Annotated in this window: 61 protein-coding genes and 1 pseudogene (2 of these 62 cut by a window edge); 24 read left to right on the forward strand and 38 right to left on the reverse strand. The window is 68.0% G+C overall.

Annotated features, from left to right (window positions below; translation table 11 throughout):
- On the forward strand, positions 1-712 hold the 3' portion of the coding sequence (locus CRM90_RS14435; protein ID WP_102807635.1) for a hypothetical protein. Its footprint begins 137 nt before the window's first position; 712 of the gene's 849 nt are visible here — the last part of the coding sequence; its start codon lies beyond the left edge, outside the window; its stop codon occupies positions 710-712.
- 22 nt (positions 713-734) lie between these two features.
- Positions 735-1688 (forward strand): 5'-3' exonuclease, encoded by a 954-nt coding sequence (locus CRM90_RS14440; protein WP_102807636.1) that lies wholly within the window; start codon positions 735-737, stop codon positions 1686-1688.
- A gap of 58 nt (positions 1689-1746) precedes the next feature.
- On the opposite strand, the gene CRM90_RS14445 is transcribed toward CRM90_RS14440, so the two are convergent.
- The 7 genes from CRM90_RS14445 to pafA are packed head-to-tail and all read right to left on the reverse strand — an operon-like array spanning position 1747 to position 9974.
- On the reverse strand, positions 1747-2484 hold the full coding sequence (locus CRM90_RS14445; RefSeq protein ID WP_102807637.1) for a DUF4333 domain-containing protein: 738 nt from the start codon (positions 2482-2484) through the stop codon (positions 1747-1749).
- A 57-nt stretch (positions 2485-2541) separates the two neighbouring features.
- A complete protein-coding gene (locus CRM90_RS14450) occupies positions 2542-5349 on the reverse strand; it encodes a DEAD/DEAH box helicase (protein ID WP_102807756.1) in 2808 nt (935 codons plus the stop codon).
- Positions 5333-6268, reverse strand: a complete 936-nt coding sequence (gene tatC / locus CRM90_RS14455) for a twin-arginine translocase subunit TatC (protein WP_102807638.1) — start codon at positions 6266-6268, stop codon at positions 5333-5335. The genes CRM90_RS14450 and tatC overlap by 17 nt, the downstream gene beginning before the upstream one ends.
- A gap of 45 nt (positions 6269-6313) precedes the next feature.
- Entirely contained in the window at positions 6314-6577 is a 264-nt protein-coding gene (tatA, locus tag CRM90_RS14460; protein WP_102807757.1) for a Sec-independent protein translocase subunit TatA, read from the reverse strand.
- Between the two features lie 29 nt (positions 6578-6606).
- A complete protein-coding gene (locus CRM90_RS14465) occupies positions 6607-7581 on the reverse strand; it encodes a helix-turn-helix transcriptional regulator (RefSeq protein WP_102807639.1) in 975 nt (324 codons plus the stop codon).
- Positions 7578-8567, reverse strand: coding sequence for a helix-turn-helix transcriptional regulator (locus CRM90_RS14470; protein WP_102807640.1), 990 nt, complete (start codon positions 8565-8567; stop codon positions 7578-7580). Before CRM90_RS14470 ends, CRM90_RS14465 begins: the two co-directional genes overlap by 4 nt.
- 48 nt (positions 8568-8615) lie before the next feature.
- Positions 8616-9974: a Pup--protein ligase gene (gene pafA, locus CRM90_RS14475; protein ID WP_102807641.1), complete on the reverse strand. Its 1359-nt coding sequence runs from the start codon at positions 9972-9974 to the stop codon at positions 8616-8618.
- Positions 9975-10090: 116 nt separating this feature from the next.
- Here pafA and CRM90_RS30245 point away from each other — a divergent pair, with 116 nt between their 5' ends.
- Entirely contained in the window at positions 10091-10363 is a 273-nt protein-coding gene (locus CRM90_RS30245; RefSeq protein ID WP_142391374.1) for a DUF7162 family protein, read from the forward strand.
- The gene (locus tag CRM90_RS14480; protein ID WP_102807642.1) at positions 10360-12069 is read left to right on the forward strand and encodes an alpha/beta hydrolase; all 1710 of its coding nucleotides are present in this window, start codon (positions 10360-10362) and stop codon (positions 12067-12069) included. The genes CRM90_RS30245 and CRM90_RS14480 overlap by 4 nt, the downstream gene beginning before the upstream one ends.
- A gap of 5 nt (positions 12070-12074) precedes the next feature.
- Here the strand turns inward: CRM90_RS14480 and CRM90_RS14485 are convergent, their stop codons facing one another.
- The 5 genes from CRM90_RS14485 to dop form a co-directional block, all read right to left on the reverse strand.
- The gene (locus tag CRM90_RS14485; protein WP_502693275.1) at positions 12075-13328 is read right to left on the reverse strand and encodes an FAD-dependent monooxygenase; all 1254 of its coding nucleotides are present in this window, start codon (positions 13326-13328) and stop codon (positions 12075-12077) included.
- Positions 13268-14011, reverse strand: a complete 744-nt coding sequence (prcA, locus tag CRM90_RS14490) for a proteasome subunit alpha (protein ID WP_102807644.1) — start codon at positions 14009-14011, stop codon at positions 13268-13270. Before prcA ends, CRM90_RS14485 begins: the two co-directional genes overlap by 61 nt.
- A complete protein-coding gene (prcB, locus tag CRM90_RS14495) occupies positions 14012-14890 on the reverse strand; it encodes a proteasome subunit beta (RefSeq protein ID WP_102807645.1) in 879 nt (292 codons plus the stop codon). It abuts the gene before it with no gap.
- A complete protein-coding gene (locus tag CRM90_RS14500) occupies positions 14887-15081 on the reverse strand; it encodes a ubiquitin-like protein Pup (RefSeq protein ID WP_036337615.1) in 195 nt (64 codons plus the stop codon). The genes prcB and CRM90_RS14500 overlap by 4 nt, the downstream gene beginning before the upstream one ends.
- Before the next feature lie 71 nt (positions 15082-15152).
- Complete coding sequence (gene dop, locus CRM90_RS14505) at positions 15153-16661, reverse strand: depupylase/deamidase Dop (protein ID WP_102807646.1); 1509 nt, start codon at positions 16659-16661, stop codon at positions 15153-15155.
- Positions 16662-16763: 102 nt separating this feature from the next.
- On the opposite strand from dop, the gene CRM90_RS14510 reads away from it, so the two are divergent.
- The 4 genes from CRM90_RS14510 (at position 16764) to CRM90_RS14525 (ending at position 20084) form a co-directional block, all read left to right on the forward strand.
- Positions 16764-17906 (forward strand): hypothetical protein, encoded by a 1143-nt coding sequence (locus CRM90_RS14510; RefSeq protein WP_102807647.1) that lies wholly within the window; start codon positions 16764-16766, stop codon positions 17904-17906.
- 1 nt (position 17907) lies between these two features.
- Positions 17908-19071 carry a hypothetical protein gene (locus CRM90_RS14515; RefSeq protein ID WP_102807648.1) on the forward strand — a complete coding sequence of 388 codons (1164 nt, stop codon included), beginning with the start codon at positions 17908-17910 and terminating at the stop codon, positions 19069-19071.
- Positions 19055-19666 carry a hypothetical protein gene (locus CRM90_RS14520; protein ID WP_102807649.1) on the forward strand — a complete coding sequence of 204 codons (612 nt, stop codon included), beginning with the start codon at positions 19055-19057 and terminating at the stop codon, positions 19664-19666. The genes CRM90_RS14515 and CRM90_RS14520 overlap by 17 nt, the downstream gene beginning before the upstream one ends.
- A 127-nt stretch (positions 19667-19793) precedes the next feature.
- A complete protein-coding gene (locus tag CRM90_RS14525) occupies positions 19794-20084 on the forward strand; it encodes a DUF732 domain-containing protein (RefSeq protein WP_158249019.1) in 291 nt (96 codons plus the stop codon).
- Positions 20085-20108: 24 nt separating this feature from the next.
- Here the strand turns inward: CRM90_RS14525 and arc are convergent, their stop codons facing one another.
- Positions 20109-21917, reverse strand: coding sequence for a proteasome ATPase (arc, locus tag CRM90_RS14530; RefSeq protein ID WP_199189901.1), 1809 nt, complete (start codon positions 21915-21917; stop codon positions 20109-20111).
- 147 nt (positions 21918-22064) lie between these two features.
- On the opposite strand from arc, the gene CRM90_RS14535 reads away from it, so the two are divergent.
- From CRM90_RS14535 to CRM90_RS14545, 3 genes are read left to right on the forward strand one after another with little or no spacing between them, the layout of a single operon-like run.
- Positions 22065-22559: an MTB12 family secreted protein gene (locus CRM90_RS14535; protein ID WP_102807651.1), complete on the forward strand. Its 495-nt coding sequence runs from the start codon at positions 22065-22067 to the stop codon at positions 22557-22559.
- 11 nt (positions 22560-22570) lie between these two features.
- Positions 22571-23119, forward strand: coding sequence for a lipoprotein LppK (gene lppK, locus CRM90_RS14540; RefSeq protein WP_102807652.1), 549 nt, complete (start codon positions 22571-22573; stop codon positions 23117-23119).
- Positions 23120-23416 carry a DUF503 domain-containing protein gene (locus CRM90_RS14545; protein ID WP_102807653.1) on the forward strand — a complete coding sequence of 99 codons (297 nt, stop codon included), beginning with the start codon at positions 23120-23122 and terminating at the stop codon, positions 23414-23416.
- Here CRM90_RS14545 and CRM90_RS14550 read toward each other — a convergent pair.
- Positions 23413-24267: a tRNA (adenine-N1)-methyltransferase gene (locus CRM90_RS14550; RefSeq protein WP_102807654.1), complete on the reverse strand. Its 855-nt coding sequence runs from the start codon at positions 24265-24267 to the stop codon at positions 23413-23415. The two genes, CRM90_RS14545 and CRM90_RS14550, sit on opposite strands and share 4 nt — an antisense overlap.
- 77 nt (positions 24268-24344) lie before the next feature.
- Between CRM90_RS14550 and CRM90_RS14555 the strand changes: the two genes are divergently transcribed.
- Genes CRM90_RS14555 through CRM90_RS14575 form a run of 5 tightly spaced genes read left to right on the forward strand, consistent with a single transcriptional unit; the run spans position 24345 to position 27443 of the window.
- Positions 24345-25190: a RecB family exonuclease gene (locus CRM90_RS14555; RefSeq protein ID WP_102807655.1), complete on the forward strand. Its 846-nt coding sequence runs from the start codon at positions 24345-24347 to the stop codon at positions 25188-25190.
- A complete protein-coding gene (locus CRM90_RS14560; protein ID WP_102807656.1) occupies positions 25187-25978 on the forward strand; it encodes a thioesterase family protein in 792 nt (263 codons plus the stop codon). Before CRM90_RS14555 ends, CRM90_RS14560 begins: the two co-directional genes overlap by 4 nt.
- A 51-nt stretch (positions 25979-26029) precedes the next feature.
- Positions 26030-26344: an ArsR/SmtB family transcription factor gene (locus CRM90_RS14565; RefSeq protein WP_102807657.1), complete on the forward strand. Its 315-nt coding sequence runs from the start codon at positions 26030-26032 to the stop codon at positions 26342-26344.
- Complete coding sequence (locus tag CRM90_RS14570) at positions 26341-26847, forward strand: SRPBCC family protein (RefSeq protein WP_102807658.1); 507 nt, start codon at positions 26341-26343, stop codon at positions 26845-26847. The genes CRM90_RS14565 and CRM90_RS14570 overlap by 4 nt, the downstream gene beginning before the upstream one ends.
- Entirely contained in the window at positions 26841-27443 is a 603-nt protein-coding gene (locus CRM90_RS14575) for a flavodoxin family protein (protein ID WP_102807659.1), read from the forward strand. Before CRM90_RS14570 ends, CRM90_RS14575 begins: the two co-directional genes overlap by 7 nt.
- Here CRM90_RS14575 and CRM90_RS14580 read toward each other — a convergent pair.
- The 7 genes from CRM90_RS14580 to CRM90_RS14610 all read right to left on the reverse strand — a co-directional run bounded on the left by CRM90_RS14580 (position 27440) and on the right by CRM90_RS14610 (position 35383).
- Positions 27440-28885 carry an HNH endonuclease signature motif containing protein gene (locus CRM90_RS14580; RefSeq protein ID WP_102807660.1) on the reverse strand — a complete coding sequence of 482 codons (1446 nt, stop codon included), beginning with the start codon at positions 28883-28885 and terminating at the stop codon, positions 27440-27442. The genes CRM90_RS14575 and CRM90_RS14580 overlap by 4 nt on opposite strands.
- A 72-nt stretch (positions 28886-28957) precedes the next feature.
- Positions 28958-30286 carry a prolipoprotein diacylglyceryl transferase gene (gene lgt / locus CRM90_RS14585; RefSeq protein WP_102807661.1) on the reverse strand — a complete coding sequence of 443 codons (1329 nt, stop codon included), beginning with the start codon at positions 30284-30286 and terminating at the stop codon, positions 28958-28960.
- Positions 30283-31095: a tryptophan synthase subunit alpha gene (gene trpA, locus CRM90_RS14590; protein WP_102807662.1), complete on the reverse strand. Its 813-nt coding sequence runs from the start codon at positions 31093-31095 to the stop codon at positions 30283-30285. Before trpA ends, lgt begins: the two co-directional genes overlap by 4 nt.
- A complete protein-coding gene (trpB, locus tag CRM90_RS14595) occupies positions 31092-32330 on the reverse strand; it encodes a tryptophan synthase subunit beta (RefSeq protein WP_370506707.1) in 1239 nt (412 codons plus the stop codon). Before trpB ends, trpA begins: the two co-directional genes overlap by 4 nt.
- 36 nt (positions 32331-32366) lie before the next feature.
- Positions 32367-33185: an indole-3-glycerol phosphate synthase TrpC gene (gene trpC / locus CRM90_RS14600; protein WP_102807664.1), complete on the reverse strand. Its 819-nt coding sequence runs from the start codon at positions 33183-33185 to the stop codon at positions 32367-32369.
- Between the two features lie 81 nt (positions 33186-33266).
- Complete coding sequence (locus CRM90_RS14605; protein WP_102807665.1) at positions 33267-33866, reverse strand: TIGR02234 family membrane protein; 600 nt, start codon at positions 33864-33866, stop codon at positions 33267-33269.
- Positions 33863-35383: an anthranilate synthase component I gene (locus CRM90_RS14610; RefSeq protein WP_102807759.1), complete on the reverse strand. Its 1521-nt coding sequence runs from the start codon at positions 35381-35383 to the stop codon at positions 33863-33865. Before CRM90_RS14610 ends, CRM90_RS14605 begins: the two co-directional genes overlap by 4 nt.
- 53 nt (positions 35384-35436) lie before the next feature.
- Here CRM90_RS14610 and CRM90_RS14615 point away from each other — a divergent pair, with 53 nt between their 5' ends.
- Entirely contained in the window at positions 35437-35892 is a 456-nt protein-coding gene (locus tag CRM90_RS14615) for a peroxiredoxin (protein ID WP_102807666.1), read from the forward strand.
- Positions 35893-35905: 13 nt separating this feature from the next.
- Here CRM90_RS14615 and CRM90_RS14620 read toward each other — a convergent pair.
- Positions 35906-37234, reverse strand: a pseudogene (locus CRM90_RS14620) (2-isopropylmalate synthase); the annotation flags it as partial.
- Positions 37235-37435: 201 nt separating this feature from the next.
- Between CRM90_RS14620 and CRM90_RS14625 the strand changes: the two are divergent.
- Positions 37436-38113: a FadR/GntR family transcriptional regulator gene (locus CRM90_RS14625; RefSeq protein ID WP_199189902.1), complete on the forward strand. Its 678-nt coding sequence runs from the start codon at positions 37436-37438 to the stop codon at positions 38111-38113.
- Entirely contained in the window at positions 38110-38907 is a 798-nt protein-coding gene (locus CRM90_RS14630) for an ABC transporter ATP-binding protein (RefSeq protein ID WP_102807669.1), read from the forward strand. Before CRM90_RS14625 ends, CRM90_RS14630 begins: the two co-directional genes overlap by 4 nt.
- On the opposite strand, the gene hisI is transcribed toward CRM90_RS14630, so the two are convergent.
- The 8 genes from hisI to hisD are packed head-to-tail and all read right to left on the reverse strand — an operon-like array spanning position 38904 to position 45220.
- Positions 38904-39251, reverse strand: coding sequence for a phosphoribosyl-AMP cyclohydrolase (hisI, locus tag CRM90_RS14635; protein WP_102807670.1), 348 nt, complete (start codon positions 39249-39251; stop codon positions 38904-38906). The genes CRM90_RS14630 and hisI overlap by 4 nt on opposite strands.
- Positions 39248-40021 (reverse strand): imidazole glycerol phosphate synthase subunit HisF, encoded by a 774-nt coding sequence (gene hisF / locus CRM90_RS14640; RefSeq protein WP_102807671.1) that lies wholly within the window; start codon positions 40019-40021, stop codon positions 39248-39250. The genes hisI and hisF overlap by 4 nt, the downstream gene beginning before the upstream one ends.
- Complete coding sequence (locus tag CRM90_RS14645) at positions 40021-40824, reverse strand: inositol monophosphatase family protein (protein WP_102807672.1); 804 nt, start codon at positions 40822-40824, stop codon at positions 40021-40023. The genes hisF and CRM90_RS14645 overlap by 1 nt, the downstream gene beginning before the upstream one ends.
- Positions 40824-41558, reverse strand: coding sequence for a bifunctional 1-(5-phosphoribosyl)-5-((5-phosphoribosylamino)methylideneamino)imidazole-4-carboxamide isomerase/phosphoribosylanthranilate isomerase PriA (gene priA, locus CRM90_RS14650; RefSeq protein WP_102807673.1), 735 nt, complete (start codon positions 41556-41558; stop codon positions 40824-40826). Before priA ends, CRM90_RS14645 begins: the two co-directional genes overlap by 1 nt.
- Positions 41559-41560: 2 nt before the next feature.
- Positions 41561-42181, reverse strand: a complete 621-nt coding sequence (gene hisH, locus CRM90_RS14655; RefSeq protein ID WP_102807674.1) for an imidazole glycerol phosphate synthase subunit HisH — start codon at positions 42179-42181, stop codon at positions 41561-41563.
- A complete protein-coding gene (hisB, locus tag CRM90_RS14660; RefSeq protein ID WP_102807675.1) occupies positions 42178-42786 on the reverse strand; it encodes an imidazoleglycerol-phosphate dehydratase HisB in 609 nt (202 codons plus the stop codon). The genes hisH and hisB overlap by 4 nt, the downstream gene beginning before the upstream one ends.
- Entirely contained in the window at positions 42783-43886 is a 1104-nt protein-coding gene (locus tag CRM90_RS14665) for a histidinol-phosphate transaminase (protein ID WP_102807760.1), read from the reverse strand. The genes hisB and CRM90_RS14665 overlap by 4 nt, the downstream gene beginning before the upstream one ends.
- 5 nt (positions 43887-43891) lie before the next feature.
- The gene (gene hisD / locus CRM90_RS14670) at positions 43892-45220 is read right to left on the reverse strand and encodes a histidinol dehydrogenase (RefSeq protein ID WP_233209326.1); all 1329 of its coding nucleotides are present in this window, start codon (positions 45218-45220) and stop codon (positions 43892-43894) included.
- Between the two features lie 78 nt (positions 45221-45298).
- Between hisD and rhtB the strand changes: the two genes are divergently transcribed.
- Both rhtB and CRM90_RS14680 read left to right on the forward strand, forming a co-directional pair.
- On the forward strand, positions 45299-45934 hold the full coding sequence (rhtB, locus tag CRM90_RS14675; RefSeq protein WP_102807676.1) for a homoserine/homoserine lactone efflux protein: 636 nt from the start codon (positions 45299-45301) through the stop codon (positions 45932-45934).
- A gap of 10 nt (positions 45935-45944) precedes the next feature.
- A complete protein-coding gene (locus tag CRM90_RS14680) occupies positions 45945-46358 on the forward strand; it encodes a nitroreductase family deazaflavin-dependent oxidoreductase (RefSeq protein ID WP_083120525.1) in 414 nt (137 codons plus the stop codon).
- Here CRM90_RS14680 and nadC read toward each other — a convergent pair.
- Genes nadC through nadA form a run of 3 tightly spaced genes read right to left on the reverse strand, consistent with a single transcriptional unit; the run spans position 46355 to position 49817 of the window.
- Complete coding sequence (nadC, locus tag CRM90_RS14685; RefSeq protein WP_102807677.1) at positions 46355-47212, reverse strand: carboxylating nicotinate-nucleotide diphosphorylase; 858 nt, start codon at positions 47210-47212, stop codon at positions 46355-46357. The two genes, CRM90_RS14680 and nadC, sit on opposite strands and share 4 nt — an antisense overlap.
- Complete coding sequence (locus CRM90_RS14690) at positions 47209-48771, reverse strand: L-aspartate oxidase (protein ID WP_102807678.1); 1563 nt, start codon at positions 48769-48771, stop codon at positions 47209-47211. The genes nadC and CRM90_RS14690 overlap by 4 nt, the downstream gene beginning before the upstream one ends.
- Positions 48768-49817: a quinolinate synthase NadA gene (gene nadA / locus CRM90_RS14695; RefSeq protein WP_102807679.1), complete on the reverse strand. Its 1050-nt coding sequence runs from the start codon at positions 49815-49817 to the stop codon at positions 48768-48770. Before nadA ends, CRM90_RS14690 begins: the two co-directional genes overlap by 4 nt.
- A gap of 48 nt (positions 49818-49865) precedes the next feature.
- On the opposite strand from nadA, the gene CRM90_RS14700 reads away from it, so the two are divergent.
- Positions 49866-50558 (forward strand): NUDIX hydrolase, encoded by a 693-nt coding sequence (locus CRM90_RS14700; RefSeq protein WP_102807680.1) that lies wholly within the window; start codon positions 49866-49868, stop codon positions 50556-50558.
- A 43-nt stretch (positions 50559-50601) separates the two neighbouring features.
- Complete coding sequence (locus CRM90_RS14705; protein ID WP_102807681.1) at positions 50602-51936, forward strand: lipase family protein; 1335 nt, start codon at positions 50602-50604, stop codon at positions 51934-51936.
- Between the two features lie 12 nt (positions 51937-51948).
- Here CRM90_RS14705 and CRM90_RS14710 read toward each other — a convergent pair whose 3' ends face one another.
- The 3 genes from CRM90_RS14710 to bioB are packed head-to-tail and all read right to left on the reverse strand — an operon-like array spanning position 51949 to position 53776.
- Complete coding sequence (locus CRM90_RS14710) at positions 51949-52539, reverse strand: DUF2567 domain-containing protein (RefSeq protein WP_102807682.1); 591 nt, start codon at positions 52537-52539, stop codon at positions 51949-51951.
- Positions 52536-52763: a biotin synthase auxiliary protein BsaP gene (bsaP, locus tag CRM90_RS14715; protein WP_102807762.1), complete on the reverse strand. Its 228-nt coding sequence runs from the start codon at positions 52761-52763 to the stop codon at positions 52536-52538. The genes CRM90_RS14710 and bsaP overlap by 4 nt, the downstream gene beginning before the upstream one ends.
- 5 nt (positions 52764-52768) lie before the next feature.
- The gene (gene bioB / locus CRM90_RS14720) at positions 52769-53776 is read right to left on the reverse strand and encodes a biotin synthase BioB (RefSeq protein WP_102807683.1); all 1008 of its coding nucleotides are present in this window, start codon (positions 53774-53776) and stop codon (positions 52769-52771) included.
- Between the two features lie 55 nt (positions 53777-53831).
- Between bioB and CRM90_RS14725 the strand changes: the two genes are divergently transcribed.
- The gene (locus tag CRM90_RS14725) at positions 53832-54410 is read left to right on the forward strand and encodes a TetR family transcriptional regulator (RefSeq protein ID WP_102807684.1); all 579 of its coding nucleotides are present in this window, start codon (positions 53832-53834) and stop codon (positions 54408-54410) included.
- Between the two features lie 39 nt (positions 54411-54449).
- Here the strand turns inward: CRM90_RS14725 and CRM90_RS14730 are convergent, their stop codons facing one another.
- Both CRM90_RS14730 and bioD read right to left on the reverse strand, forming a co-directional pair.
- Positions 54450-54974, reverse strand: coding sequence for a 2'-5' RNA ligase family protein (locus CRM90_RS14730; RefSeq protein ID WP_102807685.1), 525 nt, complete (start codon positions 54972-54974; stop codon positions 54450-54452).
- Position 54975: 1 nt separating this feature from the next.
- Positions 54976-55554, reverse strand: the 3' portion of a protein-coding gene (bioD, locus tag CRM90_RS14735; protein ID WP_102807686.1) for a dethiobiotin synthase. Its footprint extends 99 nt past the window's final position; only the last 579 of its 678 coding nucleotides appear in the window; its start codon lies off the right edge, out of view; the stop codon is at positions 54976-54978.

Genomic DNA, 55554 nt, shown 5'->3' on the forward strand with positions numbered 1-55554 from the left:
CGTCGCGATCCGTCACGACATGCGCAACCCGGCAGGCGGCCTCTACCTGGCGGTGCTGGGCATCGTGTCCCCGGACAGCGGACTGGTCTCCGACCTCGAGGCGGTGCCCAACCCGGTGATCCACTCCATCCAGGTGGTCGATCCCGGCCACGGCGTACGCCGCATCGAGATCCGGTCCGAGAACCTCAAGCGCGGCAGGCAGATGGCGTACAGCCGATCGCGGATCATCGACGCGGACAACCCTTCTCGGGTGCTGGCGCTCAACGAGGGCCAGGGCGTGAGCATCGGTGTCCCACCGGACGGACTGGGCAAGATGGAGCTCAACCCGATCGAGGTCGTCGACTCCCCCGACCTGCCGCCACTGTGGCAGGTCTTCGGCGCGGTCCGGCGCGCGGGCGGGGCGTGGGCGATGCCGGAGCTCTCGGTGGAGGTGGCGTCGCCGGACGCCGCGATGCACGTCGGCCCCCAGTTCGTGATCCTGGAGACGGCCGCGCTCGACGCCGCGGCCGCTGTGGTGGGCACCGACCGCCTGCAGGGAGTCAGCTCGCATGTGATGTTCCTGGCGCGCGGCAAGATCGGGCCGTTCCGGGCCGACGCCGAGCCGATTCGCGGGCCCGGCGGCACCGTCGCGGTGCACGTCACGTTGCATGACGAAGGCGCCGGCGACAAGGCGATCACCACCGGTTCGTATCTGTTCCGCTACGGCGGGTAGCCAGACTGGCAGGATGGCTCGCATGTCTGCACCGGTGTTGCTGCTCGACGGCGCGAGCATGTGGTTTCGTTCGTTCTTCGGGGTGCCCTCGTCGATCACCGCACCCGACGGCCGACAGGTCAACGCCGTGCGCGGCTTCCTGGACAGTGTGGCGACGCTGATCACCCGCGAACGCCCGGGCCGCCTGGTGGTGTGCCTCGATCTGGACTGGCGCCCACAATTCCGGGTCGATGCGATCCCGTCGTACAAGTCGCACCGCGTTGCGGAAGAAAAGCCAAGCGGGGAAACGGATTTGGAAGAGGTCCCCGACGAGCTCAGTCATCAGGTCGAGATGATCATGGAGCTGCTCGACGCGTTCGGGATCGCCACCGCGGGAGCGGAAGGCTACGAAGCCGACGACGTGCTGGGCACGCTGGCCACCGCCGAGACGCGCGATCCTGTGGTGGTCGTCAGCGGCGACCGCGACCTGTTGCAGTTGGTGGGTGACGATCCCGTCGCGGTGCGGGTCCTCTATCTGGGCCGCGGGTTGTCGAACGCCACGATGTTCGGACCTGCCGAGGTTGCCGAAAAGTACGGGGTGCCCGCGCATCGGGCCGGTGCCGCCTATGCCGAACTGGCGCTGCTGCGCGGCGATCCGTCCGACGGCCTGCCCGGGGTGCCGGGCGTCGGGGAGAAGACGGCGGCCACGCTGCTGTCCCAGTACGGATCGCTGGAGGACATCCTGGCCGCCGCGCACGACCCGAAATCGAGACTGTCCAAGGCTTTTCGCAGCAAGATTCTGGCGGCGACCGACTACATCGAGGCGGCCGGACCGGTGGTGCAGGTGGCCCGCGACGCACCGGTGGAATTCAGCACCGATCACGACCGGCTACCGCTGGCGGCCGCCGACCCATCACGCGTCGCGGAACTGGCCAACGCCTACGGCGTCGGATCGTCGATCGGCCGCCTGCAGAAAGCGCTGGATGCCCTCGACTAGCTACGTCGGCATATGACGCCGCCGAGCGGCTACTTCGGCACATGACGCCGCCGAGCGGCTACTTCGGCCGGCCGACCTCGTAGGTGCCCTTGTCGTCCTGGAAGGTGACCGTCACCTGACGCTTCGTGCCGTCGATGCTCACCTCGCAGGTGAAGGTGTCACCCTTCTTGACCGTCGGGTTCTGGCCGTTGTTGCACTTGACGTCTTTGACGTTCTTGGCGCCGTAGCCGTTGGTCTCGTCGGTGAGGATGTTCTGCACGCCCTGCTGGGCCTTGCCGATATCGAGCTTGGTGGTCACGAAGAAGCCGGGCTTCCAGAAGCCCAGAACCAGCACGACGGCGACGACGATCGCGGCCAGCACTCCGATGACCGCGAACAGCACTGTCGAGGACTTCTTGGCGCCCTCGTCGCCGGGCTGCGGGTACTGGCCCGGCTGCTGCGGGTATTGACCCGGCTGCTGCGGGTACTGACCCGGCTGCTGCGGGTACTGACCGTACGGCGGCTGCCCGTACTGCGGATACTGCTGACCCGGCTGCGCGTAGGTGCCCGGGTTGTACTCGGTCGGCTGCTGGTACGGCTGCTGCGGGTACTGCTGACCGGGCTGTTGGCCGTACTGCGGATATTGCTGCGGGGTGTAGGCGGGCGGCTGCCAGGCCGGCGGCTCACCGGACGGCTGCTGCCAGGCCGGGGCTTCGCTGCCGCTGGGCTGCTGCTCGGAGCCGGAGGCAGGCTGATCCTGACCTTGCCCGGGTTGAGCCTGCCAGGGATTAGGTTCTGATCCCTGCGGTCCGCTCATCGTCTCTCCTTGATCTGGTAGCGATTCGCCGCTCCCACCGTAGCGGCTTGCATGAGCCTACCCGCCATCAACAGCGACGACGCCGCGCCGGATGTCGTCGATGGCACGGTTTGCCGTCTTACGCAGCCCGGCTTCCGGCCCGGCGTTGCGGACCTGGTCGAGCAGATCGAGCACTTGTCGGCACCACCGCACGAAATCGCCAGCCGGCAACGGGGTCCCGGCACCGGCGACATCGGAGGCCGCCAGCGCGGCCGCCAAATCGCCGATCGTCGCCCACCGATAGATGGCGGCGACGAATCCTTCGTCGGGCTCGCGTGTCGGGCTGATTCGGTGCCGGTTCTCGTCGGCCCGCAGTTGCCCGGACATCCGCCGCATCTCGACCAGCGCGCGCCGCACGTTGGCTGTCGGCATCTCGACGGCATGCGACGGGGTGGGGCCGTCGCTGCCGCGGGTCTCGAACACCACCGCGGACAGTGCGGCGGCCAGCTCGGCGGGCGCGAGCCCCTTCCAGACACCCTTGCGCAGGCATTCGGCGACCAGCAGATCGCTTTCGTTGTAGATCCGCGTCAGCAGCTTGCCGTCGGCGGTGACGGCGTACTCGTCGTCGCGCTGTTCGATGAAGCCGCGCTCGGTCAGCAACCCCACGATCCGGTCGAACGTGCGGGCCAGCGAGTTCGTCGCCGCGCTGACCTTTTTGCGGATCTGCTCGTTGTCGCGTTCGACCCGCAGATAACGCTCGCCGATCCGAACCTGGGCCTCCCGGCCGGCCATGTCGTGCACCGAGTGCTTGCGCATCGACTCCCGCAACGCGAGCAGTTCGGGATCGATGTCGGGTGCGTCCTCGGCGTCGCCGCGGCGTTTCCTGGTCGACGGCACCCGCAGACCGGACGCCGCCGACAGCAGCGCTGAGGCCAGGTCGCGGCGTACCCGTGGCTGCCGGTGCTCCACCCGCTTGGGTAGCGTCATCGATCCGATCGCCGTCGCGACACCGGCGAAGTCGGCCGAGGAAACCCTTCCCGCCCAACGGTTTTCGGTCAACACCAGCGGCCGGGGATCGGTCGATTCGTTGGCCGCCTCCAGCACCACGGCCAAGCCGCCGCGCCGGCCCTGCGTGATGTTGATGATGTCGCCGCGGCGCAGCGCCGCCAGCGTGTCGGTGGTCGCCTGCCTGCGTTGCAGCCGCGAGGCCCGCGACTGCGCCCGCTCCCGCTCGCTGATCTTCGCGCGCAGCCGCACGTAGTCGAGGATCGCCGGCTCGGAGTCCGGCTGCGTGCGACGGTCCCAGCCCAGTTCGGTGGCGATATCGTCGAGCATCTTCTCGCCGCGTTCGACACCTCGGACCAGCCCCACCACCGACCGGTCGGCCTGGAACTGCGCGAACGACCGCTCCAGCAGCTGGTGGGCCTGCTCGGGTCCCATCTGGTTCACCAGATTGATCGTCATGTTGTACGACGGCGCGAACGAGCTTCGCAGCGGGAAGGTCCGGGTGGACGCCAGCCCGGCCACCTCGGCCGGTTCCACATCGGGAGTCCACAGCACGACGGCGTGGCCCTCGACGTCGATCCCGCGCCGTCCGGCACGCCCGGTCAGCTGGGTGTACTCCCCCGGCGTCAGCGGCAGATGCTGCTCGCCGTTGAATTTGACCAGCTTCTCCAGCACGACGGTGCGGGCCGGCATATTGATGCCCAGCGCCAGTGTCTCGGTGGCGAACACGGCCCTGACCAGTCCGGCGGTGAACAGCTCCTCGACGGTGTGCCGGAAGACCGGAAGCATGCCGGCGTGGTGAGCGGCCAGCCCGCGCAGCAGCCCCTCGCGCCACTCGTAGTAGTCCAGCACCGCCAGGTCGGTGTCGGCGAGATCGCCGCAGCGGCGGTCGATCACCTGCGCGATCCGCTTGCGGTCCTCGTCGTCGGTCAGCCGCAGCGGGCTGCGCAGGCATTGTTTGACGGCGGCGTCGCAGCCGGCGCGGGAGAAGATGAAGGTGATCGCGGGCAGCAGACCTTCGCGGTCCAGCGAGGCGATCACATCGGGCCGCGACGGCGGGCGGTGCAGGCCCGACCTGCCACCAGGACGGCCCGGCCCGCGGCGGCGCGGCTCCCAGTCCGTCAACCGTTCGGCCTCGCGGCGGTGCGCGATGTGGCGGATGAGGTCCGGATCGACGAGGTGCTGCTTGCCCTCGCGGTCGTAGTCGAACAGGTCGAACAGCCGCTTGCCCACCAATACGTGCTGCCACAACGGAACCGGCCGGTGCTCGTCGACCACGACGGTGGTGTCGCCGCGCACGGTCTGGATCCACCCGCCGAACTCCTCGGCGTTGCTGACCGTCGCCGACAGACTGACCAGCCGCACGTCGTCGGGCAGATGCAAAATCACTTCCTCCCACACCGCACCGCGCATCCGGTCGGCGAGGAAATGGACCTCGTCCATCACCACAAAGGACAACGCACGCAACGTTTCGCTACCGGCGTACAACATGTTGCGCAGCACCTCGGTGGTCATCACCACCACCGGCGCGTCGCCGTTGACCGACTGATCACCGGTCAGCAGGCCGATGTTCTCCGCGCCGTACCGGCGCACCAGGTCGTTGTGCTTCTGATTGCTCAGCGCCTTGATCGGCGTGGTGTAGAAGCACTTTCGGCCTGCGGTGAGCGCCAGGTGTACCGCGAACTCGCCGACCACCGTCTTGCCCGCGCCGGTCGGTGCGCACACCAGCACACCGTGGCCGCGTTCGAGCGCCTCACACGCCTTGCGCTGGAACGGATCGAGGGTGAACGTCAGCAGTTCGGTGAACTGCTCAAGCTGCTTCCCCGGGTCGCTACGCTCCTGCCCGCCGGAAAGCTGGGACGGCTCAGGTGATGTCGTCATGCTGTGCCGCATACGTCGCCGGTGTGGCCACCGGTTCCGGCGCCTCGATGGGTGCGGCCTGCTCGTCGGGAATCTCGGCCTGCGCCTCGCGCTTGGCCTTGCGCCGATCATTGATCCGGGCGATCTGGATGGCGAATTCCAGGAGCAGCGTGAGCGCGAGCCCCAGCGCCAACATCGAGAACGGGTCCGAGCCGGGCGTCGCGAACGCGGCGAAGACGAACACCCCGAAGATCAGGCCGCGGCGCCACGATTTGAGCCGCGCGTAGGTCAGCACGCCGATCAGGTTCAGCATGATGATCAGCAGCGGGAATTCGAAACTCACGCCGAAGATCAGCAGCAGGTTGATCAGGAATCCGAAGTACTGGTCGCCGGACAGTGCGGTCACCTGGACATCGCTGCCGACCGTCAAGAGGAAGTGCAGGGCCTTCGACAGGACGAAGTAGGCCAGCACGGTGCCCGACACGAACAGCAGCGCGGCGAAGAAGACGAACACCGACGCGAAGCGGCGCTCATTGCGGTACAGCCCGGGGGTGATGAAGGCCCACAACTGGTAGAGCCACACCGGGCAGGCCATCACGATGCCCGCCGTCAGACCGACCTTGAGCCGCAGCATGAACTGGTCGAACGGCGCCGTCGCCAGCAGGCGGCAGCCTCCGTCGGCACTGATGTCGGCGCGGGCCGACTGCGGCAGCGAGCAGTACGGCTCGCGTAGCCATTCACCCAGGCTCTCCACCCGCATGAACCCGTGGCTGTACCAGAGGAAACCGATGATCGTGGTCAGCGCGACGGCGCCCATCGCGATCAGCAGGCGGTACCGCAGCTCCCGGATGTGGTCGACGAGGGACATGGTCCCGTCCGGATTGACGCGGCTGCGGCGTTGACGGGGGTCCAGCCGCGACAGGAGTTTAGGTGTGCGCACGGCAGCGGCAGACTACGGGCGTCGGAGCGCCCGGTTGTCGTCGGTTCAGGCCGGTTTGGCGTCGGTGGGGCTCTGGGCCGGCGGGGTCACCGGGGCCTCGACGCGCTCGGACTGCACCTGGGTGGGAGGCTGCGCGGGCGTGACAGGAGTGTCCGCCTTGTGCTCGTTCTGCAGCTCCTTGACCTCTGACTTGAAGATGCGCATCGACTTGCCCAGTGAGCGGGCGGCATCAGGCAACCTCTTCGACCCGAAGAGCAGCACGACCACCGCGATGAGAATCAGCCAGTGCCACGGTTGTAGAGCACCCAATTTGGTCACCTCCAGAAGTTGCCTCGATGCTACCCCAGGTCCAGGTCGGCGTACGCGGCCAAGGCCGCGGTCGCGCTCTGACGAACACGGGCCACCAGCGACTCCGGTTCGAGAACTCGGACATCGGCGCCGAATCCCAGCAGCGCCCGGCACATCCATTCCTCGGAGGCGTAGGTCATCGACGCCTTGTGGTAGCCGTCGGGCAGTTCCTCGAGGATCCGCATCGGGTAGTACTCGAGCATCCAGGTCGCGGTCGGTGCCAGCAGCAGGGTCGCGGCGGGCAGCGCCGGATCGGCGTCGAACAGCGAGGTGTCCGGCGGTGCCTGCTTGGCCGGCTCGGGCGGGACGGCTGCCTGGTCGAGCACGGTCGCGGAGACGATGCGGTCGAATCGGAACAGCCGCACTCCCTCGGCGTCGCGCGCCCAGGCCTGCAGATAACTGTGGTCGCCGACCAGCACCACCCGGATCGGGTCGACGACCCGGCTGGTCAAGGTGTCCCGGGACGCCGAGTAGTACTCGATGTTCAGCGCGCGACCATCACGAACGGCGGCGCGCACCGCGGCGGCGGTGTCGCTTTCGATCGGCGCTCGCTCATCCACGGCGGCGACGGCATGGGTGTGGTCGTGGCCGACGGTGCCGGCCGCCGATTCGATCTTGGCGATGGCGCTCAGCGCGGCCTGCGGGTCGACGACACCGGGGATGTCGACCAGCGCCCGCAACGCCACCAGCAGGCCGGTGGCCTCCGGCGACGTCAGCCGCAGCGGTTCGTCCATGCCCGCCGAGAACGTCACCTTGATCGAATCGCCGGAGAACTCGAAGTCGATCAGGTCGCCGGGCCCATACCCGGGCAGGCCGCACATCCAGAGCTGGTCGAGGTCCTGCTCGAGTTGCTTGCGGGTCACGCCGAGATCGGCGGCGGCCTCGTCGTAGGTGATGCTGGGGTTGGCCTTGAGGTACGGCACCATGTTGAGCAGCCGCACCAGTCGCGTCGAGACAGGGGTCATGCGCGATCCCCCGCCTGCGCGCGCAACCGGGCGACCACGTCGTCGCGCAACGCGGCCGGTTCCAGAACCAGCGCGTCGGCCCCGTAGCCCGCGACTTCGCGGGCGAGCCGGTCGCGGGTGCCGATGTCGAGTTCGATCACCTCGCCCGAGCGCCCGCCGATACTGCGCGCTCCGGCGGATTTCCCGTTGCGGCGCAACGACATCGCCTTACCGTCGGCAACCCACACCGATGCCTGCACGCCGCTGGGGGCTTCGCCGATCGCCCGGTCGACGATGGCCCGCAGGTCGACACCGGCGGGTCTGACGACAGATCCGGGTGGGCCGACGCATGTGATGTCGGCACCGATGCGGGAGAGCCGAAATGTTCTGGTGGCGTTGCGGTCCCGGTCATGCCCGACGAGATACCAGCGGCCCCGGTCGGTGATCACTCCCCACGGTTCCACGGTGCGCACGGTGTAGGGGTCGGTCGGCAACGACCGGTGGCGGAACTGCACCGGTCGACCGGAGTCGATGGCCGACAACAGGTTTCCCAGCACGTCTTCGGATCCGCGCAACCCGGGCTGCCCCGACGCGGTGGTGATCGCGACGGCCGCGTCGGGATCGACGTCGACGCCGGCCGCCCGCAGTTTCAGCAGCGCACCCTGGGTCGCGGTGATCAGTTCCGGCGATTCCCAGAGCTTGGTGGCGATCGCGACGGCGCCCGCCTCCTCGTCGGTGAGTTCGATGTCGGGCAGCGCGTAGGCATCGCGGTTGATCCGGTAGCCCTCGGTGGGGTCGAACGACGACACCCGGCCGGTCTCCAAGGGGATGCCCAGATCGCGCAGCTCGTTCTTGTCGCGCTCGAACATCCGGGAGAACGCCTCATCGCTGGGGCTCTCGGCGTAGCCGGCCACGCTGGCGCGGATGCGATCGGCGGTGATGTAGCCGTGCGTGGACAGCAGCGCGATGACGAGGTTCATCAACCGCTCTACTTTGGATGTCGCCACTCGGAAAACCTTAGCGGGAAACGGTGCGCCGCCCCTGCGGCGCGCTCGTCACATGCTGGCGATGAGTCGCTTCACCCGCTCGTCGACCGAGCGGAACGGGTCCTTGCACAGCACCGTGCGCTGCGCCTGGTCGTTGAGCTTGAGATGCACCCAGTCGACGGTGAAATCGCGGCCCGCCTCCTGGGCGGCGCTGATGAACTCGCCGCGCAACTTGGCCCGGGTGGTCTGCGGCGGGGTGTCGACGGCGGCGTCGATCTCCTCGTCCGTGGTGATTCGGGTCGCCAGGCCTTTGCGCTGCAACAGGTCGAACACGCCGCGGCCACGTTTGATGTCGTGGTAGGCCAGGTCCAGCTGGCTGATCTTCGGATCGGACAGCTCCATGCTGTAGCGGTCCTGATAGCGCTGGAACAGCTTGCGCTTGATCACCCAGTCGATCTCGGTGTCGACCTTGGCGAAGTCCTGGCTCTCGACGGCGTCGAGCTGGCGGCCCCACAGGTCGACCACCTGGTCGATCTGGGTGTTGGGCTCGCGGGTCTGCAGGTATTCGACCGCGCGGGCGTAGTACTCGCGCTGGATGTCCAGTGCGCTGGCCTGCCGTCCACCGGCCAGGCGCACCGGCCGGCGTCCGGTGAGGTCGTGGCTGACCTCGCGGATCGCCCGGATCGGGTTGTCCAGTGAGAAGTCGCGGAACGCAACTCCGGCCTCGATCATCTCCAGCACCAGCGAGGCGGTGCCGACCTTGAGCATCGTGGTGGACTCGCACATGTTGGAGTCCCCGACGATCACGTGCAACCGGCGGTATTTCTCGGCGTCGGCGTGCGGTTCGTCGCGCGTGTTGATGATCGGGCGCGACCGGGTGGTGGCGCTCGAGACGCCTTCCCAGATGTGTTCGGCGCGCTGGCTCAGGCAGAACGTGGCCGCCTTCGGGGTCTGCAACACCTTGCCTGCGCCGCAGATCAACTGGCGGGTGACCAGGAACGGCAGCAGCACATCGGAGATCCGGGAGAACTCGCCGGCCCGCACGATCAGGTAGTTCTCGTGGCAGCCGTAGGAGTTTCCGGCCGAATCGGTGTTGTTCTTGAACAGGTAGATGTCCCCGCCGATGCCTTCGTCGGCAAGGCGCTGCTCGGCGTCGATGAGGAGGTCTTCCAGCACCCGCTCACCGGCGCGGTCATGAGTGACCAGCTGCGTCAGGTTGTCGCACTCGGCGGTGGCGTACTCGGGGTGGCTGCCCACGTCGAGGTACAGGCGCGCGCCGTTGCGCAGGAACACGTTCGAGCTGCGGCCCCACGACACCACCCGGCGGAACAGGTACCGGGCGACCTCGTCCGGACTGAGCCGACGATGGCCGTGGAACGTGCAGGTGACACCGAATTCGGTTTCGATGCCCATGATTCTCCGCTGCACGACACCGAGCCTACTGGTTGCTGTGCACTAGCGGTGGGCAAGCGGGGCGCGAAACGCGTTCAGAGTCCCTGTGGATTACGGAAAAGCCGCGGCCGCGGGACATGCCAGCATGAGCCGTGCCCGAGCGCGTCGTCGTCGATACCGCCACGTTAGGGGCCCTGACGGACACCCTGACCCGCAGCGCAGGTCACCTCGCGGGTGTTGCGATCCCCGGTGTCGCGGAGCTACCCGGTTCTGCGCTGGACGGTTTGGTTGCACCGGAACGCGTCGCGGCTGAGGTGCACCGACTCGGCGCGGCTCTGCAGGATTGGGTTTGCTCGGTGCGCCGATCGGTAGACCAACTCGGCGCCGCCGACGACGCGACGGCACGGCGTCTCCCGCCCCGGTGAGCCCGCCGACCGTGTCGCAGGTGCTCGCCTGGCGACCGCAGGCGCTCATCGAACTGGCCGGCGCATGGGACGACGCCGCGGGCCGGCTTCAGGCCCAGGCGGACGCCGTCGACGACCAGGTGGCCGGCAGCGCCGGCGTGTTCACCGGTTCGGCCGCGGGCGCGGCCCGCGAGGCGATCGGCCCGACCACCGCGGGTCTGCGCGGGGTGTGCCGGGCGCTGATCCTGGCCGCCGCGCAGGCTCGGGACGCCGCCGAGGTCATCACCCGCTGTCGCGACCGGGTGCTCGAGGTGGTGGCGGATGCCCGGGACGGCGGACACGAGGTGCGCGACGACGGAACGGTGGCTCCCCCGACGGCACCGTCAAAGCTTCTGGTGGCGTGCAGCGGTGGTTCCGATGCGGTGGCGCGCACGATGCTGGACGTCCGGGCGGACGAGCTGACTCGCGTTCTTCAGGGGGCATTGTCGGCGCTCGGCGCCGCCGATGCCGCGGCGGCCACCGCGATCGACGCGGCGTTCGATGCCACTCCGGCCGAGCCGGCACCGGTTCGGCCGGCAGCGGCCACAGGCAATCCGGTGGCCGACTGGCCGCACCTGAGCCAGGACGCGATCTCCGCGGCGGTCGCGGGGATGTCCGACACCGACCGGCAGCGGCTGATCGAGTCCAGGCCTCACGAAGTGGGCAACACCGATGGTGTTCCGTGGGAGACCAGGATCGCCGCCAACCGGATCAACATCGCCGATGCGATCCTCGACCAACGCCGTCGCATCGAGGTGCCCGACGAGGTGAAGCTGCGCGCCGCCGTCGCACCGACGCTGGAAGCGGCTGACGCCGAACGACTTTGGGCTGCGTTGCACGCAGACCCGAGAATGCGCGCCGCGGCGATCGACGCCTACGACCACGACGCGCGCAGCCGCATCTCGTACTACGAGAGCCTGCTCGCCGACGTTCCCGACCCGGTGGACCGTAACCGGCGGGTGCCCCGCCAGATCCTGGCCTTCGACCCCCGGCGCGAGAGCTTCATCGAGTTGTCCGGCGATCTGACCCGCGCGCACGCACTCGCGGTGCTGGTGCCCGGGCTCAACACCACCTTCGACGGCGCAGCCGACGACGTCGCGACGGCGCGGCGCTTCGTTGCCGGATCCGCGGGTGACGTCGCGATGATCACCTATCTGGGTGGGCCGTTCCCGACCGGTCAGTTGCTCGCCGGGGTGGCCGATGCCGTCGATCCGCGTTATGCGCTGAAGATGGCGCCACGACTGGTGGCGTTCAGCGAAGACGTCGAACGGCGCGCCGGGTCGATGCCGGTGACCTACCTGGGCCATTCGTACGGCGGGTCGATCCTGGGCACGGCCGAACATTTCGGACTGACCGCCGACCGGGTGATCTATGTGGAGGCCGCGGGCGCCGGTGTGGGCGTTCACGATCCGTCGGACTGGCATAACCGCAACCCCGACGTGCTGCGGTTCTCCCTGACCGCGCCCGGCGATCCGATCGGCTTGGTGCAGGGCATCCCGCTCGGGCCGCACGGGGCCGACCCCGACCGGTTGCCGGGTGTGATCCCGCTGGCCGCCGGCCGCAACCTGACCGGCGGACCGATGGGCGGACTGTCGTCGCACAGCGATGTTCTCAACGAACCCTCCGACGCGTGGCACAACATCCTGGCGGTCATCACCGGCGACCGGGAACATATTCGGGTCGGCTGAGCCGGCTACGCCACCGGGTAGTCCGGCAGTACCGGTTTGCGTGGGCCGGCGCCGGCGGACCGTGACGCAACCGATGCCAGGGCCGTGGCCGGCGGACTCGCCGCGGCACGCGCGACGCCATGCACCGCCGCGATACCGATCCGGCTGCGCGGGTTGGCAATTCGTAGCACTCCGGGACGGACGACAGGCGCCGAGGCCGCGAACGGCTTCATACGGTGTTGGTATCGGTCCAGGGCCGCCGCATGGTCGGCGGTGGCGGCCAGTTCGCCGGCAAGGATATAGGCACCGATCAGCGCCAGGCTGGTGCCCGCACCGCCGAACGTGGCGTTGCAGAACGCGCAGTCGCCGAGCAGGCCGATGCGGCCCTTGCTCCATGAGGGCACATGAACCTGGCCGGCGACCGAGAAGTACATCGGTGCACCGGCTTCGAGCTCGCGCAGAATCCGCGGAGCGGCACCGCCGACGTCGGCGAAAGTCTTGCGCAGGATCGTGATCTGGTCACCCGGATCGAGATCCTCGATACCGCGGACATCGGAGATGAACGTCAGGATGGCTCTGGTGGTGCCCAGGTTGTCCGGGCGCAGGTGCACACCACGGGATCGAGTTGCGTGCTGCCAGTTCCACCACTGGTCGTCGCTGTCGGACCGAGGGATGGTGGCGTACGCGAAATACATTCCCAGATCGGTGACCTCGATGGAGCTGACGAACCGGCGGGAGCGGGAGCGCAGGCCTTCGGCGACGATCAGGACGTCGGAGTCGAGCACACTGCCGTCGTCGAGCACGGTGGTGACGTGGTCGCCGTGGTCGGTGACGTCGGTGATCTGGGTGCCGAAGCGGTAGTCGGTCTGACCGTGCGTGCGTTCGATGAGAATCCGCGACAGTTCACCGCGCAGGATCTCCAGTTCCGCGGTCGGGCCGTCGGGGCTGCCGGGGGCGCCGACCGGAAAGGAGGCCGCCGCCGTGCCGGCAGCGGTGACGAACCGGGTTCCGACCTCACCGGTGTTGGCCCGGCGCACCTCGTCTTCGATGCCCATCCTGCGCACGACTTCCCGTGCGGCGCCGCGGATATCGACGTTCTGGCCCTCGTCCCGGCGCTGGGGGTAGCGTTCGATCACCGTGGTCCGCCAGCCGCGCGCGGTCAGTTGGTCGGCCAGTGCAGGTCCGGCGATTCCCGCGCCGGAGATGACGGCGCGTGGGCTCAGGAGGTGGCCTCTGCGGGCAACAACGCCTCCAACGCCGAACCGGTGATCCGCCGGAATGCCCGTCGCGGCCGGTTGGCGTCCAGGATGGCCACCTCCAGGGTGGCCGGGCCCAGCACCCGCGGCTCGGCCGGCGGCGTGCTGCTCCCGCTTGCGCCGGTGCCGTTGATACCGGCCCGCAACGCTTCGACGGCGATACCGACCGCATCCTTCAGCGGCGCGTTCTCGGAGTAGGACTCCTTGAGCGCGGTGATGATCGGCTCCGTGGTGCCACCCATGACGACGAAGTGTGGTTCATCGGCGATCGAGCCATCGTAGGTGATCCGGTACAGCTCAGGGGGTTTCGTTTCGCCGTAGTGGGCCACCTCGGCCACACACAGCTCCACCTCGTAGGGTTTGGCCTGCTCGGTGAAGATCGTTCCGAGGGTCTGCGCGTAGACGTTGGCGAGCTGGCGGCCCGTCACGTCGCGACGGTCGTAGGCGTACCCGCGGGTGTCGGCGAATTGGATGCCGCCGCGGCGCAGGTTGTCGAACTCGTTGAACCGGCCCACGGCGGCGAAGCCGACGCGGTCGTAGAGCTCACTGATCTTCTGCAGCGACCGCGACGGGTTCTCCGCAACGAAAAGCACCCCGGAGTCGTAGGCCAGCACAACCACGCTGCGGCCCCGGGAAATGCCTTTGCGCGCAAGCTCGGAACGCTCGCGCATCGCCTGCTCGGGCGAGATGAAGTATGGGAAGCTCACTTAGTCCACCCGCGGTGCTTCGTTGCTGGGTCCCGTGCCGGGCCCGAATGTGTTTGTCGTGGAACGTTTTTCGATCACCTCGCGCGCAAGCGCGGAGATCCGCTCCTCGGAGACATCGACGGCACCCTCGGCCTCGATCGTGACGGCCGTCGGGTAGATACCGCGCACCAGGTCCGGACCGCCGGTTGCCGAGTCGTCGTCGGCGGCGTCGTAGAGCGCCTCCACAGCGGCCCGCAGCGCCGAATCCGCGTCGGTGACACCGGAATAGAGCTTCTTGATCGACGACTTGGCGAACAGCGAACCGGACCCCACCGACTGGTAGCCCTCTTGCTCGATGTTCCAGCCACCGGCCGCGTCGAACGACACGATCCGTCCTGCCGCTTCCGGATTCGGGTCATCGAGGTCGTAGCCCACCAGCAGCGGCAGCGCGACGAAGCCCTGCAGTGCCGCACCGAGATTGCCGCGCACCATCGTCGAGAGACGATTCACCTTGCCGGGGAACGTCAGCGGGACGCCCTCGACCTTCTCGTAGTGCTCCAGCTCCACGGCATACAGCCGGGCGAACTCGACGGCGATCGCGGCGGTGCCGGCGATACCGGTGGCCGTGTAGTCGTCGGTGATGTACACCTTCTGCACATCCCGGCTGGCAATCATGTTGCCCTGGGTGGCGCGGCGATCGCCGGCGATCAGCACACCGCCCGGATACCTCAGCGCGACGATCGTAGTGCCGTGCGGCAGCGCGTCACCGGGCAGCGCACCGCTCGCGCCGGTGCTGGTCGGCAACAGCTGAGGTGCTTCCCGCCGGAGATAGTCGGAAAACGAGGAGAGATCGGTCAGAGGTGAACTGGTGGCAAGGCGATCAGAGAACGGCCAGGTCACTGTCCGCCCTTTTGCACGTATGCACGCACGAAGTCCTCAGCGTTCTCTTCCAGGACGTCATCGATCTCGTCCAGCAGATCATCGGTCTCCTCAGCGAGCTTGTCGCGACGCTCTTGCCCGCCGGCACCGGTGCTGCCGAGGTCGTCATCCTCGCCGCCACCGCCGCCACGCTTGGTCTGCTCCTGAGCCATCGCTGCCTCCTGCTCGTGATGCGTTCTTCCACCCTACCGGTCGAGACCGATATTGCTCCGTCTAACGAACGTCAGGTCGTCAGTTGTTCCACGAGTTGCACTGCGCTGTCGACCGAATCGAGAAGCGCGCCCACATGGGCTTTGCTCCCGCGCAGCGGCTCCAGGGTCGGAATCCGCACCAGCGAATCACCGCCCAGGTCGAAGATCACCGAGTCCCAGCTCGCCGCCGCGATGTCGGCACCGAAGCGGCGCAGGCATTCACCCCGGAAGTACGCCCGAGTGTCGGTCGGCGGGTTGTCGACGGCGTCGATCACTTCCTGCTCGGTGACCAGACGCTTCATCGAGCCGCGCGCCACCAACCGGTTGTACAAACCCTTGTCCAGCCGGACATCGGAGTACTGCAGGTCCACCAGATGCAGTCGCGGGGCCGACCAGCCGAGGTTCTCGCGCTGCCGGAAGCCCTCCAGCAGCCGCAGCTTCGCCGGCCAGTCCAGCAGCTCGGCGCACTCCATGGGATCCCGTTCCAGCAGGTCAAGGATGTGCGCCCAGGTTTCGACGACCTGCGTGGCCTGCGGATCGGGGTCGCGCGCGTCGACCAGCTTGGCCACCCGGTCCAGGTAGATCCGCTGAATGGCCAGCGCGGTCAGTTCACGGCCGTCGGCCAGCGCCACGGTGGCCCGCAGCGACGGGTCCCGGCTGACCACATGGACCGCGTGCACCGGCCTGGCCAACGCCAGATCCGACAGGTCGAGGCCGTATCGGGGCCCTTCCTCGATCAGGTCCAGGACCAGCGAGGTCGTTCCCACCTTCAGATACGTCGAGGTCTCGGCCAGGTTCGCGTCGCCGATGATGACGTGCAGCCGGCGGTACTTGTCCGCGTCGGCGTGCGGCTCGTCGCGGGTGTTGATGATGCCGCGCTTGAGGGTGGTCTCCAGGCCGACCTCGACCTCGATGTAGTCGGCGCGCTGGGACAGCTGAAAGCCCGGTTCGTCCCCGGACGGCCCTATCCCGACGCGGCCGGAACCGGTTACCACCTGCCGGGACACCATGAACGGCGTCAGGCCGGAGATCACCGCCGAGAACGGCGTCTGACGGCTCATCAGGTAGTTCTCGTGCGACCCGTAGGACGCGCCCTTGCCGTCGACGTTGTTCTTGTACAGCTGGAGTTTGGCCGCACCGGGCACGCTGGCCACATGCCGGGCCGCGGCCTCCATCACCCGTTCTCCGGCCTTGTCCCAGATCACGGCATCCATTGGGTCGGTGACCTCGGGAGCCGAGTACTCCGGGTGCGCGTGATCGACGTAGAGCCGGGCGCCGTTGGTGAGGATCATGTTCGCCGCCCCCACCTCGTCGGCGTCGACGATCGGCGGCGGCCCCGACGAGCGGCTCAGGTCGAATCCGCGGGCGTCGCGCAGCGGCGACTCCACCTCGTAGTCCCACCGCGTGCGCTTGGCACGCTGGATGCCGGCGGCCGCGGCGTACGCGAGCACCGCCTGGGTCGAGGTCAGGATCGGGTTGGCGGTCGGATCGGAGGGCGAGGAGATGCCGTACTCCACCTCGGTTCCGATGATCCTTTGCATGGCCGCCAGCCTAGCGGCCGGTGTTGCGCGCCTGACGCGTGGACGGTGCCACTTCCGGCTAGGGTGACCTGACCCGAAAGCCCACATCGGAGCCGCGCAACGATGACATCTCCGGACCGCTACGCCGAAGAACGCTGGTTTCTCGTTCGCGGTCTTCCGGCGGTGGTGCGGCGCGGCGCACTGCTGCGGCGGATCTGGGGCCGATCGGCACCGGCGCTGGCCGGAGTCGCCGTCTTCGCCGCCAACTCCATTCTGGTGGTGACGCTGTCGGGCAAGCACACCATCGACATCGACGGCAGACCGACGGTCGCCGAGGGATTCCTGCTGGCCCTGATCGTGCTGGTGCTGCCGGTGGCGGGACTGGTGGGCTGGCTGGTATCGCGGATCGAACGCCCGCTGGCACGAGTCGTGGCCGCCGACATCTCGGTGGCGGTCGCGCTCCTCGGGTGCGTCTTCGGCGGCCCGAGTCCGCGCATCATGGTGAACCTCCTGCTGGTGGGGATCTCGATTGCCGTGATCGTCGTGGCGACCGCATCGGGTGTCGGCTCGATCGCCGGCTGGGCTGCCCGGGACACCATGTCGAACCTGGCGCTCGCCAGCGGCATGTTCGTCCGCGCACTGCCGGTCGTGCTGCTGACGTTCCTGGTCTTCTTCAACACCTATGTGTGGCTGATGGCGGCGATCGTGAGCCGCGAACGACTGTGGCTGGCCATCGGATTCCTGTTCGCGATCGCCGCCGCGTTCCTGGTGTCGAGCACCCTGGAACGGGTCCGCCCGATCCTCGGCGCGACGGCCGCCGCCCCCGAGGACGCAGACCGGCTGGCCGGCACGCCGTTCGAGGGCATCGCCGACGAGCCCGGCGTCGATCCGCTGTCGCGCACCGAGCGGGCCAACGTGGTGTTCGTGGTGGCGGCTTCGCAGGTCGGCCAGGTGCTGACGGTCGCGCTGGCCACCGGAACGATTTTCTTCGTACTCGGACTGATCGTGCTCAGCCCGCCGCTGCTGGCGTCCTGGACGCGTGACAGCGGGCGCACTGACGGCCACATCCTCGGCATGACGCTGCCGGTTCCCGACCCGCTGATCCAGACGACCATGATGCTGACCGCGATCACGTTCATGTACCTGGCGGCCAAGGCCGTCACCGACAAGGAGTACCGCGCTCAGTTCCTCGACCCGCTGCTGGCCGAGCTCCGGCTCACCCTGGTGGCGCGGGATCGCTACCGCTCGTCGCGGCGGGGACGCTGATATGGCGACGGCCGCCGGCCGCGATGTTCACGAGTGGTTCCTGGCCCGCGGCCTGCCACTGGTCCTGACGCGACGGGTGCGCTCGCGACGGCTGATCGCCCGGTCGGCGCCGGTCGTCAGCGGTATCGGAGCGCTGATCGCGGTGACGGCCTTGACCGCCGATGTCAGCGACGGTCAGGTGGAGATCGGATCCGTTGTGCGGCTGGGAATCATGGCCGTCGTGCTGACGGCGGCACCGTTCGTGCTGTACCTGCTGCACCGCGCGGGCACCACCCGCAGCGAGACGGGTCGGCGCAGCGCCGCCCTGTTGGTGATGGCGTTGTTCGTGATCGGCTTTCCGCTGGTGGACCAGGGCTGGACCGGGCTGACCGCGGCCGAAGTGGCCGGGTTCGGGGTGATCGCGCTTGTCGCCATCTGGCTGACCTATCTGGGTATCGGGTCGATTGTCCTGTGGGCGTTCCGATTCGCGTGGCTGCAGTTCGGGGCGCTCGGAACGCTGATGAGTCGCGCGCTACCGCTTCTGATGCTGACCGTGGTGGTGTATTTCACCGGCGAGTTGTGGCAGCTGTCGGCCCGCATGACACGTGAACGCCTCTGGCAGACAATCGGTTTCCTGGCCCTGGTGGCACTGGTGTTCATGGTGGTGACCATTCGCGACGAGGTGTCGGCACTGCGTGAGGACCGCTCGGGTCCGCGCGACACCGCGGCGTTGCTGGCCGGCACACCTCTGGCCACCCGGACCGACCCGATGCGCACGCCGTTGTCGCCGGCCGAACAGGTCAATGTCGTCGCCGTCATGGTGGTCGCCCAGGCGATCCAGGTGGTGTTCTTCACCACCGGACTGTTCGCGTTCTTCCTCGCGCTGGGCACCATCGCGATTCCCGACGATGTCACGGTGCTGTGGTCTGCCGAGCAGTCCTGCCCAGTGGGCCAACCCCCCTGCGCCGGAACATGGTTCGGCATCCATGTGCCGATACCCCAGACCGTGGTGCACACTTCGTTGTTCGTGGCGGTACTCTCCGGGCTGTACTTCACCGTCAGCACGAGCGTTGACCCGCTGTACCGGCAGCGGTTCTTCGATCCGTTGGTCGCAGACGTCGCCGTCAGTCTCGCCGGCCGCGACGCATATCTGGAGATGGAGGCAAGCGATGACCGAGCGCGATGACGTTTTCGACAAGCGGTACGGGGAGGTGCTGCTGGTTACGGCCGGCGCCGACGGACCGGAAGCGGCCGTCTACAACAGCTTTCCGCTCAACGACTGCCCGGCCGAGCTGTGGGACAAGCTCGACGCCGAGGCCATCGCCAAGGAGCACGGCGCGATCGCCGCACTGCTCAACGGACCGCGGCACTGGCTGATGAGCACCATCGACAAGGTGGCGCCAGCGCGCCAGGAGACCGAGACCTTCGGCGGGATCGACATGATCAAGCAAGCCACGGTCAAGCTGTCATCGATGAACCCCGCGCCTTACACCGTCAACCATGTCGACCGCCGAACCGTGTTCAACTTCGACGCCGGCCGACCGGTTTTCGAACTCGTCGACCCGCAGGGGCAGCGCTGGGTCATGCAGACCTACAGCAAGGCGGTGGACCGCGACCTCGACCTGCCGGGCCTGCCGGAGTTGGCCGCCCGGCTGGATCTGCCCGAGGGATGGCGTTACGAGACGCGCACCCTCACCGAGCGACTGAGCGTCGACACCACCACTCGCGACGCCCACGTAACCCAGGACAGCCTCGGCAACAGCTACAGCCTGGAGTTTTGAGCCGCCGTCGCAAACTGACGGTGGCGACGATAACGCTGCAGTAAGGCTCACCTGCGTCATACACTGCCGCCATCGTGCGCTGCCGATGTCGGCGAAGGTGTGCGGTATCGGGGCGAAAGGACACACCATGAAGAAACTCGTGATCACCGGCATCGCCGCGGTGGGACTCGGTTTGGGCCTCGCCTCACCGGCGCACTCGGACGAGGATTCCTTCGTCACGACGCTGGCCAACGACGGCTGGCATGGACCGGTCGAGACCGCGGTCGCGCTGGGACAGCACATCTGCAGCGACATCGCCACCGGCGTTCCGCAGGCGACCACGTTGCAGACCATCTCGGACAACACCACTGACGGCGTCGAGCCGAAGGATGCGGCCTTCTTCTACAGCGCCGCCGCCACCCAGCTCTGCGGGCACTGACGACGCGAGCCTGGGCCGGTACTCCTACAGGTACTGGCCCAGGTTCGACTCGGTGTCGATGGCCCGGCTGGCACTGCTGCTCTTGCCGGTGACCAGCGTGCGGATGTAGACGATCCGCTCGCCCTTCTTGCCCGAGATCCGGGCCCAGTCATCGGGATTCGTGGTGTTGGGCAGGTCCTCGTTCTCGGCGAACTCGTCGACGATCGAGTCGAGCAGGTGCTGGATCCGCAGCCCCTTCTGCCCGGTCTCCAGGACCGACTTGATCGCGTACTTCTTGGCCCGGTCGACGACGTTCTGGATCATCGCGCCGGAGTTGAAGTCCTTGAAGTACATGACCTCTTTGTCACCGTTGGCGTAGGTGACTTCGAGGAATCGGTTGTCGTCGATCTCCGCGTACATCCGGTCGACGACCTTCTCGATCATGGCCCGGATGCACAGTCCGCGGTCGCCGCCGAACTCGGCAAGATCGTCGGCGTTGACCGGCAGGTCCTCGGTGAGGTACTTGCTGAAGATGTCCAGTGCCGCTTCGGCATCCGGCCGTTCGATCTTGATCTTGACGTCGAGGCGGCCGGGCCGCAGGATCGCCGGGTCGATCATGTCCTCGCGGTTGGAGGCGCCGATCACGATGACGTTCTCCAGCCCCTCCACACCGTCGATCTCCGAGAGCAGCTGGGGCACGACCGTCGTCTCGACATCGGAGCTCACGCCGGTGCCACGGGTACGGAAGATCGAGTCCATCTCGTCGAAGAACACGATGACCGGCGTTCCCTCGGAAGCCTTTTCGCGGGCCCGCTGGAAAATCAGCCGGATATGCCGTTCGGTCTCGCCGACGAACTTGTTCAGCAGTTCGGGGCCTTTGATGTTGAGGAAGTACGACTTCGCCTCGCGGGCATCATCGCCGCGAACCTCAGCCATCTTCTTCGCCAGCGAATTGGCCACGGCCTTGGCGATCAGCGTCTTACCGCACCCGGGCGGGCCGTAGAGCAGCACACCTTTGGGCGGACGCAGCGCGTATTCGCGGTAGAGCTCTTTGTGCAGGAACGGCAATTCGACCGCGTCGCGGATCTGTTCGATCTGGCGAGTCAGGCCGCCGATGTCGCTGTAGGCGACGTCGGGCACCTCTTCGAGAACCAGATCCTCGACCTCGGCCTTGGGAATCCGCTCGAAGGCATACCCGGCCTTGGTGTCGACCAGCAGCGAGTCGCCCGGGCGCAGCTTGCGCGGACGCAGATCGTCGTCGTCGAGTTCCTCGGCCACGTCGGCGGGCAGATCCTCGATCGCGACCAGCGGTTCGGCCAGCCACACGATCCGCTCCTCGTCGGCGTGCCCGACGACGAGCGCCCGATGACCGTCGGCGAGAATCTCGCGCAGCGTGCTGATCTCACCAACCGACTCGTAATTGCCGGCCTCCACGACGGTGAGCGCCTCGTTGAGGCGGACCGTCTGGCCCTGCTTGAGCGACTTGACGTCGATGTTGGGCGAGCAGGTGAGTCGCATCTTGCGACCGGAGGTGAACACGTCGACGGTGTCGTCCTCGTGGGATCCCAACAGCACGCCGTATCCACTCGGCGGCTGACCGAGTCGGTCGACCTCTTCACGCAGAGCGAGCAACTGCTGACGGGCTTCCTTGAGGGTGTCCATCAGCTTGGCGTTGCGCGACGCCAGGGAGTCGATGCGTGCCTCGAGCTGATGCACATCACGGGCACTGCGGGCGCCGCCCTGTGCACTCATGGCGTTCTCCAGCTGATCGCGCAGTGCTGACGCCTCGCGGCGCAGCTCTTCTAGTTCGGCGGCGTCTTCGCCGGACAGCTGGGGTTCTTGTGCCTCGCTCATGTTGCGCTCCTTTCCCACACCGAGAGTTGGCGCGGTGGATACCTCAACGCTACCGGCCCAACCTCGATCATGTGCGTACGGGGAATTTCGACACACTGGCAACACTGTTAATCTCTCTAATGAGTCGGGCAGATCGAGAGGACAGCCGTGACCCTGAAAGTCCTAGCCACGGGCGTTGCCGCCGCAGCGATCATCGGCGGCGTTGCCGCAGGTGTGACTTCGGTTGCATTCAGCTCGCCGGTGCCCGCACCGGCCGTGCAGCCCGTCGTCTTCGGCGCACCGATGCCGCAGACGCCGGCGCCGGAGCTCCAGAGCCAGCTTGTCGAGACCCTGAACGGCCTGCAGGGCGGCGGATCGTTCTCCGGCTCCAAGGCCTCCTACATCCAGTTCGGCCTCGGCCGCTTCGAGGGCATCGCCGCAGACCGCGCGTTCAACAACGCGTCGGCCAAGGGCCTGCTCCCGCTGAGCTTCAACGTCGCCGACATCGACCAGGAAGGCCCGACCGCGACGGCGAATGTCACCGCGACCGCGCCCAACGGTCAGACCGCGACCCAGAGCATCCAGTTTGTGGAAGGCCCCAGCCCCAGCGGCTGGCAGCTGACCAAGCAATCGGCGCTATCGCTGATGCAAGGAGCCGGCTGAGCCACCGCGGGATGCGCCACCCGTTTCTCGTAGGTCTGAGCGCCGTCACGATCGTGGCGGCGCTCAGCCTCTCGGGGTGTTCCGACCACGTCGAGCCGAAGTCGGCGCAGAGCCCGTTCGAGCAGTCATCGACGCCGCTGGCGCCAGTTGAGCACGATGCAGCTCCGCTGCCGGCGCCCGACGCGCTGACCGATGTGCTGTATCGGCTGGCCGATCCGGCGGTCAAGGGGTCCGACAAGCTCCAGCTGGTCGAGTCCACGACGCCGGCGGACGCCGCGACCATCGACAAGTTCGCGGCGGCATTGCGCGACGGCGGGTTCACCCCGCTGACGTTCACCGCCTCCGAGATCCGGTGGTCCGATCGCCGTCCCGGGGATGCGCTGGCATCGATCAACGTGACGACCTCGAACCCGGCCAACCCGGGAAACTTCACGTTCCCGATGGAATTCCGCCTGGACCAGGGCAACTGGCAGCTTTCTCGCGAGACCGCTGACATGCTGCTGGCATTCGGCAATGCCCGTGGCGGCGCGAGCCCGGCGAGCCCCACACCGACGCCCTGAATGTGGATCGGCTGGCTGGAATTCGACGTCCTGCTCGGTGATGTCCACTCGCTGAAGGAGAAGCGGGCCGTGGTGCGGCCGATCGTCGCCGAACTGCGGCGCCGCTTCACGGTGGCGGCGGCTGAGACGGGTTCGGCGGATCTGCATCGCAGGGCCGGCATCGGAGTTTCCGTGGTCGCCGGCGAACGGGCACACGTCGTCGACGTCCTCGACGCTGCGGAACGGTTGGTGGCGTCACGCCCCGAAATCGACCTGCTGTCGGTGCGACGCGGGCTGCACCGCAGCGACGACGACTAAGGCGCGAGCTTCTTGCGGCGCAACGGGGTCGGAGTGACCGTGCCGGGGGCCAGCCGCCGAGCCGAGATCAGGAACGCGGTGTGACCGCGCATGTTGTGCTGCGGGCGCACCGCCAAACCGACGACGTTCCACCCGCGTTGCAAGGATTCCCAGGCCCGGGGTTCGGTCCAGCACTGCTGTTCGCGCAGCAGCTCGACGGTTTTGGACAGCTGGGTCACGGTCGCCACGTACACCATCAGCACCCCACCGGGGATCAGCAGCCGGGCCACGGTGTCGAGTACGTCCCAGGGCGCCAGCATGTCCAGCACGACGCGATCGACTGACGCCTCGGCCAGGTCGGAATCGACGATGTCGCCGATGATCAGCCGCCAGTTGTCCGGATCCTTCCCGAAGAACGTGGCCACGTTGCGCCGAGCGTGCACGGCGTGGTCGTCACGCACCTCATAGGAGATCACCTCGCCGTCGGGGCCGACGGCACGCAGCAGGGAGCACGTCAGCGCGCCGGAACCGGCGCCGGCCTCCAGGACCCGGGCGCCCGGGAAGATGTCGCCCTCGTGGACGATCTGGGCGGCGTCCTTGGGGTAGATGACCTGGGCGCCGCGGGGCATCGAGAGCACGTAATCGATGAGCAGCGGGCGCAGCACCAGGAACGCGTCGCCGTTGGTCGACTTGACCACACTGCCCTCGGGCAGGCCGATCACCGCGTCGTGCTCGACAGCCCCCCGGTGCGTGTGGAACTCACTGCCCGGGTTGAGGACCATCGTGTAGTGCCGGCCCTTGGCGTCGGTGAGCTGGACACGGTCTCCGACGACAAAGGGGCCGGTGCGGCGCGGAGCGGGATCGTCGGTCACAGCCGTTCAGCCTGCCACAGCGGACTCGCCGCAGCGCATACCGTCACCTTGTCGGCACACCGTCCTAGGCTGCAGTTATGTCTGATCAGGTGCTGCAGGCGTCGCGTCCCGCGTTGTCGCCGTCGCGGGCCGCCGACTTCAAGCAGTGCCCGCTGCTGTACCGCTTCCGGGCCGTTGACCGGCTGCCGGAGCCGCCGTCGACCGCTCAGTTGCGCGGTTCGGTGGTGCACGCCGCCCTGGAGCAGCTCTACGGTTTGCCGGCCGCCGAGCGGGGCGCGGACACGGCCTTGTCGTTGGTCGACCCGGCTTGGGAGCGGGTGTTGTCCGAACACCCGGACTTCGCCGGCGATGTCACCGACGAGCAGCGCACCCAACTCGTCGCGGAGGCGCGCGCCCTGCTGATGGGCTACTACCGGCTCGAGGACCCGACCCGGTTCGACCCGCAGAGCTGCGAGCAGCGGATCGAGGTCGAACTGGCCGACGGGACACTGCTTCGGGGTTTCGTCGACCGGATCGACGTTGCCGGCACGGGTGAACTCCGGGTCGTGGACTACAAGACCGGGAAAGCACCCCCGGAGGCCAGGGCGCTGGCGGAGTTCAAGGCGCTGTTCCAGATGAAGTTCTACGCCGTCGCGCTGTTGCGTTCACGCGAGGTGCTGGCCAGCCGGTTGCGGCTGATCTATCTCGCCGACGGTCAGGTGCTCGACTACTCCCCTGCGCTCGACGAGCTGCTGCGCTTCGAGAAGACGTTGATGGCGATCTGGCGCGCCATCCAATCTGCCGGTGTGACAGGCGATTTCCGACCCAATCCCTCGCGCCTGTGCAACTGGTGCAGCCATCAGGCGCTCTGTCCGGCGTACGGCGGCACACCGCCGCCGTACCCGGGCTGGCCCGGACAGATCGGCGGTGAGCCGGCCGCATGATCGGCTGTTACTTTCGGCGCCTCGGAACCGACGGCGACGCAGAGCTTTTCGCGTCCACCGACGACACCCGCAGCAACTGGAATTTCGACATCCAGCATGGGTCGCCGCCGTTGGCGTTGCTGACCAAGGCGATCGAGGCGAAGCTGTTCGACGGTATGCGGATCGGCCGGTTGACCCTGGACATTCTGGGGGCAATACCGATCACCGAGATGCGGGTGCAGGCACGGGTTGACCGGCCGGGCAGCCGCATCGCGATGTTGTCGGCCGAGATGTCTGCGGAGCGCCCCGACGGACCGCCGCGCGCCGTGGCCCGGGTGACGGCATGGGCGCTGGCGACCTCAGATACCGCTGACGCCGCAACCGACCGCTATCCGCCGCTGATCGAGGGACCGACCGCACCGCTGGAGCTGCACTGGAAGAACGCGCGGGGATACATCGAGTCGGTGGAATGGCGGCCGCAGTACGACGGGTCCGACAGCGGCACGGTGTACTGGATGTCGCCCATCTCCAATCTGGTGGACGACGAGCCCACCACAGCGCTCGAGCGGCTCGCGATGGTGGTCGACTCCGCGAATGGCATTGGCGCAGCGATTGATCCGGAGAAGTTCATCTACATGAACACCGACACCGCGGTACATCTGCATCGCGCGCCGACGGGTAGGGATTTCGGCGTGCGCGCTCGCGGGTCGATCGGGCCGGACGGGATCGGGGTGACCACCGCAGAGTTGTTCGACCGCGACGGGTTCATCGGGACTTCGGCGCAGACGTTATTGGTGCAACGACGGTAGCCCCCCTATATCCGCTTGCGTCTATATAGACGTAGTGCAATACTCGGAGACGTGGACGTCTTCGAGGCAGTCGCCGAACCGAATCGCCGGGTGCTGTTGGATACCTTGGCCGCCGGTGATCGCACCGCCGGGGAACTCGTTGCGGCACTCCCGGATCTGACCCAGCCCTCGGTGTCGCGGCATCTTCGCATCCTGCGGGAAGTCGGACTTGTCGAGGTTCGCCCCGACGCGCAACGCCGGATCTATGCGCTGCGCGCCGACGGACTGGTCGCGATCGACAGCTGGATCGAGCAATACCGTCAGTTCTGGTCCGGTCACCTCGACGCCCTCGAACGCCACCTGGACAAGACAGAGGAGAGCTCATGACCTCCCGCGAGGGCCGTCTCAGCATCGACAATGACCGGGCAACACTGACTTTCGAGCGGCGACTCCCCCACCCCGTCGAGCGAGTATGGAAGGCCATCACCGATCCGGAAGAGCGCGGCCAATGGATGGGCGACACCACTATCGACGCCCGCGAGGGCGGGACGATCGACATGATCCCGGCCGCACCGCCGATCCCGGCCGACCAGAAGCGGATGGCGGGCCGAATCCTGGTGTGGGACCCACCGCATGTCTTCGAGCACGAATGGAACCAGCGGATCGTCGAACCCGGCGTCGTCCGTTATGAGTTGGTCCCGGACGGGGACGGGACCCTGCTGAGATTCAGTCACCGCGGGCTAGGTGTGCGCAACGCCAACGGTTTTCGGCCCGGGACGCACGCCTACCTGGACCGCCTCGAGGCGTATCTGTTTGGGGCCGAGATACCCGATTGGCAGCAGCGCTACCGCGAGGTGGCCGAGAGCGCGTATGGAGGACAAGCATGGTGACACCGCACATGGTGGTGGCCTATCACTCCGGCTTCGGGCACACCGCAACGTTGGCGCAGGCCGTGGCGGGCGGGGCTGTAGCCGCTTCGGCACAGGTTCAGCTGATCGCGGTCGACACGGTCGGTGACGATGACTGGGCGGTGCTCGATGCCGCTGACGCAATCATCTTCGGTTGCCCGACCTATATGGGCAATGTGTCGGCCGGTTTTCAGGCGTTCGCCGAGCGCACCGGGCGGCGCTGCATGGCGGGCACCTGGCGCGACAAGGTGGGTGCCGGTTTCACCAACTCCGGGTCCAAGGCCGGTGACAAGCTGCAGACCCTCAGCGCGTTGGCGGTGTTCGCCGCCCAGCATCACATGCATTGGGTCAACCTCGGCCTGACCGCAGGCTGGAATACCAGCGCCGCAAGCGAATTCGATCTCAATCGGTTGGGTTTCTGGCTGGGCGCCGGTGCCTCGACCGACGTCGACGCCGAGCCGGCGGCAGTGCACGACGCCGACATCCGCACCTGTGAACACCTCGGCCGGCGAGTCGCCATGGTGACGCGGCAGCTGCTCGCCGGGCGGGCGTCAGAGGAGTTCTGCGCGGCCACCTAAAACGGTGGTACGTCGTCGTCCGAACGGGGTGATGCCGGTGGTCCCGCGGTCGAAGGTGTGCGTTCCGCCCGATTGCGGGCACGCTCGGCCGCGATCTGGTGTGCGCGATTCTGCCGTCGGGTTGTCCGCCGCCTCGGCATCATCACCGAGCGGTCACAGCGATGGACCGCGGGCTGCGGGATCTGCGGCGGACCCGTCGGCGTCATCAACCCCGGAAACAGCAGAACGCTTCCGGGTGTCGTCACGTAGGTCTCGCCATCGGGCAGCGTCCAGATCACCGTGCCGTCGGGCAGCTGTTGATCCTTCCAGCCCCAAAAAGTCTTGAGGATGTGGTGCTCTCGGCATAGGCATTTGAGGTTGGAGGCGTGCGTCGCGCCGTGCGGCCAGGGAACGGTGTGGTCGATGTCGCAACGGATGGCCGGCCGGTCGCAGCCGGGCGCGCGGCAGGTGAGGTCCCGTGCTCGCACGAAATCGGCAAGCGCACGCGAGGGGTGGTAGTCACAATCGGACAGCATGTCCACGGGAATGGTCACCGGACGCAGACGCGCCGCGGCCTTCAACTCGGCCAACTGTTCTGGCGTGATCAACTCGCCGCTGTCGAGCACGTAGGCAGGTTTGTTGGATGTGCCGTCGAGTGTGGACTGCTCGGCAACGACATGAATAACGACTGACCCTGCTGGCTTTTCCGTTGCGGTGCAATCGGCTTCGCCGCAGTCACAGGGAAGTCGGTCAATGCCGATACCCAGCGCACCCAACGCGTCGGCGCGACGCTGTCCCACCGTGCGCGGGTCGTTCTCGCACACGGACTTCGCAAAAGAGTTGAGCCGCTTTTCCAGCGCTGCCGCGTGGGCGGTGGACAGCCGTGCCGTCAAATCGACATAACCGTCACAGGACTCCCAAAAGGTGACGTCACGGTCACTGCCGCGATCTCTCATCCGCCGAACCGCGTCAGGGTCGTGCCGGACCACGAGGTCGTCGATCTCACTGGCGAGCTTTCCCCGACTCATGGACGGCCAGCGGGCAACTCGGGCGGCCAGGTCTGCATCGAGCTCAGCCATGGTGTCGGCGTCGGTGACGAGGTGGGTACGGAAGACGATCGTTTGATACAGCCTGCAGTCGATATCGCCGGCCTCGAAGACCGCAGCGACAGCAGGCAGCCGCAGCATGGCCAGCGCGTAGTTCATGTAGCTGTTGGCCTTGGTCAGGCTGAGCCGCAGCGCTGCGGCGACTTCGGCGCCCACAGTGGCCCAGGTGTCCACCGCCCAATCTTCCCGCTCGCCGTGGTCGAGGCGGCGCAGTTCGAAAAGGTCGGCGATCGCGCGCAGTCGAATTGCGGCCGCCTGATTCTCCAGCCGCGCCGCGTTCGTCAGCCTGTAGACCAGGGCTCGCGAGGCGTCGGTGTCCACCGGCTCGAACAACTTGCCTGGCCATTCATCGAACATGTGTTCGAGTATGCCAGACGGCTACGACACAAATGAGTTCAGCGAAGTTCAGTCGATTTCGTGAGTCGCGCTTCAGTCGCGATGGACTTCGACTCCCCAGAGCACGCGGCGTACGACTGTGCGGAATCCGCGAGGCTGCGAAGTGGGTGTGGGCTCGGCTGCGGCCTCTGGCTCAGGTTCGGGCTCGGGCTCGGCTGCGGCCTCTGGCTCGGGCTCAGCTGCGGCCTCCGGCTCGGGCTCGGCTTCAGGTTCGGGCTCGGCTGCGGCCTCTGGCTCGGGCTCGGGCTCGGCTGCGGCCTCTGGCTCGGGCTCAGCTTCCGGCTCGGGCTCAGGCTCCGGTTCAGCTTCGGGCTCGGGCTCGGCTTCAGCTTCCGGTTCAGGCTCCTCCGTATCGCCAACGGCGGCGGCATCTTCGGAGTCGTGCTCGGCTGCCACGGTCGCGGCGGCGGTAATACCCCCGCCCGTGGCTACGGCCACCAAGTCCTCGGCCATCCGCTCGGCGGGCGACTCCTCCTCGGGCTCCGCCGTCGGCTGCTCACCGCCGAGCGAGGCCGGGTCTTCGCGGCCCTTGGGCGCCAGCAGGATGTACACGATCGCGCCGATGAATACGAACACCGACGTGAACGAGTTCACCCGGATGCCCGCGATATGGGTGGCGGTGTCATCGCGCAGCAACTCCACCCAGAACCGGCCGATGCAGTATGCCGCCACATAGGCGGCGAACAGCCGGCCGTGTCCGATCTTGAACCGCCGGTCGATCCAGATCAGGAAGGCGAACACCAGCACGTTCCACACCAGCTCGTACAGGAACGTCGGCTGAACCACCGCAGCGACCTGCCCCGTCGACACCCCGTCCAGGGAATGCACATCAACCATCCCGGACGAGTCGCGCCGGTAGAAGATCTCCATCCCCCACGGCACGGTGGTCTCGCGACCGTACAGCTCCTGGTTGAAGTAGTTTCCGAGCCGGCCGATCGCCTGCGCCAACACAATTCCGGGCGCGATCGCATCGCCGAACGCGGGCAGCGGAATCCCTCGGCGCCGGCACGCAATCCACGCACCGACACCGCCGACGGCGACCGCGCCCCAGATGCCGAGGCCGCCATCCCAGATCCGCAACGCAGCACCGACACCTGCGCCGCCTTCGGCGAAATACGTTCGCCAGTCGGTCATCAGGTGATAGAGACGCCCACCGACCAAGCCGAAAGGCACCGCCCACAGGGCAATGTCATAGATGACGCCCCGCTCGCCACCACGGGCCGCCCAACGGCGATCACCGATCATCAGCGCCGCGATGATGCCGGCGATGATGCACAGCGCATACGCCCGAATCGGTACCGGGCCCAGATGCCACACGCCCTGCGGCGGACTCGGGAAATAAGCCAAGACGGTCGTCGTCACGAAGCGGACACCTTCTGTCGCACACCCACGGCCAACTCCTCGGTCAGCGTCCGCACTGCCGCCAACCCGTCGGTCAATGCCGACACCAGAGCCGAACCCACGATCACCCCGTCGGCGAAAGCCGCGATCTCGGCGGCCTGCTCACGGGAGCGCACACCAAGACCGACCCCCACCGGGATGTCGGAAACCTCTTTGACCCGCCGCACGAGCTCCGGCGCGGCGCTCGACACCGCGTCCCGCGCGCCGGTGACACCCATGGTCGATGCCGCGTAGACGAAACCCCGCGAGGCCTGCACCGTTTTGGCCAGCCGTTCCGGCGTCGACGACGGTGCGACCAGAAAGATCCGGTCCAGATCATGTGCCTCGGCGGCGGCGAGCCACTCGTCGGCCTCGTCGGGAATCAGGTCCGGCGTGATCATGCCCAGTCCCCCGGCGGCGGCCAGGTCACGCGACCACGCGTCGATTCCGTAGTGCAGCATGAGATTCCAGTACGTCATCACGACCGCGTGACCGCCGGCAGCGCTGATGGCCTCCACCGCGCGCAGGGTGTCGCGAACCCGGACACCGCCCTGCAGTGCGGCCTCGGTCGCCGTCGCGATCACCGGCCCGTCCATCCCCGGATCGGAGTACGGAACGCCGACTTCGACGATGTCGCAACCAGATTCGACCAGAGCCACCAGAGCGTCGATGGACACGTCGACGGACGGATAGCCGGTCGGCAGATACCCGATCAGGGCGGCACGGCCCTCGTCGTGGCACGCCGCGAACACCGAGCCCAGCCGTCCGGCCTGGGCGTGCTGGACGGTCATGAGGCTCCCGGGCCGGACTGGTCGAACAGCCCGAACCACTTGGCCGCCGTCTCCACATCCTTGTCGCCGCGGCCGGACAGGTTGACCAAGATGATCGAACCGGGGCCCAACTCGGCCGCCAGCTTCACCACACCGGCCACCGCGTGCGCCGACTCGATGGCCGGGATGATGCCCTCCAGCCGGCACAGCAGCCGGAACGCGTCCATGGCCTCGGTGTCGGTGATCGGTTGGTATTCGGTGCGCCCGATGTCCTTGAGGAACGCGTGCTCCGGGCCGACGCCCGGATAGTCCAGACCTGCCGAGATCGAATGCGACTCGATGGTCTGACCGTCCTCGTTCTGCAGCAGATACGAGTAGGACCCCTGGAACGCCCCCGGTGTCCCACCAGCGAAAGTCGCTGCATGCCTTCCGGTTTCGACACCGTCACCGGCCGCCTCGTAACCGATCAGCCGCACACCCACGTCGTCGATGAACGGGTGGAAGATGCCGATCGCATTGGATCCGCCACCCACGCAGGCGGCCACGGCGTCGGGCAGCCGGCCGGCCTGCGCCAGCATCTGCGCTCGCGCCTCGAGACCGATGATGCGCTGGAAGTCGCGCACCATCATCGGGAACGGGTGCGGCCCGGCGGCGGTCCCGAAGCAGTAGTAGGTGCTGTCGGCGTTGGTGACCCAGTCGCGGAAGGCGTCGTTGATGGCGTCCTTGAGCGTCTTGGAGCCGGACTCCACCGACACCACCTCGGCGCCCAGCAGCCGCATCCGCGCGACGTTGAGCGCCTGGCGGGCGGTGTCCACGGCGCCCATGTAGATCACGCACTCCAGACCCAGCAGCGCACACGCGGTCGCGGTCGCCACGCCGTGCTGGCCGGCGCCGGTCTCGGCGATCACCCTGGTCTTGCCCATCTGCTTGGCCAGCAACGCCTGGCCGAGCACGTTGTTGATCTTGTGCGAGCCGGTGTGGTTGAGGTCCTCGCGCTTGAGGAAGATCCGCGCCCCACCGAGGTGTTCGCTCAGCCGGACCGCCTCGTACAGCGGCGACGGACGCCCGGCGTAGTGGGTCTGCAGATTGTCGAGGCGATCCAGGAATTCCTGGTCCGTGCGGGCCTTTTCGTAGGCGGCCGTCACCTCTTCGATGACGGCCATCAGCGCCTCGGCCACATACCGCCCGCCGTACGCACCGAAGTGCCCCCGGGCATCGGGTTCGTGCAACGTCTGCTCGGCCACGGCCGCGCTCATGCGCGGCACGTTCGGAGTGGAGATATCAGCCACGACTCAGCGAGCGGGTTTCGGGCAGGACGGATGTGCTCCCGCGGTCACCAGGTCTGCGACGGCGCTGCGCGGGTCCCCGCTGGTGACCAGACCTTCACCGACCAACACCGCATCGGCTCCGGCGCCGGCGTACGCCAGCAGGTCACCGGTGCCCCGGACACCGGATTCGGCGACCCGGATGATGTCGGACGGCAGCCCCGGTGCGATCCGCGCGAAGCAGTCCCGGTCCACCTCCAACGTCTTGAGGTCGCGGGCGTTGACGCCGATGACCTTGGCTCCGGCCTGCAGCGCCCGGTCGGCTTCTTCCTCGGTGTGCACCTCGACCAGCGCGGTCATGCCGAGGGACTCGGTGCGCTCCAGCAGCGACTCCAGGGCCGGCTGCTCGAGCGCGGCGACGATCAGCAGCAGCATGTCCGCGCCGTGCGCCCTGGCCTCGTGAATCTGATACGGCCGGACGATGAAGTCTTTGCGTAGCACCGGGATTCGCACGGCGGAACGCACCGCGTCGAGGTCGGCCAGCGACCCGTGGAAACGGCGTTCCTCGGTGAGCACGCTGATCACCCGCGCGCCGCCGCTCTCATAGGCCCGAGCCAGCTCGGCGGGGTCGGCGATGTTGGCCAGCTGGCCGCGGGAAGGGCTGGCGCGCTTCACTTCGGCGATGACGGCGATGCCGGGCGCGCGCAGCGCGGCCAGTACGTTCAGCGGCGCCGGTGCGGCCTCCGCAGCGGCCTTGACCTCGGCCAGACTGATGATCGCCTCGCGGGCGGCAACGTCGGCGCGCACTCCCTCGATGATCGAGTCGAGCACGCTTGCCGAACTCATGGCTGCCGGATCCCTTCTCACGCCCTGGCGATCTCGCTTGCGTCGTCCAGTGAAGGGTAGTCGTATCGAGCCGCGCATCCGTCACCGACCCTCGGTGTCGGTATCACGATCGGTGGGATCGACACCTTCGTCGAGCGCATCCCACATGCCCCGCTCCGAAACGTCCGTATCCGTGTCCTCGCTACGCGCGGCGCTGCGGCGAACAGCCGGTGCCGCGTATTTGGCGGTGGCCTGGCGTCCGGACGCTGCCGAGCGCATCAACAGCACCGCGGCGACCAGCGCACATGCCGCCGCGCCGATGGTCAGCCCGGCGCCAAGGTACTGCCGGCCGCTGGCGACCAGCGTGTGCACCGGGATCTGGGCGAGTTCGGCGGCGCGCGGACCGACGTCCGGGGTTCGGATCAAGCTGACACCGAGGTAACCCAGCAGCAGCGTCACCACCGCCAGCAGCATCGCGACCGCGCGCAGACCCCATCCCCGGACCGCCAGACCGGCCACCGCGGCGGCCAGCAGCAGCACGGCCAACGGCAGCAGGGCGTTGGACCAGCCGGCGCCCGTCAGCGTCACCGTTTTGGGCTGGCCGAGACCGTCGAACGACGTCACCGACACCCAGGTGAGCCGGGAGGCCACCCACAACAGCACTGCCGCGACGACCAGCAGCAACTGTCCGATCCGGATCACGGGGCGCCCAGCGTCTCGGCGGCGGCGATCGCGTTCAGTACCGCCTTGGCCTTGTTGGCGGACTCGTTGTATTCGTAGGGACCGTTGGAGTCGGCCACCACGCCGCCGCCGGCCTGCACATAGGCGGTGCCCTTGCTCATCAGCGCCGTGCGTATGGCGATGGCGAAGTCGGCGTTCCCGGCGAAGTCCAGATAGCCGACGACACCGCCGTAGAGGCCGCGGCGGGTCTTCTCCACCCCTTCGATGAGCTCCATGGCCCGCACCTTCGGCGCACCGGTCAGCGTGCCGGCCGGGAAGCAGGCCGTCACCGCGTCCAGGGCCGTGCGGCCGTCGGCGAGCAGCCCGGTGACCGTCGACACGATGTGCATGACGTGGCTGTAGCGCTCGATGTGGCTGTAGTCCTCGACGCGCACGGTGCCCGGGACACACACCCGGCCGAGGTCGTTGCGTCCGAGGTCGACCAGCATCAGATGCTCGGAGCGTTCCTTCTCGTCGGCCAGCAACTCCTTCTCGAGCAGCTGGTCTTCCTCCTCGGTCTGGCCGCGCCACCGGGTCCCGGCGATCGGATGCGTTGTGGCCCAGCCGTCCTTCACCGTCACCAACGACTCCGGGCTGGAGCCGACGATCGAAAACGCCGTTCCCCCAGCGTCATCCGGCACGTGCATGAGATACATGTACGGGCTGGGATTGGTGACGCGCAGCATCCGGTACACGTCGAGCGGGTCGACGGTGGTGTCGATCTCGAAGCGCTGCGAGGGCACCACCTGGAAAGCCTCGCCGGCCTCGATCTCCTTGACCAGGCGCTCGACGATCTCGCTGTACTCCTCCATCGTGCGCTGGGAGCGGTGCCGGGACTGGGGGCGGGAGTAGGTCGCCACGGTCGACGACAAGGGCTGCCCGAGCGCCCGGGTCATCACGTCGAGGCGCGCGACGGCGTCGTCGTAGGCCTCGTCCACCCGCTCGTCGGTGCCGTTCCAGTTCACCGCGTTGGCGATCAAAGTGATCGTGCCTTCGTGATGGTCGACGGCGGCCAGATCGGTGGCCAGCAGCAGGAGCATGTCGGGCAGGCCGAGGTCGTCGGTGACAATCTCGGGCAGCCGCTCGAGTCGGCGGACGAAGTCGTAGGCGAAGAACCCGACCATCCCGCCCGACAGCGGTGGCACACCGGCCAGCGATTCCGTGGACAGCAACGCCATCGTCTCGTGCAGGGCCTGTAGCGGATCGCCACCGGTCGGGGCGTCCTGCGGGGTGGCGCCCAGCCACACGGCCTCGCTGTCACGCACGGTCAGCGCCGAGGGCGCACCCGCCCCGATGAACGACCAGCGTGACCACGACCGGCCGTTCTCAGCGGACTCGAGCAGGAATGTTCCGGGCCGGTTGGCCGCCAGTTTCCGGTACGCCGACAGCGGTGTCTCGCTGTCGGCGAGCACCTTGCGGATCACCGGCACCACGCGGTGTTCGGCGGCCAGCGCACGGAACTCCTCACGTGTGGTGATGGCGGCGAGGTTGGATTGCACGGGTACATCCTCCCAGACCCGTCGGGCCGCATTGACCGGCGTAGCCTGCACCCATGAAACGTGGAGACCGGGTTGCGGACTTCGAACTGCCGGACCAGACCGGCACCGTGCGCTCACTGACCGAATTGCTGGCCGACGGGCCGATTGTGCTGTTCTTCTACCCCGCCGCGATGACGCCGGGGTGCACCAAGGAAGCGTGTCATTTCCGCGACCTCGGCTCGGAGTTCGCCGCACTCGGAGCCAGCCGGGTGGGCATCAGCACCGACCCGGTGGACAAGCAGGCCCGGTTCGCCGACTCCCAGAATTTCGACTACCCGTTGCTGTCCGACGCCGACGGCGCGATCGCCACCGCGTTCGGCGTGAAGCGCGGACTGCTGGGCAAGCTGATCCCGGTGAAGCGCACGACGTTCGTCATCGACACCGATCGCACGGTGCTCGAGGTCATCTCCAGCGAGGTCAACATGGATGCCCATGCGGACAAGGCGCTGGAGGTGCTCAAGACGCGTTGAGCGCACCCTTGCCGTAGGTGGCCACGAACAGGTCGTACAACTCGCCGGGCTTGATCTCGACTCCCCGTTCGTCGGCGAGCGCCTGCGCGCGCCGGGCGAAGTCGATCTGCATCTCGCGCGGCAGGTCCAGTCCGTATTCGGTGAGCAGCACGTAGGCGAAGCCGCCCTTTCCCGACTGCGAGTTGACCCGGATCACGGCGTCATATGCGCGTCCGATATCGGCTGGATCAATGGGCAGATACGGTACCCGCCAATCGATTTCACGCTCTGAGCGCCCCGTTCGCAGTGCGCGTTCCCGGTGTTCGGCGAGCCCCTTCTTGATCGCGTCCTGATGAGTTCCCGAGAACGCGGTGTGCACCAGAGCCCCGACGTAGGGATGACGTTCGTGGATCGGCATCCGCGTGCAGTATTCGACCGTGCGGGCGATCTCGTCGATATCCGAGAAGTCGATCATCGGGTCGATGCCTTGGGCGTGCATGTTCAACGCCAGCGTCGCGATGTCGACATTGCCGGTGCGCTCGCCGTTTCCGAACACACAACCCTCCACGCGTTGCGCCCCGGCCAGGATGGCCAACTCCGCACACGCCACACCGGTGCCCCTGTCGTTGTGTGGATGAACCGACAGGATCACACTGTCGCGTCGCGCCAGATTGCGGTGCATGTACTCGATCTGGTCGGCATACACGTTGGGCGTGGCCACCTCGACGGTGGCGGGCAGGTTCAGGATCACCGGCCGCTCCGGGGTGGCGTCCCACAGTCTTGTCATGTCGTCGCACACGCCCAGCACGTAGTCGGGCTCGGTCAGATTGAAGACCTCCGGCGAGAACTCGAACCTGATATTGCCTGCGTCGCCGGTGAATTCGAGCACGTCGCGACCCCCGGCCAGGACCAGCCCGCGCAGCTCGGCGCCGTCTCTCCCCAGCACCACATCCCGCCACGTCGGCGCCGTCGCGGTGTACATGTGAACGACGACGTCACCCGGGATCCCCCGCACCGAGTCGACGGTCCGCTCGATCAGGTCGCGCCGGGCCGGCGTGAAGACGACGATCGTCACGTCCGCGGGCACGATATCGGATTCGGCCAGTAGCCGGACGAAGTTGTAGTCGGCCTGCGACGCAGACGGGTAACCGACCTCAATCTCCTTGTACCCCATCGCTACCAGAAGTTCGAAGAACCGTCGCTTGCGGGCGGGATCCATCGGGTCGGGCAGCGCCTGGTTGCCGTCACGCAGGTCGACGGGCACCCACAGGGGTGCGTGGGAAATCTGGGCGTTCGGCCAATGACGTTCTGCGAGTGGCACTTCCACACGGTCGTAGACGCTGGCATAGCGGTACGACGGCATCGGTGAGGGTTGTTGACGATTCCATGCAAACATTTCGTGGTCGCTTCCTGGTCGGGGTGCTACTGGAGTTCCGACCGGCACGACAACGCCCCACGGCGGGGAACCGGTCGTTCAGGCCCCGCCGCGGCGACTAAGCACGAGTGCACATGTCATGGTGCCCAGACTGTACACTACTCCTCAGACAAGTAGAGAGGTTTGGTTGTGGATTCACCTGTCGTCCAAGTGCAGCGCCACCCCCTTGCAGCCCAGACGGCCCAGCTACTGCTTTCACGGATCCGCAACGGCGAGTGGCCTCTGGGTCACCGATTGCCCGGCGAGACCACACTCGCCGCCCAGCTCGGCGTCGGCCGCTCGACGCTGCGCGAGGCGATCCGCGAACTCGCCGGCAAAGGGGTTCTCGACAGTCGCCAGGGTGCAGGCGTTTTCGTGATCGCCCTCGAGGCGATCGAGGACTGGGACACCATCCTGCGGCGTACCACGATCGCCGCAGTGATCGAGGCACGCATCGCGATCGAAGCCGAGGCCGCCGCGTTGGCCGCCACCCGGCGCACCCCCGCCGATCTGCGAGCGATCCGACGCACGCTGGCCGCCCGTGGTGTCGAAGGCCAGTCCATCCCCGACCACGTCGACGCCGACGCCGCATTTCACCGGGCGGTCGTGGCGGCCGCACACAACGACGTGCTGACGCAGTTGTTCGACGCGTTCCTGCCTCGGTTACGCCTGGCGATGATCGACATGCTCAAGATCAGGCCGGTGCCCGGCCAGGCCGACCACGTCGCGCACCGGGAGCTCGCCGACGCGATCGCCGCCCGCGATCCCATCGCGGCCGCCACAGCCAGCAGGTCGCATTTGAGTGCGTTGAAGGAGTCTTACGCGTGACACCCGTTCTCGAACTCGACGAGGTGACATTCCGCCGCGACAACAAGCAGATCATCGACGGGATCTCGCTGACAGTTCAGCCTGGCGAACACTGGGCGCTGTTGGGGCCCAACGGTGCAGGCAAGAGCACCTTGCTCGGTTTCTGCGCCGCGGTGACGTTCCCCACGACCGGTCGCGTGACCATCCTCGGCAGTCAGATGGGGCGCACCGATTTGGCGACGCTGCGCCGTTCGATCGGGCACGTGAATCCCCGTCACCGGCTTCAGTATTCGCTGACGGTCCGGGAGGTCGTGCTGACCGGTATCACCGCCACCATCGACCTGCCGATGCGCTGGGCACCGAGCCCGGAACAGGCCGAGCACGCCGACGCGATGATCGCCGCGGTGGGCATGACCGGTAAGGCCGGCAATGTCTGGCCCACGCTGTCACAAGGCGAACGGGGCCGCGCTCTCATTGCGCGAGCGCTGGTTTCGGAGCCCGAGCTGCTGCTGCTCGACGAGCCGACGACCGGGCTGGACGTCGCCGCCCGCGAGCAGCTGCTGGAGACGATCGACAACTTGGACCGGACGCATCCCGAGGTCGCGTCGATCCTGGTGACCCATCACCTCGAAGAGCTGCCGACCACCACCACCCATGCGCTGCTGATCGCCGAGGGCCGCACGGTGGCGAGCGGGCCTGCGCGCGAGACGATCTCGACCGACAATGTCACCGCCGCCTTCTCGCACCCGATCGCGGTCGGCTACCAGGAGGGCCGCTGGACCGCACGCGCCAAGGCCACGGCGATCGACGTCTAGGTGTCCGGCGCCAGGATCTGGTCGGCGTCGAAGCAGCTGTGATCACCGGTGTGGCAGGCTCCGCCGACCTGGTCGACCTCGAGCAGCACGGCGTCGCCGTCGCAGTCCAGCCGCACCGAGTGAACGTGCTGGGTGTGCCCGGAGGTCGCACCCTTCACCCAGTACTCGCCGCGCGATCGCGAAAAATAGGTCGCTTCGCGGGTTTCCAGCGTGCGGGCCAGCGCCTCGTCGTCCATCCAGGCGACCATCAGCACATCGCCGCTGCCCCGCTCCTGTGCGATCGCGGCGAACAGCCCATTGGCGTCGCGCTTGAGCCGCTTGGCGATATCCGGGTCGAGGCTCATCTCACCACTATCCCCTCGCCTGCCATCGCTGCCTTCACCTCACCGATCGTCAGCTCGCCGAAATGGAAGACGCTGGCCGCCAACACCGCATCAGCACCAGCCTCCACCGCGGGCGCGAAGTCGCCGACCGCTCCGGCACCGCCGCTGGCGATCACCGGGACCGTGACCGCCTTGCGGACCGCACGCAGCATCGCCAGATCGAATCCGGCTTTCGTGCCGTCGGCGTCCATCGAGTTCAGCAGGATCTCGCCGACACCCAATTCGGCTCCGCGCCGCGCCCATTCGACCGCGTCGATACCGGTCCCCTGCCGGCCACCGTGCGTGGTGACCTCCCAGCCCGACGGGGTGGGCGCCGACCCGGCCGGCACCGTGCGGGCATCCACCGACAGCACGATGCACTGCGAGCCGAACTGCCGGGACAACTCGGCCAGCAGTTCAGGGCGGGCGATCGCGGCGGTGTTCACCGAGACCTTGTCGGCCCCGGCCCGCAGCAGCACGTCGACATCCTCGACCGATCGCACACCACCGCCGACGGTGAGCGGAATGAACACCTGCTCGGCGGTGCGGCGCACCACATCGAGCATCGTCGCGCGGCCCGACGAGGACGCCGTGACGTCCAAGAAGGTCAGCTCGTCGGCACCCTCGGCGTCATAGACTGCGGCCAGCTCGACGGGATCGCCTGCATCCCGGAGGTTTTCGAAGTTCACACCCTTGACCACCCGGCCGGCATCGACGTCCAGGCAGGGAATCACACGCACCGCGACGTCCATCAGAGGTAATTCTCCGGCGGACCGACCCGGTCGAGGATCTCCATGACGCGCTCGTGCACGCCGGGGGCTGCGGCCAGCGCAGCGCGCGACGACGGCGTCCAGTGCTCGCCGGACAGGTCGGTGACGACTCCGCCCGCCGACCGCACCAGCGCGACTCCGGCAGCGTGATCCCAGATGTGATCACCGAAACTGATTGCCGCACCCATGATTCCGGACGATACATATGCGAAGTCGACGCCGGTGGCGCCGTGCATGCGCAGCTTCGAACAGACGCGGCTCAGATTCTCCAGCACAGCCAGGCGGTAGCGACCGGGAAAGCGCCCCCGCCAGTCGACGTTGAACGTTCCGATGCCGATCACGCACTGGCCGATCTCGCCGTGTCCGATCGGCGGCTGCGCTTTCCCGTTGTAGTACACCGGGCCCCCCAACACCGTGCTGTAGCGCTGGTCGGTGAACGGCAGCCAGGTCAGCCCGGCCACGGGCTCGCCGTCCCGCAGCAGACCCAGCAGGATCGCGGCCATCGGGGATCCGGCGGCGTAGTTGAAAGTCCCGTCGATCGGGTCGAGCACCCAGACCAGCGGGGAGTCGATCGGGGCGCCGCCGAATTCCTCGCCGTGCACGCCGATGCCCGTGGTCGCCTCCAAGGCCTGGACCACCTGGCGTTCGATGGCCAGGTCCACCTCGGTGGCGAAGTCGTTGCCCTTCTTCTGCACGGCCGAGTCGGCCCGATGCCCGGCGATGAACGGTGTGGACGCCTCGTCCAGAATCACCGCCGCCTGGGCCACCAGGGTGTCGAGGTCCACTACCGGCCCACCGCGGCAAGCGCGTCCGGCAGTGTGAATCGGCCGGCGTAGAGCGCCTTTCCGACGATCGCGCCTTCCACCCCGCTGTCGACCAGCGTCGCGATCGCGCGCAGATCGTCCAGGCTGGACACGCCTCCCGACGCGATAACCGGCGCGTCGGTGCACTCGGCCACGCCTTCGAGCAGGTCGAGGTTGGGTCCGGTGAGCGTGCCGTCCTTGGTGACATCGGTGACCACGAACCGCGAGCAGCCTTCGCTGTCAAGGCGTTCCAGCACATGCCACAGATCCCCGCCGTCGGTCTCCCAGCCGCGGCCGCGCAGCCGGTGCTCCCCCTCGACGATCTGCACGTCCAGGCCGACGGCGACCCGGTCGCCGTATTCGGCGATCGCAGCCGCGCACCACAGTGGGTTCTCCAGCGCCGCGGTGCCGATGTTGACCCGGGTGCAGCCGGTGGCCAACGCAGCCTTGAGCGACTCGTCGTCGCGGATCCCGCCGGACAGTTCGACGTTCACGTCGAGCTGCCCGACGACCTCGGCCAGCAGTTCACGGTTGGAGCCGCGACCGAATGCGGCGTCGAGGTCCACCAGGTGGATCCATTCGGCGCCGTCGCGCTGCCAGGTCAGTGCGGCGTCCAGCGCCGAACCGTACTCGGTCTCGCTGCCGGCCTTACCCTGCACCAGACGGACCGCCTTGCCCTCGACCACGTCGACGGCAGGCAACAAAATCAGTGGCACTCTTACAGCCCCTCAACCCAATTGGTGAGCAACGCCGCACCGGCGTCGCCGCTTTTCTCCGGATGAAATTGTGTCGCCGACAGCGGACCGTCCTCGACCGCGGCCAGGAACCGTACATGATGGCTGGCCCAGGTCAGCTTCGCCTCGGGTGCGCCCTCCCACTTCTGCGCCGCATAGGAATGCACGAAGTAGAACCGGGTGTCGGGGTCGAATCCCTTGAACAGCACACTGTCCGGCGCGGCGTCGACGACGTTCCACCCCATGTGCGGGATCACCGGCGCGTCGAGCCGGGTGACCGAGCCCGGCCACTGCCCGCAGCCCTGCGACTCGACCCCGAACTCCACGCCGTGGGCGAACAGGATCTGCATGCCCACGCACACACCGAGCACCGGGCGGCCCGCGGCCACCCGCTCGGCGATTATCCGGTCGCCCCCGATGCCGCGCAGGCCGACCATGCACGCCTCGAACGCGCCGACGCCGGGCACCACCAGGCCGTCGGCATTCAGTGCACGGTGCGCGTCGGCGGTCACCTCGACGTCGGCCCCGGTGCGCTCCAGCGCCCGCTGCGCCGAGCGTAGGTTACCCGAGCCGTAGTCCAGGACGACAACGGATCTAGCTGTCACAGTGAGCCTTTGGTGGACGGCACGCCGGAGACCCGGGGATCGGGCTCGACGGCCTGTCGCAGCGCGCGTGCCACCGCCTTGTATTCCGCCTCGGTGATGTGGTGCGGGTCGCGGCCGTACAGCGTGCGCACGTGCAGCGAGATGCGGGCGTTGAATGCCAGCGACTCGAACACGTGCCGGTTGACGACCGTGTGGTAGGGCACGCTGGAGCCGGCGATGGTGAAGTCGACCATGTAGTCGGGTTCACCGGTGTGCACGAAGTACGGGCGACCGGAGACGTCGACGGCGGCATGGGCCAGCGTCTCGTCCATCGGGATGAAGGCGTCGCCGAAGCGGCGGATGCCCTTCTTGTCGCCGAGCGCTTGCCCGAGCGCGGTGCCGAGCACGATCGCGGTGTCCTCGATGGTGTGGTGGCCCTCGATGTCGACATCGCCCTTGGCGGAGATCGACAGGTCGAAACTCGCGTGAGTGCCCAGCGCGGTCAGCATGTGGTCGAAGAACGGCACCCCGGTGTGCACGCTGACCTGTCCGGTGCCGTCGAGGTTCAGCTCGACGACGATGTCGGATTCGCGGGTCTTGCGTTCGACCTTGGCGATGCGGGTCATAGTGCTCCTATTTTGGCGCTGGCGGCGAGGAAGGCGTCGTTCTCGTCGGCCAATCCGATGGTGGTGCGCAGATACCCGGGGATGCCGACATCGCGGATCAGGACGCCTTCGTCGAGGTAGCGCTGCCAGGCCGCGCCGGCGTCGGCGAATTCGCCGAACAGGACGAAGTTGGCGTCGCTGGGAATGACCCGGAAACCATAGTCGGTCAGCGCGGCACTGACCCGCTCCCGTTCGGCGATCAGCGTCGCGACGCTGCCCAGGGTGTCGTCGGCATGCCGAAGCGCGGCACGGGCGGCGGCCTGGGTGACCACCGAGAGGTGATAGGGCAGCCGGACCAGCAACACCGCGTCGATGATCGCCGGGGCGGCGATCAGGTACCCCAGCCGGCCGCCGGCGAACGCGAACGCCTTGCTCATGGTGCGGCTGACGATCAACCGGGACGGGTACTCCTCGATCAGCGCGATCGCGCTGGGCTGGCTGGAAAACTCACCGTAGGCCTCGTCGACGATCAGGATGCCGTGGTGCATGGCGTCCAGCAGCCGTCGCAGGTCGTCGAGCGGAACGCTCTGGCCGGACGGGTTGTTGGGGCTCGCGACGAACACGACGTCGGGGTCGCGGGCGGCGATGACGGTCGCTGCCGTGTCGACGTCGAGGCTGAAATCGGCCGCGCGCACCGACTCCACCCACTCGGTCTGCGTCCCGTTCGAGATGATCGGGTGCATCGAATACGACGGCACGAAACCGATCGCGCTGCGGCCCGGTCCACCGAACGCCTGCAGGAGTTGCTGCAGGATCTCGTTGGATCCGTTTGCCGCCCAGACGTTTTCCTCCGCGACCTCGACGCCGGTCTGGTCGCGGAGGTAGGCGGCCAGGTCTGCGCGCAGGGCGACGGCGTCGCGATCGGGATAGCGGTGCAGTTCGGCTGCGGCCGCCTGCACCGAACGCGTGACGTCCTCGACCAGCGCCGGACTCGGCGGGTGCGGGTTCTCGTTGGTGTTGAGCCGCACCGGGACGTCAAGTTGCGGTGCACCGTAGGGAGATTTCCCGCGCAGATCGTCGCGCAGCGGCAGATCGGCCAGCGTCACGCCGGCACCGGGAATGGGGCTCACCGCTCGAACCTCCGGCGGACCGCCTCACCGTGGGCCGGCAGATCCTCGGCCTTGGCCAGTGTGATCACATGCCCGGACACGTCTTTGAGCGCCGCCTCGGTGTAGTCGACGACGTGGATGCCGCGCAGGAAGGTTTGCACCGACAAGCCGCTGGAGTGCCTGGCGCAGCCCGCGGTGGGCAGTACGTGATTGGACCCGGCGCAATAGTCACCGAGGCTGACCGGCGACCACGGCCCCACGAAGATCGCACCGGCCGCGCGGATACGGCTGGCCACCTCGTTGGCGTTCACAGTCTGGATCTCCAAATGCTCTGCGGCATAAGCGTTGACGACCCGAATTCCGGTGTCGACGTCGTCGACCAGCACAATGCCCGACTGGCGCCCGCGCAGCGCCTCGGTGACCCGCTCCCGGTGCTTGGTGGTCTCGAGCTGCACGGCCAACTCGGCTTCGGTGGCCTGCGCCAGCTCGGTACTGTCGGTCACCAGCACGCTGGCGGCCATCACGTCATGCTCGGCCTGGCTGATCAGATCGGCAGCGACATGCACCGGGTCGGCGGTGTGGTCGGCGAGGATCGCGATCTCGGTGGGCCCGGCCTCGGCGTCGATACCGATCTGCGAGCGGCAGATTCGCTTGGCGGCGGTCACATAGATGTTTCCCGGTCCGGTGACCATGTCGACCGGTGCCAGCTCGGCGCCGTCGATGTCGGTGCCGCCGTAGGCCATCAGCGCCACCGCCTGTGCGCCGCCGACCGCCCACACCTCTTCGACACCGAGCAGCGCGGCCGCCGCCAGGATCGTCGGGTGCGGCAGACCACCGTGGCCGGCCTGCGGCGGGCTGGCGATCACCAACGAGTCGACGCCGGCGGTCTGCGCGGGCACGACGTTCATCACCACACTGGAGGGGTAGACGGCATTGCCGCCGGGCACGTATAGACCGACCCGCTCCACCGGCACCCACCGCTCGGTGACCGACGCGCCGGAGTCGAACAGCGTGGTGGTGTCGGTGCGCCGTTGATCGGCATGCACGGCGCGGGTGCGATCGATCGCCACCTCGAGCGCGGCGCGTACCTCGGCAGGCAGTGCGGCCAGCGCCTCACCCAGCGCGGCGACGGGAACCCGCACGGTCGCGGGGCGTACCCCGTCGAATTTCTCGCCGTACTCCAGTGCCGCGACGGCACCGCGCTCGGCGACGTCGTCAACGATCGGCCGGACCTTCGGGACCACGGCGTCGACATCCACGCCGCCACGCGGAAGCGCCGCGCGCAGCGAGGCGGCGGTCAGCGCCCGGCCGCGCAGGTCGATCCGGTTCATCGCGAAGCTGGTCATCGGATCAATTGTCCCCGATCGGTGCACCCGAATAAAAATCGATTGAGCGCGGCCGCCGGCGGCCCGGATACTGCGGGTATGCAATTCGAGCTGTGGCTGGCCTTCATCGGCGCCGCGATCGCCATCAGTGTGTCCCCCGGGGCCGGTGCGATCCAGTCCATGGCGACCGGTCTGGCGCACGGTCTGCGTCGCGGCTACTGGAGCATCACGGGGCTGCAGATCGGCCTGATGCTGCAACTGGTGGCGGTGGCGGTCGGCCTCGGCGCGGCCGTCGCGCAGTCGATCGTCGCGTTCACGGTGATCAAATGGATCGGCGTGGTCTACCTGGTCTATCTCGCGGTCCGCCAATGGCGCAGTAAGCCCTTCGACCTGCGCGAACAGCTTGACACCTCAGCCGGTGGCGGGCGGTGGACCCTGCTGGTGCGTGGCTGCCTGGTCAACGTGACCAATCCCAAGGGGCTGGTGTTCCTGCTGGCAGTGCTGCCCCAGTTCGTCGTGCCGACCGCACCGCTGCTGCCGCAGTACCTCGCCATCGGGGCGACGATGGTGGTCGTCGATCTGGTGGTGATGGGCGCCTACACCGGGCTGGCATCCCGCTTGTTGCGGTGGCTGCGCACACCACGCCAGCAGAGGGCCATGAACCGGACGTTCTCCGGCCTGTTCGCCGCGGCGGCCGTGGTGCTGTCCCTGGTGCGCCGGGGCGCGGCCGCCTAACGTGAGCGCCATGTCGACCAAGGATCACCCGAACAACGCGCCCGGCGTGCCGATGAAGTTCCCGGTCTGGTTCGAGAACTTCCAGATCAAGTACTTCAATCCGGCAGTGAAGCCGCTGGCCAAGTTCATGCCGGGCATGTCGGTCATCTCGCATCGGGGCCGCACCTCGGGCAAGCAGTACGAGACCGTGGTCTCGGCCTTCCGCAAGGGTGACACCCTGGCCGTGATGCTCGGCCACGGCAAGACCAACTGGGTCAAGAACATCCTGGCCGCCGGCGAGGCCGACATCCGGCACGGCCGCAAGACCCTGCATCTGGTCAACCCGCGGGTGGTGCCCGCGGGCACCGACGATCCGTCGCTTCCCGGGGTTGCCCGTCGCGGCGTCAAGCGCGGCGTCGGCGCGTTCGTCGCCGATATCGCCTAGAGGTCCAGACCGACGTCGAGGACCCGTACCGAGTGGGTCAACGCCCCGACGGCGAGGAAGTCGACCCCGGTCCCGGCATAGTCGGCGGCGGACTCCAGGCTGAGTCCGCCCGAGGATTCCAGCAGCACGCCGGGGGCGTTGGCATCGCGCCGCTGTACCGCGATCTGGGTCTGCCACACCGGGAAGTTGTCCAGCAGAATGAGCTGCACATCCTCGGCGAGCACCTCGTCGAGTTGCTCGAGGGTGTCCACCTCGACCTCGCACGGCAGATCCGGCGAGGCGGCACGCACCGCCCGCAGTGCGGCGACCACCGAACCGGCCGCCGCGACGTGGTTGTCCTTGATCAGCGCGGCGTCGCCCAAGCCCATCCGGTGGTTGACACCGCCGCCCACCCGCACCGCGTACTTCTGCAGTGCCCGCAGCCCCGGGAGGGTCTTGCGGGTGTCGCGGATCTTGGCTTTGGTGCCGTCGACGGCGTCGACCCATGCCGCGGTGGCGGTGGCGATGCCCGACAGGTGGCAGACGAGATTGAGCAGGGTCCGCTCGGCGGTCAGCAGACCTCGGGTCGGGCCCTTCAGCTGGAGCAGGGCGGTGCCGGCGTCCAGCCGGGTGCCGTCGTCCACCCGATCGACGACCTGGTAGCCGTCTTGGCCGAGCACCTCGTCGAGAACGAGTAGTGCGACGTCGATTCCGGCGGCGACGCCGGGTTCGCGCGATACCAGCGACGCCAACGTGGTCGCGTCCTCGGGCACGGTGGCCAGCGTCGTGATGTCGGGACCGTAGCGCAGGTCCTCGTCCAGGCCGCGACGAATCGTGATGCGAGCTTGCGCAAGCTCGTCGTCGGTGAGTGTCATCGCAGGCAGGCCGCCGCGTTTTCGCCGTGCAGGGTGCGGCTGAACGCTTGCGCCGGATCGGTGTCCGGGTGATCGCCGCGGTGGTGGCATCCACGAGATTCGGTGCGCGCCAACGCCGCTGCGGCTACCGCGCGTGCGGTGGTGGTGAGCGCGACGTCCTCGGTGGCGGTGCGGGTGGTCATCCGCACTGGTGTCGCCTCGGCCAAGATCTCGGTGAGTTGATGCAGGCCGGTAGCGTCCCTTACTACGGAAGCCCACTGGGTCATGGCGGCTTGTAGTTGGGTGCGGTCGAGCGCATCGCGTTGCTGCTCTTCGGCTTTGGCCACCGGCGCACCCGAGTCACGGGCGTGCTCGACGGCGGCCCGCCCGGCGCGGCCGCCGACCACCAGGCCTTCGAGCAGGCTGTTGGAGGCCAGCCGGTTGGCGCCGTGCATGCCGGTTCGGGCCACCTCGCCGGCGGCGAACAGGCCGGGCAGCTCGGTCCGGCCGGACACGTCGGTGGTCACCCCGCCGCAGCTGTAATGCGCGCCCGGCACGACCGGGATCAGCTGCCGGGTGGGGTCGATGCCCGCCGCACGGCAGGCGGCGGTGACCGTCGGGAAGCGTTGCGCGAACTGGTCGATGGAGCGCGCGTCGAGGTACACGCACTCGTCGCCGGTTTCGCGCAGTCGGGCCTCGATTGCCGCGGCGACGACGTCGCGCGGGGCGAGATCACCCATGGGGTGGTGTGCGGTCATCGACTCGCCGCGGGCGTCGCGCAGCACCGCGCCCTCGCCGCGCAGCGCCTCGGTGATCAGCGGACGGCGTCCGGCGGCGTTGCGGTCGAACAGCATGGTCGGGTGGAACTGGACGAATTCGATGTCGGTGACCCCGACACCGGCCCACAGCGCCAGGGCGATGCCGTCGCCGGTGGAGCCTTCCGGGTTGGTGGTCGCCCGATACAGGTGGCCCAGTCCACCGGTGGCGAGGATGACCGACGGGGCGTGCACGATACCGAGCCCGTCGGCGTTGCGGACCAGCACCCCGCTGACCGCCGTGCCATCGCTGAGGATCTGCAGCGCAACATGATTGCGCCGGATGTCCAGGGTGGCGGCGGCATGGTCGAGTGCACGCTGCACTTCGGCACCGGTGGCGTCACCCCCGGCGTGGATGATGCGCCTGCGGGAGTGGCCGCCCTCACGGGTCAGCGCCCACTGCCCGGGCGCGCTCTCGTCGAACCGGGCGCCGTCATCGACCAGATCGGCCACCGCACGGTATCCGTCGGCGACGATCGACCGGACCGCCTCCGGGTCGCACAACCCGGCACCCGCCGCCAGGGTGTCGCGCACGTGCGCTTGCACCGAGTCGTCGGTGTGCGGCAGCACCACCGCGATCCCGCCCTGGGCGTAAAACGTCGCGGTATCAGGTGCCTTGCTCAGAATGACTGTGCGGCCGCCTTTTCGGTGTGCGGCCAGGGCCGCGGCCAGACCGGCCACCCCGGTGCCGATCACCACGACGTCGGCGCGCTGCTGCCAGTCCACGCCCGCGGTGCTGGCGCCGCAGGCGAACGAGCGCGTCATTCGCCGCCGCCGGGCTGACCGATCTCGATCATCCGCTGCACGCTCGCGCGGGCCAGCCGGGCGGTCTCGAGATCGACGTCGACCTCGTCGGCGCCGTCCACCAGGCAGCGCAGCAACGCGGCCGGGGTGATCATCTTCATGTACTTGCACGACGCCCGGTCGTTGACGGCCTGGAAATCGATTCCCGGTGCGGCGCGGCGCAGTTGGTGCAGCATCCCGACCTCGGTGGCGACCAGCACCTGCTTGGCATGAGAGGCCTTCGCGGCGTCCAGCATGCCGCCGGTGGACAGGATCTTGACCCGGTCCGACGGGAAGGCGCCTTCACCGGCCAGATACAACGCCGATGTGGCACAACCGCATTCAGGATGGACGAACAGCTCCGCGTCCGGGTGGCTACGAGCCTGGTCGGCCAGTTCGTCGCCGTTGATACCCGCGTGCACGTGGCACTCGCCTGCCCAGACGTGCAGGTTGGTCCGGCCGGTCATCCGGCGGACGTGGGCCCCGAGGAACTGGTCAGGGCAGAACAGCACCTCGCGGTCGGCCGGGATGGACGCCACCACCTCGACGGCGTTGGACGAGGTGCAGCAGATGTCGGTGAGCGCCTTCACGGCGGCGGTGGTGTTGACGTAGGAGACGACGACCGCACCGGGGTGCTCGTCCTTCCAGGCCTGCAACTCCTCGGCGGTGATCGAGTCGGCCAGCGAGCAACCTGCGCGCTGGTCCGGGATCAGCACCGTTTTCTCGGGGCTGAGGATCTTGGCGGTCTCGGCCATGAAGTGCACGCCGCAGAACACGATCGTCTCTTCGGCGGCCTCGGCGGCGATCCGGGACAGCGCCAGCGAGTCACCGACATGATCGGCGACGTCCTGAATGGCCGGCAGCTGGTAGTTGTGCGCCAGGATGGTCGCGTTCCGCAGGGTGGCCAGCCGGCGAATCTCGGCGGCCCATTCCTCGTCGCCGTTCACGCCGGTGTAACCACCGGGTCCGTCGGTGATGCGAGCGACAAGGCCGGTCCCCACGGCGCCGGCACGATCCAAGACGGTCATTTCCGCCTCCTGTCTTGCTTCCGAGGTTTTCGACTTATAATCGAAAACGTGCCCCATACTAGCACCGAACACGAAGTACTCGCCGTCGTATTCCAGGTTGGCGACGTCGAGTCCCGTACACCGGCCCTTAACGTGCTGTTATGGCAGCGCGGCCTGGATCCCGAGCGGGGCAAGTGGTCACTGCCCGGCGGCAGGCTGCGCGCCGACGAAGACCTGACCAGTTCGGTGCGCCGCCAGCTGGCCGAGAAGGTCGACGTCCGCGAGATCGCCCACCTGGAACAGCTCGCGGTCTTCTCCGACCCGGGCCGCGTGCCCGGTGTTCGCACGATCGCCTCGACATTCCTCGGACTGGTGCCCTCGGTCGCCACCCCGGAACTGCCGCCGGACACCCGCTGGCATCCGGTCAGCGCCCTACCGGAAATGGCGTTCGATCACGCCCCGATGGTGGAGTACGCCCGCACCAGGCTGGTCGCGAAGTTGTCCTATACCAATATCGGATTCGCCTTGACGCCACGGGAATTCGCACTCTCGACGTTACGTGACATCTACGGCGCCGCCCTCGGATACCAGGTCGACGCCACCAATTTGCAACGGGTGCTGGCGCGCCGCGGCGTCATCACGCCGACCGGGACGACCGCCCATCCGGGCCGCAGCGGCGGCCGCCCGGCGGCGCTGTACCGCTTCACCGACTCGCACTTGAGGGTGACCGACGAGTTTGCCGCGTTGCGGCCACCCGGGTGAGTCGGCTGGCTTCTTAGACCCTTCTTAAGGTAGAAAGGGTGGAATGCATCCGGTGAGCACCGGGGCGCCGAGCCCCGAATGGATCGGCCGCGCCCCGCACGAGGAGCTCGAGCGCGGCGCGCATCCGCTGCTCCCGGACGAGGATCCGTTCTACGAGCCGCCCGCCGGTTTCGAACATGCCGAGCCCGGCACGGTGCTGCGCTCCCGCGACGTCCAACTGGGTTTTCTGGGACTGATCCCGCAGCGGGTGCGGGCCACCCAGCTGCTGTACCGCAGCACCGACCACAACGGGCTACCGCAGGCCACCGTCACCACGGTGCTCATCCCGACCGGCCACACCCCCGACCAGGTCCGCAACGTCGTCTCGTATCAGTGCGCCATCGACGCGGTGGCCTCGCGCTGCTTCCCCTCCTACGCGATGCGCAGACACGCCAAAGCCGTCGGCTCGCTGCCCCAGCTCGAGTACCTGCTCGTCGCGGCCGCCCTCGCCGAGGGCTGGGTGGTTTCGGTCCCCGACCACGAGGGCCCGGCCGGCATCTGGGGCGCCCCCTACGAACCCGGCTACGCCGTCCTGGACGGGGTGCGCGCAGCACTCGGGTTTGAGGCGTTCGGTCTCGCCGCGGACAGCCAGATCGGGTTGTGGGGCTACTCCGGCGGCGGGCTCGCCACCGCGTGGGCGGCCGAGGTGCACGAGGACTACGCCCCCGAACTGAACATCGTCGGCGCCGTCCTGGGTTCGCCGGTCGGCGACCTGGGCCACACGTTCCGCCGGCTCAACGGCTCCTACCTCGCCGCACTTCCCGCGCTCGTGGTGGCCGCGCTGGCCAAGACCTATCCCGATCTGAACCGGGTGATCGAACAGAACGCCACCGAGGACGGGCTGGCCCTGCTACGTCGGCTCGAGAACATGACAACCGCGGAGGCCGTCATCCGGTTGTTCCGCACCGACTTCGACGACCTGGTCCACCCGCCGCTGGAAGAGATCCTGGCGACGCCGGAAGTTCAGTACGTCTTCGACAACATCAAGCTCGGCAAGGCGGTTCCCGACCTTCCGGTGCTGATCGTGCAGGCCGTCCACGACTCGGTAATCGACGTCGACGACATCGACGACCTGGTGCACACCTACTCAGCCGGCGGGGCGCGGGTGACCTACCACCGCGACATGTTCAGCGAGCACATGCTGCTGCATCCGATGTCGGCGCCGATGACTCTGCGCTGGCTGACCGACCGGTTCGCCCAGCGCCCGATCGACGAGCACATCGTGCGCACGAAGTGGCCGACGCTGCTCAATCCCATGACCTACGCGGGAATGTTGCGCCTCGGCGGGATCGTCGCGCGCGTGGTGTCCGGCGGCCGGGTGCCACTGCGCCCGCTCTAGAGGGGCCCAGCTCTAAGCGGCGGCGCGGTCCATCGGCGGCACGGCCCCGAGATCGTCACGCGGTGTGGCCACCGCCATCAAGGCATATGTCAGCGCCGCAATCGCAGCCGGGAACAGTAGCGTCGTCGCGATCTGCAACGGCCCGTGCGCGAAGAACACCGGCGGCGCCTCGGAGTAGTAGAAGATCCGGTTCTCCGGGGTGACCGGAGCCGTGTCGAACGGGACCGGCCCGTAATGCCAGCGCACCAGCAGCGCGCCGACGCCCGCGGCCGCTGCGGCCGCGGCTATCGAACCGACCCACAGCGCGGTCGCCAGCAGCGGCCCGCGATGGGCGCGCCACTGCCACACCAGTACCGCCGCGACGATCGCCATCGACGTCAGCAACCCGATGAGCAGTGCCGCCGCCACGAACAGGTGGTCGGATTCGCTGCCGAGGTAGGTCTGCACCCGCTGACCGGATCGGGTCAGCGCCACCACGCCGTGCGCAGAGGGCGCCAGGACCGACCACACGGCGCCGATCACCGCACCCGTCACGGTCAATCCGACGACCACCACGATTGCCGCGCGGCGCCGCGAAAAGCGTTGTTGTGATTCGGGATTCACCGCTGGTCCTCCAGATCGTGGGAGTCGACGCGCCCGTGGCGCGAGCACTTGGCCCACCAGCCGTCCGGGCGAACCTGGACCACCATCCGGCGTCCGCACTCCGCGCAGAAGCGAGGCGGCTCGAGTCCGAGCTGTGCGGCGGTGGGCACCACGCTGCCGGCGGGCTCACCGGTGTAGACGTTGTAGACCCCGGCACTCACCGGAGCGGGCAGCTGTCCGACCATCGCCACTACAGGCTGGCGTTCAGAGCCTTGATCGGCATCTGCAGATCCTCGAGCAGCTCGAGATCGGCCTCAGCCGGGCGACCCAGCGTCGTCAGGTAGTTTCCGACGATCACGGCGTTGATGCCACCGAGGATGCCCTGTTTGGCGCCGAGGTCGCCGAGCGTGATCTCCCGGCCACCGGCGAACCGGAGCATCGTGCGCGGCAGTGCCAGGCGGAACGCGGCGACGGCCTTGAGGGCCTCGGACGCCGGCAACACCTCCAGATCACCGAACGGGGTGCCCGGCCGCGGGTTCAGGAAGTTCAGCGGCACCTCGTGCGGATCGAGTTCGGCCAGGTTCGCGGCGAACTCGGCGCGCTGCTCGAGCGTCTCCCCCATACCGAGGATGCCGCCGCAGCACACCTCCATGCCGGCCTCGCGCACCATCTCCAGCGTTCCCCACCGCTCCTCCCACGAGTGGGTGGTGACGACGTTCGGGAAGTAGGACTGCGCGGTCTCGAGGTTGTGGTTGTAGCGGTGGACGCCCATCTCCTTGAGGCGGTCCACCTGCTCCTGGGTGAGCATCCCCAGCGAGCAGGCGATCTGAATGTCGACCTCGTCGCGAATCGCTTCGATTCCGGCGGCCACCTGGGCCAGCAGCCGCTCGTCGGGTCCGCGCACGGCGGCCACGATGCAGAACTCGGTGGCGCCGGACTTCGCGGTCTGCTTGGCGGCCTCGACCAGGCTCGGGATGTCCAGCCAGGCGCTGCGCACCGGCGAGGCGAACAGGCCGGACTGCGAACAGAAGTGGCAATCCTCCGGGCAGCCACCGGTTTTCAGGCTGATGATGCCCTCGACCTCGACCTCGGGGCCGCACCACTTCATCCGGACCTCGTGGGCGAGGGCCAGGAGTTCTTCGAGGTGATCGTCGGACAGCTGCAAGACCTCGAGCACCTGATCGCGGGACAGCCCCTCGCCGCGCTCGAGCACCTGCTCGCGCGCCAGTGCCAATACGTCCGTCGCTGCCTGCGTCACCGGCTCGTCCTCCTGCGTTCGCCAACTTGAACAGTGTTCAGGCTAGGCTACCCGTGTGCAGCTCCACAAACGCGACGTGGTCGACGCGGCGACGACACTGCTGGACAACTACGGCATGGCCGACCTGTCCATGCGGCGGCTGGCCCGCGAGCTCGCGGTCTCCCCCGGCGCGCTGTACTGGCATTTCGCCAACAAGCAGCAACTACTCGGCGCGGTCGCTGACCGAATCCTGCGAAGTGTCCACGATGTGTCTGCGGACTGGCGCGTCCGCGTCGAGGCGATCTGCGCTCAGTTGCGCGACGCCCTGTTGTCCCACACCGACGGCGCCGAGTTGGTGTCCGCCAGTTTCGCCGCAGGCCAGTCGGAGGCGATGACGCAGATCCTGGACTGGCTGGCCGACGCGGCGATCTCCGCGGGCGTCGATGCCGGGCACGCCGGGACCGCCGGCCGCACTGTCCTCTACTACGTGCTGGGCTTCACCGCTGACGAGCAGTCCCGTCTGCAATGGGACGCCGCCGGTGCCGACCTCCCCGACGAACAATCCGTGCTCGGCGCCGACGCCAGCCGCCGGTTCGGCTTCGGGGTGCAGCTGCTGGTCGACGGCATCGCGGCGCGGCGCAGCCTGCCGGTGTGAACACAGTCGAGCAGCCGCCTAGAAGCGTTGCCGCGCAGGTTAACTGATCAGCACGCGATCGGTCCGCGTATCACTGTCCCAACGTCGTAGCCCCACAATGCCGGCCCGGATGTCGGTGGTGATCCCGTCGACCAATCCGAGGGCGTCGCCGGCCTGAGCCGGGGCGAACCGGCGCCCCAACGTGACGTGCGGCGTCCACCGGCCCGGCACGCTGTGTGCGAAGACATTGGTCAGCGACGGCAGGCACACGTCGTAGATGTGTTCGTGCAGAGCCAGCAGTCCTGCGGAGGGAACCACCAACCGCGCCAGCGTCATCCGCCCGACGCCGAAGATCAGCGGCGCGCCCAGGACCGCACGAAGCGGTAACCGGTCCGCCAGTGCGGCCAGCCGCTCGTCGACGTCGGGTGAGATCTGCTCGGCGGCGATCAGCGTGATGTGCGGGCGGTTGGTGTCGGAGGTGACCCGCAGTTGGCTGGGCAGACCGGCATCGGCCAGCGCCTGCCACGTGTGCCGCACCGCGTTGTCGGCACGCTGGTCGAGGAGCAGTTCGATCGAGTGCGCCATCTCAGATCAGGCCGGCGACCCAGTCCGGGTCGAACGCCCGAGCGCTGAACAGCGCGAAGTCAGTCGGCGACACCGCGGCCACCCCCGCCGGCAGCGCCGCGCGGACCGGAGCCAGTTTGGCCAACGCCTCACGGTTGGATTTCTCCGCCGGGCCGGGCTGGGCGGGCCAGGCGCCGATCACCAGACCGGCACACGAAAGACCCTTGGCGCCAAGCCCTTCCAACGTCAAGGAGGTGTGGTTCAGCGTACCCAGACCCGGTTCGACGACGACGAGCACCGGCGCGGCGAGTTCGACCGCGAGATCGCGCAGCGTCGCGCCGTCGGCCGTCAGTTCCACCAGCAGGCCACCGGCCCCCTCGACCAGCGTCAGTCGCCCGGCCCTGTCGACGTCGCGGATGACGCTCAGCAGCTCGCCGGTGCTGGGCAGCGGCAGGCCGGCGCTGTCGGCCGCTGCCACCGGCGCCAGCGGATCCGGATACCGGGCGACCCCGATCAGTTCGGTGACGCCGGCCAGCCTGCCGACTTCCGCGAGGTCGTCGTCGCCGTCGGCGGTGCCGGTCTGCACCGGCTTGCACACCGC

Source organism: Mycobacterium sp. ENV421, from assembly GCF_002887815.1.
Lineage (GTDB): Bacteria > Actinomycetota > Actinomycetes > Mycobacteriales > Mycobacteriaceae > Mycobacterium.

Bases quoted from the DNA above. Each gene is read 5' to 3' on its own strand.
- trpB (WP_370506707.1), bottom strand. From the start codon at position 32,330: ATGAGCGCGGCCGTGGCCGAGCAGACGTTGCACGAACCCGATGCCCGG.
- trpC (WP_102807664.1), bottom strand. From the start codon at position 33,185: ATGAGTTCGGCAAGCGTGCTCGACTCGATCATCGAGGGAGTGCGCGCC.
- CRM90_RS14680 (WP_083120525.1), top strand. From the start codon at position 45,945: ATGTCGACCAAGGATCACCCGAACAACGCGCCCGGCGTGCCGATGAAG.
- CRM90_RS14705 (WP_102807681.1), top strand. From the start codon at position 50,602: ATGCATCCGGTGAGCACCGGGGCGCCGAGCCCCGAATGGATCGGCCGC.
- CRM90_RS14555 (WP_102807655.1), top strand. From the start codon at position 24,345: ATGTCTGATCAGGTGCTGCAGGCGTCGCGTCCCGCGTTGTCGCCGTCG.
- arc (WP_199189901.1), bottom strand. From the start codon at position 21,917: ATGAGCGAGGCACAAGAACCCCAGCTGTCCGGCGAAGACGCCGCCGAA.
- CRM90_RS14500 (WP_036337615.1), bottom strand. From the start codon at position 15,081: ATGGCTCAGGAGCAGACCAAGCGTGGCGGCGGTGGCGGCGAGGATGAC.
- CRM90_RS14445 (WP_102807637.1), bottom strand. From the start codon at position 2,484: ATGAGCGGACCGCAGGGATCAGAACCTAATCCCTGGCAGGCTCAACCC.
- CRM90_RS14465 (WP_102807639.1), bottom strand. From the start codon at position 7,581: ATGACCCCTGTCTCGACGCGACTGGTGCGGCTGCTCAACATGGTGCCG.
- CRM90_RS14560 (WP_102807656.1), top strand. From the start codon at position 25,187: ATGATCGGCTGTTACTTTCGGCGCCTCGGAACCGACGGCGACGCAGAG.
- CRM90_RS14575 (WP_102807659.1), top strand. From the start codon at position 26,841: ATGGTGACACCGCACATGGTGGTGGCCTATCACTCCGGCTTCGGGCAC.
- hisB (WP_102807675.1), bottom strand. From the start codon at position 42,786: ATGACCCGCATCGCCAAGGTCGAACGCAAGACCCGCGAATCCGACATC.
- CRM90_RS14570 (WP_102807658.1), top strand. From the start codon at position 26,341: ATGACCTCCCGCGAGGGCCGTCTCAGCATCGACAATGACCGGGCAACA.
- nadC (WP_102807677.1), bottom strand. From the start codon at position 47,212: ATGACACTCACCGACGACGAGCTTGCGCAAGCTCGCATCACGATTCGT.
- hisI (WP_102807670.1), bottom strand. From the start codon at position 39,251: ATGAGCCTCGACCCGGATATCGCCAAGCGGCTCAAGCGCGACGCCAAT.
- lppK (WP_102807652.1), top strand. From the start codon at position 22,571: ATGCGCCACCCGTTTCTCGTAGGTCTGAGCGCCGTCACGATCGTGGCG.
- CRM90_RS14440 (WP_102807636.1), top strand. From the start codon at position 735: ATGTCTGCACCGGTGTTGCTGCTCGACGGCGCGAGCATGTGGTTTCGT.
- CRM90_RS14515 (WP_102807648.1), top strand. From the start codon at position 17,908: ATGGCGACGGCCGCCGGCCGCGATGTTCACGAGTGGTTCCTGGCCCGC.
- CRM90_RS14545 (WP_102807653.1), top strand. From the start codon at position 23,120: ATGTGGATCGGCTGGCTGGAATTCGACGTCCTGCTCGGTGATGTCCAC.
- dop (WP_102807646.1), bottom strand. From the start codon at position 16,661: ATGCAAAGGATCATCGGAACCGAGGTGGAGTACGGCATCTCCTCGCCC.
- rhtB (WP_102807676.1), top strand. From the start codon at position 45,299: ATGCAATTCGAGCTGTGGCTGGCCTTCATCGGCGCCGCGATCGCCATC.
- hisF (WP_102807671.1), bottom strand. From the start codon at position 40,021: ATGGACGTCGCGGTGCGTGTGATTCCCTGCCTGGACGTCGATGCCGGC.
- CRM90_RS14520 (WP_102807649.1), top strand. From the start codon at position 19,055: ATGACCGAGCGCGATGACGTTTTCGACAAGCGGTACGGGGAGGTGCTG.
- trpA (WP_102807662.1), bottom strand. From the start codon at position 31,095: ATGACCGTCCAGCACGCCCAGGCCGGACGGCTGGGCTCGGTGTTCGCG.
- hisD (WP_233209326.1), bottom strand. From the start codon at position 45,220: ATGACCAGCTTCGCGATGAACCGGATCGACCTGCGCGGCCGGGCGCTG.
- CRM90_RS14510 (WP_102807647.1), top strand. From the start codon at position 16,764: ATGACATCTCCGGACCGCTACGCCGAAGAACGCTGGTTTCTCGTTCGC.
- CRM90_RS14730 (WP_102807685.1), bottom strand. From the start codon at position 54,974: ATGGCGCACTCGATCGAACTGCTCCTCGACCAGCGTGCCGACAACGCG.
- CRM90_RS14450 (WP_102807756.1), bottom strand. From the start codon at position 5,349: ATGACGACATCACCTGAGCCGTCCCAGCTTTCCGGCGGGCAGGAGCGT.
- CRM90_RS14525 (WP_158249019.1), top strand. From the start codon at position 19,794: ATGAAGAAACTCGTGATCACCGGCATCGCCGCGGTGGGACTCGGTTTG.
- nadA (WP_102807679.1), bottom strand. From the start codon at position 49,817: ATGACCGTCTTGGATCGTGCCGGCGCCGTGGGGACCGGCCTTGTCGCT.
- CRM90_RS14580 (WP_102807660.1), bottom strand. From the start codon at position 28,885: ATGTTCGATGAATGGCCAGGCAAGTTGTTCGAGCCGGTGGACACCGAC.
- CRM90_RS14690 (WP_102807678.1), bottom strand. From the start codon at position 48,771: ATGACGCGCTCGTTCGCCTGCGGCGCCAGCACCGCGGGCGTGGACTGG.
- bsaP (WP_102807762.1), bottom strand. From the start codon at position 52,763: ATGGTCGGACAGCTGCCCGCTCCGGTGAGTGCCGGGGTCTACAACGTC.
- CRM90_RS14615 (WP_102807666.1), top strand. From the start codon at position 35,437: ATGAAACGTGGAGACCGGGTTGCGGACTTCGAACTGCCGGACCAGACC.